The 42,293-nt window shown below is 68.0% G+C and carries 37 protein-coding genes, 1 tRNA gene and 6 pseudogenes; 21 read left to right on the plus strand and 23 right to left on the minus strand.

Annotation, left to right across the window (positions count from 1 at the left end; genetic code table 11):
- Positions 1-988: 988 nt before the first annotated feature.
- The 6 genes from ACIQFU_RS36880 to ACIQFU_RS36905 form a co-directional block, all read right to left on the minus strand.
- Positions 989-2,455 (minus strand): amidohydrolase family protein, encoded by a 1,467-nt coding sequence (locus tag ACIQFU_RS36880; RefSeq protein ID WP_402557596.1) that lies wholly within the window; start codon positions 2,453-2,455, stop codon positions 989-991.
- A 56-nt stretch (positions 2,456-2,511) separates the two neighbouring features.
- The gene (locus ACIQFU_RS36885) at positions 2,512-2,874 is read right to left on the minus strand and encodes a hypothetical protein (RefSeq protein WP_398332784.1); all 363 of its coding nucleotides are present in this window, start codon (positions 2,872-2,874) and stop codon (positions 2,512-2,514) included.
- Complete coding sequence (locus ACIQFU_RS36890; protein ID WP_402557597.1) at positions 2,871-3,770, minus strand: extradiol ring-cleavage dioxygenase; 900 nt, start codon at positions 3,768-3,770, stop codon at positions 2,871-2,873. Before ACIQFU_RS36890 ends, ACIQFU_RS36885 begins: the two co-directional genes overlap by 4 nt.
- 70 nt (positions 3,771-3,840) lie before the next feature.
- Positions 3,841-4,353: a DoxX family protein gene (locus tag ACIQFU_RS36895; protein WP_402557598.1), complete on the minus strand. Its 513-nt coding sequence runs from the start codon at positions 4,351-4,353 to the stop codon at positions 3,841-3,843.
- The gene (locus ACIQFU_RS36900) at positions 4,346-5,173 is read right to left on the minus strand and encodes a citryl-CoA lyase (protein ID WP_402557600.1); all 828 of its coding nucleotides are present in this window, start codon (positions 5,171-5,173) and stop codon (positions 4,346-4,348) included. Before ACIQFU_RS36900 ends, ACIQFU_RS36895 begins: the two co-directional genes overlap by 8 nt.
- Positions 5,170-6,348 (minus strand): CaiB/BaiF CoA transferase family protein, encoded by a 1,179-nt coding sequence (locus tag ACIQFU_RS36905; RefSeq protein ID WP_402557601.1) that lies wholly within the window; start codon positions 6,346-6,348, stop codon positions 5,170-5,172. Before ACIQFU_RS36905 ends, ACIQFU_RS36900 begins: the two co-directional genes overlap by 4 nt.
- Positions 6,349-6,586: 238 nt before the next feature.
- On the opposite strand from ACIQFU_RS36905, the gene ACIQFU_RS36910 reads away from it, so the two are divergent.
- From ACIQFU_RS36910 to ACIQFU_RS36945, 8 genes are all read left to right on the plus strand, one after another.
- Positions 6,587-7,387: an IclR family transcriptional regulator C-terminal domain-containing protein gene (locus ACIQFU_RS36910; protein ID WP_402557603.1), complete on the plus strand. Its 801-nt coding sequence runs from the start codon at positions 6,587-6,589 to the stop codon at positions 7,385-7,387.
- A 1,316-nt stretch (positions 7,388-8,703) separates the two neighbouring features.
- Positions 8,704-9,801 (plus strand): ABC transporter substrate-binding protein, encoded by a 1,098-nt coding sequence (locus ACIQFU_RS36915; RefSeq protein WP_402557605.1) that lies wholly within the window; start codon positions 8,704-8,706, stop codon positions 9,799-9,801.
- 6 nt (positions 9,802-9,807) lie between these two features.
- Positions 9,808-12,621 carry an ATP-binding cassette domain-containing protein gene (locus ACIQFU_RS36920; protein ID WP_402557607.1) on the plus strand — a complete coding sequence of 938 codons (2,814 nt, stop codon included), beginning with the start codon at positions 9,808-9,810 and terminating at the stop codon, positions 12,619-12,621.
- A 46-nt stretch (positions 12,622-12,667) separates the two neighbouring features.
- Complete coding sequence (locus tag ACIQFU_RS36925; RefSeq protein ID WP_402557609.1) at positions 12,668-13,315, plus strand: ABC transporter ATP-binding protein; 648 nt, start codon at positions 12,668-12,670, stop codon at positions 13,313-13,315.
- Positions 13,316-13,495: 180 nt separating this feature from the next.
- Entirely contained in the window at positions 13,496-14,626 is a 1,131-nt protein-coding gene (locus ACIQFU_RS36930; protein WP_402557611.1) for an NAD(P)/FAD-dependent oxidoreductase, read from the plus strand.
- A gap of 193 nt (positions 14,627-14,819) precedes the next feature.
- A complete protein-coding gene (locus tag ACIQFU_RS36935) occupies positions 14,820-15,824 on the plus strand; it encodes a dipeptidase (RefSeq protein WP_402557612.1) in 1,005 nt (334 codons plus the stop codon).
- Positions 15,825-15,920: 96 nt separating this feature from the next.
- Positions 15,921-17,429, plus strand: a complete 1,509-nt coding sequence (locus ACIQFU_RS36940; RefSeq protein WP_402557614.1) for an amidohydrolase family protein — start codon at positions 15,921-15,923, stop codon at positions 17,427-17,429.
- A gap of 194 nt (positions 17,430-17,623) precedes the next feature.
- The gene (locus ACIQFU_RS36945) at positions 17,624-19,018 is read left to right on the plus strand and encodes a serine hydrolase domain-containing protein (protein ID WP_402557616.1); all 1,395 of its coding nucleotides are present in this window, start codon (positions 17,624-17,626) and stop codon (positions 19,016-19,018) included.
- A 23-nt stretch (positions 19,019-19,041) separates the two neighbouring features.
- On the opposite strand, the gene ACIQFU_RS36950 is transcribed toward ACIQFU_RS36945, so the two are convergent.
- Both ACIQFU_RS36950 and ACIQFU_RS36955 read right to left on the minus strand, forming a co-directional pair.
- Positions 19,042-20,247, minus strand: coding sequence for a PucR family transcriptional regulator (locus ACIQFU_RS36950; RefSeq protein ID WP_402557618.1), 1,206 nt, complete (start codon positions 20,245-20,247; stop codon positions 19,042-19,044).
- 635 nt (positions 20,248-20,882) lie between these two features.
- Positions 20,883-21,230, minus strand: a complete 348-nt coding sequence (locus tag ACIQFU_RS36955; RefSeq protein WP_402557619.1) for a RidA family protein — start codon at positions 21,228-21,230, stop codon at positions 20,883-20,885.
- A 312-nt stretch (positions 21,231-21,542) separates the two neighbouring features.
- Between ACIQFU_RS36955 and ACIQFU_RS36960 the strand changes: the two genes are divergently transcribed.
- Together ACIQFU_RS36960 and ACIQFU_RS36965 are read left to right on the plus strand one after the other, a co-directional pair.
- Positions 21,543-22,211, plus strand: a complete 669-nt coding sequence (locus ACIQFU_RS36960) for an FAD-dependent oxidoreductase (protein ID WP_402557650.1) — start codon at positions 21,543-21,545, stop codon at positions 22,209-22,211.
- Between the two features lie 259 nt (positions 22,212-22,470).
- Positions 22,471-25,134 (plus strand): serine hydrolase, encoded by a 2,664-nt coding sequence (locus ACIQFU_RS36965; RefSeq protein ID WP_402557621.1) that lies wholly within the window; start codon positions 22,471-22,473, stop codon positions 25,132-25,134.
- 85 nt (positions 25,135-25,219) lie between these two features.
- On the opposite strand, the gene ACIQFU_RS36970 is transcribed toward ACIQFU_RS36965, so the two are convergent.
- A complete protein-coding gene (locus ACIQFU_RS36970; RefSeq protein WP_402557622.1) occupies positions 25,220-25,870 on the minus strand; it encodes a TetR/AcrR family transcriptional regulator in 651 nt (216 codons plus the stop codon).
- Between the two features lie 104 nt (positions 25,871-25,974).
- Here ACIQFU_RS36970 and ACIQFU_RS36975 point away from each other — a divergent pair, with 104 nt between their 5' ends.
- The gene (locus ACIQFU_RS36975; RefSeq protein ID WP_402557623.1) at positions 25,975-26,799 is read left to right on the plus strand and encodes an SDR family oxidoreductase; all 825 of its coding nucleotides are present in this window, start codon (positions 25,975-25,977) and stop codon (positions 26,797-26,799) included.
- A gap of 69 nt (positions 26,800-26,868) precedes the next feature.
- Here the strand turns inward: ACIQFU_RS36975 and ACIQFU_RS36980 are convergent, their stop codons facing one another.
- The 4 genes and pseudogenes from ACIQFU_RS36980 to ACIQFU_RS36995 all read right to left on the minus strand — a co-directional run bounded on the left by ACIQFU_RS36980 (position 26,869) and on the right by ACIQFU_RS36995 (position 30,056).
- Positions 26,869-27,663: an oxidoreductase gene (locus tag ACIQFU_RS36980; protein WP_402557624.1), complete on the minus strand. Its 795-nt coding sequence runs from the start codon at positions 27,661-27,663 to the stop codon at positions 26,869-26,871.
- Between the two features lie 215 nt (positions 27,664-27,878).
- On the minus strand, positions 27,879-28,802 hold the full coding sequence (locus ACIQFU_RS36985) for an NmrA family NAD(P)-binding protein (RefSeq protein WP_402557652.1): 924 nt from the start codon (positions 28,800-28,802) through the stop codon (positions 27,879-27,881).
- 98 nt (positions 28,803-28,900) lie between these two features.
- Positions 28,901-29,412: pseudogene (locus ACIQFU_RS36990) on the minus strand (transposase); the annotation flags it as partial.
- A 341-nt stretch (positions 29,413-29,753) separates the two neighbouring features.
- Positions 29,754-30,056 (minus strand): LysR substrate-binding domain-containing protein, encoded by a 303-nt coding sequence (locus tag ACIQFU_RS36995; protein ID WP_402557626.1) that lies wholly within the window; start codon positions 30,054-30,056, stop codon positions 29,754-29,756.
- Between the two features lie 38 nt (positions 30,057-30,094).
- Between ACIQFU_RS36995 and ACIQFU_RS37000 the strand changes: the two are divergent.
- The 3 genes and pseudogenes from ACIQFU_RS37000 to ACIQFU_RS37010 form a co-directional block, all read left to right on the plus strand.
- A pseudogene (locus ACIQFU_RS37000) lies at positions 30,095-30,935 on the plus strand (IS3 family transposase); the annotation flags it as partial.
- 47 nt (positions 30,936-30,982) lie between these two features.
- Positions 30,983-32,380 carry an IS30 family transposase gene (locus ACIQFU_RS37005; RefSeq protein ID WP_402557627.1) on the plus strand — a complete coding sequence of 466 codons (1,398 nt, stop codon included), beginning with the start codon at positions 30,983-30,985 and terminating at the stop codon, positions 32,378-32,380.
- Positions 32,373-32,687: pseudogene (locus tag ACIQFU_RS37010) on the plus strand (integrase core domain-containing protein); the annotation flags it as partial. The gene ACIQFU_RS37005 and the pseudogene ACIQFU_RS37010, both read left to right, overlap by 8 nt.
- Positions 32,688-33,100: 413 nt before the next feature.
- Here ACIQFU_RS37010 and ACIQFU_RS37015 read toward each other — a convergent pair.
- Entirely contained in the window at positions 33,101-33,352 is a 252-nt protein-coding gene (locus tag ACIQFU_RS37015; RefSeq protein ID WP_402557629.1) for a hypothetical protein, read from the minus strand.
- Entirely contained in the window at positions 33,349-33,603 is a 255-nt protein-coding gene (locus ACIQFU_RS37020; RefSeq protein ID WP_402557630.1) for a hypothetical protein, read from the minus strand. The genes ACIQFU_RS37015 and ACIQFU_RS37020 overlap by 4 nt, the downstream gene beginning before the upstream one ends.
- A gap of 467 nt (positions 33,604-34,070) precedes the next feature.
- Between ACIQFU_RS37020 and ACIQFU_RS37025 the strand changes: the two genes are divergently transcribed.
- Together ACIQFU_RS37025 and ACIQFU_RS37030 are read left to right on the plus strand one after the other, a co-directional pair.
- Complete coding sequence (locus tag ACIQFU_RS37025) at positions 34,071-34,334, plus strand: hypothetical protein (protein WP_402557632.1); 264 nt, start codon at positions 34,071-34,073, stop codon at positions 34,332-34,334.
- Positions 34,331-34,696, plus strand: a complete 366-nt coding sequence (locus ACIQFU_RS37030; protein WP_402557634.1) for a hypothetical protein — start codon at positions 34,331-34,333, stop codon at positions 34,694-34,696. Before ACIQFU_RS37025 ends, ACIQFU_RS37030 begins: the two co-directional genes overlap by 4 nt.
- Before the next feature lie 241 nt (positions 34,697-34,937).
- Here the strand turns inward: ACIQFU_RS37030 and ACIQFU_RS37035 are convergent, their stop codons facing one another.
- The 3 genes and pseudogenes from ACIQFU_RS37035 to ACIQFU_RS37045 all read right to left on the minus strand — a co-directional run.
- Positions 34,938-35,234: a hypothetical protein gene (locus ACIQFU_RS37035; protein ID WP_402557636.1), complete on the minus strand. Its 297-nt coding sequence runs from the start codon at positions 35,232-35,234 to the stop codon at positions 34,938-34,940.
- The gene (locus ACIQFU_RS37040; protein ID WP_402557638.1) at positions 35,231-35,428 is read right to left on the minus strand and encodes a toxin-antitoxin system HicB family antitoxin; all 198 of its coding nucleotides are present in this window, start codon (positions 35,426-35,428) and stop codon (positions 35,231-35,233) included. Before ACIQFU_RS37040 ends, ACIQFU_RS37035 begins: the two co-directional genes overlap by 4 nt.
- Positions 35,429-36,723: 1,295 nt before the next feature.
- A pseudogene (locus ACIQFU_RS37045) lies at positions 36,724-36,907 on the minus strand (DUF2637 domain-containing protein); the annotation flags it as partial.
- A 45-nt stretch (positions 36,908-36,952) separates the two neighbouring features.
- On the opposite strand from ACIQFU_RS37045, the gene ACIQFU_RS37050 reads away from it, so the two are divergent.
- A tRNA-Trp gene (locus ACIQFU_RS37050) sits at positions 36,953-37,027 on the plus strand.
- A 45-nt stretch (positions 37,028-37,072) separates the two neighbouring features.
- Here the strand turns inward: ACIQFU_RS37050 and ACIQFU_RS37055 are convergent.
- The 4 genes and pseudogenes from ACIQFU_RS37055 to ACIQFU_RS37070 all read right to left on the minus strand — a co-directional run bounded on the left by ACIQFU_RS37055 (position 37,073) and on the right by ACIQFU_RS37070 (position 39,023).
- Positions 37,073-37,372, minus strand: a complete 300-nt coding sequence (locus ACIQFU_RS37055; RefSeq protein WP_402557640.1) for a hypothetical protein — start codon at positions 37,370-37,372, stop codon at positions 37,073-37,075.
- Positions 37,373-37,470: 98 nt separating this feature from the next.
- Positions 37,471-38,460 (minus strand): LLM class flavin-dependent oxidoreductase, encoded by a 990-nt coding sequence (locus tag ACIQFU_RS37060; RefSeq protein WP_402557642.1) that lies wholly within the window; start codon positions 38,458-38,460, stop codon positions 37,471-37,473.
- Positions 38,461-38,488: 28 nt separating this feature from the next.
- A pseudogene (locus tag ACIQFU_RS37065) lies at positions 38,489-38,710 on the minus strand (transposase); the annotation flags it as partial.
- Entirely contained in the window at positions 38,646-39,023 is a 378-nt protein-coding gene (locus ACIQFU_RS37070) for an SRPBCC family protein (protein ID WP_402557643.1), read from the minus strand. The gene ACIQFU_RS37070 and the pseudogene ACIQFU_RS37065, both read right to left, overlap by 65 nt.
- Positions 39,024-39,198: 175 nt before the next feature.
- Between ACIQFU_RS37070 and ACIQFU_RS37075 the strand changes: the two genes are divergently transcribed.
- The 3 genes from ACIQFU_RS37075 to ACIQFU_RS37085 are packed head-to-tail and all read left to right on the plus strand — an operon-like array spanning position 39,199 to position 41,580.
- Complete coding sequence (locus ACIQFU_RS37075; protein WP_402557645.1) at positions 39,199-39,663, plus strand: GntR family transcriptional regulator; 465 nt, start codon at positions 39,199-39,201, stop codon at positions 39,661-39,663.
- Between the two features lie 4 nt (positions 39,664-39,667).
- Complete coding sequence (locus ACIQFU_RS37080; RefSeq protein WP_402557654.1) at positions 39,668-40,597, plus strand: ATP-binding cassette domain-containing protein; 930 nt, start codon at positions 39,668-39,670, stop codon at positions 40,595-40,597.
- On the plus strand, positions 40,594-41,580 hold the full coding sequence (locus tag ACIQFU_RS37085) for an ABC transporter (RefSeq protein ID WP_402557647.1): 987 nt from the start codon (positions 40,594-40,596) through the stop codon (positions 41,578-41,580). Before ACIQFU_RS37080 ends, ACIQFU_RS37085 begins: the two co-directional genes overlap by 4 nt.
- A gap of 124 nt (positions 41,581-41,704) precedes the next feature.
- Here ACIQFU_RS37085 and ACIQFU_RS37090 read toward each other — a convergent pair.
- A pseudogene (locus tag ACIQFU_RS37090) lies at positions 41,705-41,906 on the minus strand (IS630 family transposase); the annotation flags it as partial.
- Between ACIQFU_RS37090 and ACIQFU_RS37095 the strand changes: the two are divergent.
- Positions 41,827-42,279: a polymorphic toxin-type HINT domain-containing protein gene (locus tag ACIQFU_RS37095; RefSeq protein WP_402557648.1), complete on the plus strand. Its 453-nt coding sequence runs from the start codon at positions 41,827-41,829 to the stop codon at positions 42,277-42,279. The pseudogene ACIQFU_RS37090 and the gene ACIQFU_RS37095 sit on opposite strands and share 80 nt — an antisense overlap.
- Positions 42,280-42,293: the final 14 nt, after the last annotated feature.

The following is a 42,293-nucleotide window of genomic DNA, read 5'->3' on the forward strand; positions in this document are numbered from 1 at the left end:
CCCAGACGATGGCGAACGCGAACCGGACGAAGTACAGCCTGCGCAGGGCAGATGCCGTCCCGGCGGTGGAGGTCGGCTCAGCGATGGTGGTCACGGTGATCCTTTCGGTGGAATCCGAACGAGAGAGAAGCAACGAGGAGAAGTTCAGGGGGTGCTCTGATCGGCCGTCCGGACAGGGTCGGCCCCGGCAATCCCGATGACACTGCCTCAGCGAGACTGAACGTTCTGTTCGCTAAGACTGGCAAGAACCGGGCCACTTGTCAAGACCGAACGTTCTACCCGCTACCATGGCACTATGGTGCGCAGCGAATCCCCAAGCCGACCGTCCGCGACGGAGGTCGATCGCGCCGCGCGCAGCCAACGGCGATCGTGCGGTCCGAAGCGTTGAGCAGGCCCAGGTCGGCCCGCAGCGCGTGGGAACCGAGGCCGATCAGGACGGGGACCGGGAAAGTGACTCCGCTCCACTGGCGCACGGCGACCACATCGACGTCGTAGCCGCGTTCTTCGCAGTAGCCCGGCCGACATGCGCGCGACCAGGGCGTCTGCACGCCGCGCCCGTTCCAGCGTGCGGCCCACGCCCATCTCGGCGTGCCCGCGGTGGCATTCTCCGCTTCCAACGGCGTGGGCGGCTCGGAGAGTGCCTCTGCCCGGCGTTCCCGGGGTCGGCACGTCCCAGCCGCCCGGACGTGGACCTCCACATATGATTCGGGCATGTGCTTGTAGAGGCCGGGTCCACGAGCGATGTGCACCAGCCGGTCCTGGCGACCGAGGGCGGGGGCATGGCAGCGGCGCCTGTCCGCTTGTGCAGACCGGGGCGGCGGAGATCTCGATGGTGTGCTGATTCAGGCCGATGGCCCTGGGGCGGATCGAGGTGCCCCAGGGCGTTCGAACAGCATGGTTGGCACGCGGAGGTCGCTGAGCGGCAGGGACGTCGTGAGGCCGACGGGGCCATCGCCGACGATGACAGGGTCCATGGAGGAGCCCCTCCTCAGCCTTGGTGCGTGGAGGGATCGGCGAACTCGGTGTAGGTGTACGGGTTGTCGAGCACCTTCGACTCCGGGATCTGCGGGCTCATGCCACGGGCCCACTCCTCCGTACCGAGCTCCGCGCGGAGGAACTCGACGGTCTGTCCCACCACCCGGCGGGCCTTGGCAAGGTCGGTGCTGACGAGGCGGTGGTTGTACTTCACAGGGCGGCCGTTGACCAGGACGGTGTGGATGTCGCCTCGCTGTGCCTGGAACACGACATGGCCGTAGGGGTTGAGGATCGGGAACATCGCCGGTGACTCGTCGTTCTTGAGCAGGACGACGTCGGCACGCTTGCCGGGCTCGATGCTGCCCACCAGGTGGTCCATCCCCAGGGCTCGGGCGCCACCACGGGTCGCCCACTCCACGACCTCTCGGGCACGCAGTGCTACGTGGGTGACGGTGTCGCCGGAGGCGTGAGCCTCGTGGTGCTCGCGTGCCCGGTCCGACGAGAGTGTCGAGCGCATCGCGGCGAACGCGTCGGCGCTCCACCACATGCTGGTGTCGACCGAGAGCGAAATAGGGATGGAGTGGCGGCGCAGCGCCCAACTCGAAGGATAGCCCTGGCCGCAGCTGGCCTCGCTCTCGGCAGACACCGACGCGGAGCCGCCGGTGGCGGCGATGCGCTGGTACGAGTCCTCACTCAGCGTCGCCGCATGGACGTAGACGTTCTCGGGTGTCATGAAGCCGTGCTCGTGCATGAGCCGGATGCCGTTGTCGTTCGTGGCGCCCCAGACACCGGCGTGCGTGGTGACGGGCACGTCCAGCTCGCGTGCGGCTTCGAAAGCCGCCTTCTCGGGGAAGGACGGGTCGCCCGTGACATCGAACGCGACCTGGAAGCCGAGCATCTCCGAGCGCGGCATCCTCCGCTCCGCGAAGCTCCGGAACTCGGGTGAGTTGGTCCACTCCCAGGGGCCGGCGTGGATGTTGCCGTACGCGAACACGAAGCGACCGGGCACCTCCTCAAGGGCGTCGACAGCGGCTTCGGCGTGATCGACCGTGGCGAGACCGTGCGACCAGTCGACGGTGGTGGTGACCCCGGCGTCGATCGCCTCGATCGCGCTGAGAAGGTTTCCGGCGTACACGTCCTGAGGACGGAATCGCTTGCCGTGCTCGAGGTAGTTCCAGACGAAGTACTGCGTGAGGGTCCAGTCGGCTCCGTACCCCCGCATGGCGGTCTGCCACATGTGACGGTGGGTGTCGACCATGCCCGGCATGAGGATGCCGCCGCCGGCGTCGATCTCGACCGTGCCCTCGGGTGCCTCCAGGTTCGGGCCCACAGCCTCGATCGTGTCGCCGACGACGAGAACATCCCCGTCGGCCAGGATCGTGCGCCGGTCGTCCATCGTCAGGACGTGGCCGTGCCGGAAGACAATCGCCGGGGCTGCGCCGACGTCGCTCGCTGCGGGTGTGTCAGGTGTGGATGCCATGGGTTCTCTTTCGCGGTTACGTGAACGTTGGAGCCGGCGGGGTGCTGGGTGGGGTGTCAGGTGCTGATGTCCGGGTAGGGCAGTGCGATGTGGTCGAGGCTGAGGGCATAGTCGAGTTGCATACCGAGGGGCTCGTCGAAGTCGCGCTCGAACATGGCGATCCACAGGGTGAGCGTGAGGAACGGGTGCGCGCCCAATTCGAAGAGGGCCACGTGGTCGTGAGTGGCCAGCGCCCGGCGCTCCTCGTCGGTGAAGGAGAGCCAGGTGGTGTCCTCGGCGGCCACGGCGTTGAGGATGCGGTTGGCCCGCTCCTGCAACCACCAGGCGACTGTCCCCTCGGGGTCCTCGCGGTACCGCTCGGTGAGCCCGTACTCGCGGTCCACGGTGTAGAGGAATTTATTGACCAGGTACTTGCTCATGCGTGGGACTCCTGCCGGTCGGCGGCAATCCCGCTGTCGAGGAGCCCGGGGTCCGGATACCAGGTGAAGTACGCCTCCATCGTGTGGAAGAGGCTGAGATGGTCGGCGTAGTCGGCCGGCCGGTTGCCCGCGACCCCCATCATCAGCATGAAGTCCATGAATCCGTGGGTTGCGTTGCCCGGGGCGTGGAGACTGTCGAGGGTGACGTTGGCCAGGCAGCCGTCGATGTCGCCCTTGGTGATCCACTCGACGGCCCGGGCGTCGAACTCCGGGTCGGGCCCGGTGGGGCCGAACTGGCGTGGACCGCCGAGTTCGAGCGAGAGATGACCGGTACCGATGACGGCGACGCGGAGGTGGCTGGGCCAGGCGTCGATGATCGCGCGGATGGTTCTGCCGAGTTGGACGAACCGCTCGGGCCGGGGGAGCGGCGGCGCAAAGATGTTGGTGTAGATGGGGACGATCGGCAGGTCCGCCTCGGGCCGGACGGTGATGATCGGGCAGGTGATGGAGTGGTCGATCCTCAGCTCGTTGGAGAACGCCAGGTCGAAGCCGCGGTCCATGCCTTCGCGCAGCATGTACGCCGAGAGCGCCTCGTCGCCTTTGAGCAGCATCTTCGGCAGCCCGAACTCGCGCTGCTCGTTCTCCCAGTTGGCGTCGTAGTACGGCGCCTTGCCGACCAGGAACTGCGGCATGTTGTCGAGCCAGAGCTGATGGAAGTGGTCGGAACCGACCATCACGAGCACGTCGGGGCGTGACCTGGTCAGTGTCTCCCGGTACGCCTCGACCTTGCGGATCCACTCGGCCGCGAATGGCGGTGCCTGGTCCGGGGGGAGCTTGCTGGTTCGGTAGTAGAAGGGATGGTGCGTGGTCGCGAGGATCGCGACGAGCCGGGCCATCGTCGGCCTTCCCCTTTCTTCGGAGAATCTTCTTCGGATCTCTCTTGGAATAGCTCTTTGGGCGGCTGCTTCAGGAAGCGGGCCGGGCGCGCAACGCACTGCGGCGGCGCAGCAACGGGGGCACGGCGGCGAGCGCTCCGACCGCGATGGCGACGGGCGCGCCCCAGCTGCCGCCGTCCGGCAGTCCGGCGGCGTGGTCGAGCGAGAAGTGACCGGGGCCGGTGACGGCGAGACAGACCGCGAGGCCGGCGTACACCACGGGGATCTCACAGCCGCCCAGGTGGGCCCAGAGTCCGTTCATGGTGTTGGGCGCCGCGGCTACGAGCATGGTGCCGGTCACGACCGCACTCCCGACACGGGTCAGCAGTCCGGTGCCCAGCAGCAGCGCGCCCAGGAGTTCACAGCACGCGGCAAGCAGGACGAGTGGGCGACCGGGGCGAAAGCCCCAGCTCTCGAACACCTCGGCGGTCTTCGCCGGGCCCATGCCGCGAAACCAGCCGAGGCTCTTTTGGAGGCCGTGGCCGGCGAGGAGCGTGGCGAGGCCGAGCCGGAGGAGGAGCAGGCCCAGGTCCGTCTCAGTCATTGTCGTTCGCCACCAGGGTCGTCGGGTCCACGAACTCGGCGTGGTGCTCCAGCAGGAGATAGGTGTCCATCGCGACCGGCATCCGCTCTTCCTCGGCGAGCTGGCCGAGAAGCCCGACGGCGCGGGCGATCAGCGCGAAGCCCCGCAGGAGTTTCACCGGCAGTCCCAGGTCGGCGAGCCCGGCGCCCACGACACCGGCGCCGTTGAGTACGAGAGTGCGGCCGAGGTACTCCGGGTGCACTCGCCCGATCGCTTCGAACAGTGCCAGGTGCGGGCCGTAGCAGTGTTCCTCGGTCGCGATCCTTACCAGGGCGGGTGTGCGCGGGTCGAGCCGTTTGTGTACCGGGTGGCCCAGCCCGGGAATGATGCGGTTGTGCGCTCGTGTCTCGCGGACGGCGTCTCGGGCGACCTCGTCCCACTCGCCGGGAGTCTGGGGGGTGGTATCGAGCCCTTCGACGACTGCGTGCAGGAACTGTCCGGAGTCTTCGGTGACACCGAGGAAGCGGGAGCCGCCGCCCAGCAGCCCGGCGGCCATGGCGCCTTGAACGGAATCGGGGGCGGACAGGTAGGTCAGGCGTGCCGCGATCGCGGTCGGGGTGAAGCCGTGGTCGGCCAGAGCGAGGAGGCAGGCGTCGAGCATGCGTACCTGGCCGGATGTCGGAGTGCGCAGCGTGACCATGCGGTAGGCCAGCTCGGTCAGGCTGACGGAGCCCATCAGGTCGTTCGCGAGGTCCTCGCCGAGCAGTGTGATCGTCGAGGCCGTGGACATACCGAGCGAGGTGGGGAAGCGGGGCTCGGGTCCGCCGGCGCGGGTGCTCATCGGGTTTCTCCCAGCCAGGCGCGGACCTCGGCCTTGATCTCGTCGCTCTGCTCGCCGATGGCCGGGGGCGCCAGGTCGTAGCGATGCCCGGAGCGGGAGAAGCGGATGGGGTTGCGCACCAGCGGTACGGGGCCCGAGCCCTCGGCTCCGGCGGTCCCCACGTCTACCAGTGGTTCGAGGCCGAGGCCGGTCGCGAACTCGACCCCCTCGGCTATGGAGTTGATCGGTCCCGCGGGGACTCCGGCCGCGACGAGGGTGTCGAACCACTCCGCCTTGGTGCGCTGGGCGAGCTGCTTCTCAAGGAGCGGGCGAAGCGTCTCGCGGTTCGCGGTGCGGTCGCCGACGGTGCGAAAGCGGGGGTCCTCGGCGAGCGCGGGCACGCCCAGCGCCGTGCACAGCGCACCGAACTGCCGGTCGTTGCCGGCGATGACGATGATGTCGCCGTCGGCGGTGGGCAGCGGTTCGTAGGGGAACAGGCTCGGGTGGCTGTTGCCCATCCGGTGAGGGACAACGCCGCCCGCGGCGTAGGCGCCGGTCTGGTTGACCAGTCCGGACAGCGCGGAGGAGAGCAGGTTGACCTCGACGTGCTGACCGCGCCCGGAGCGCTCCCGCTCGCGCAGCGCGGCGAGGACGCCGATGAGGGCGTGCATGCCGGTCATGACGTCGAAGACCGAGATGCCGGCGCGGTACGGCGGCCCGTCGGATGCCCCGGTCAGGCTCATCAGCCCGGACATCGCCTGGACGAGCAGGTCGTAACCGGGCAGGTGCGCGCCGCCACCGGCGCCGAAACCGCTGATCGAGGCATATACGACGGCCGTGTTGTCGGCTGCGACGCTGTCGTAGTCGAGGGTGTACTTCGCCAGTCCCCCTGGCCGGAAGTTCTCGATCATCACGTCGGCGCGCCGTGCGATGGCGTGGGCGAGTCGGAGATCGTCTTCGTCTTTGAGGTCCAGTGCGACCGAGCGCTTGTTGCGGTTGATGGACAGGTAGTACGTCGAGACGCCGTCCCGGGTCGGTGGCACCCAGGTTCGGGTGTCGTCGCCGTCGGGCGCCTCGACCTTGATGACGTCCGCTCCGAGATCGGCCATCAGCATTGTCGCGTAGGGCCCGGCCAGGATGCGGGAGAAGTCGGCGACGAGGAGGCCGCTCAGCGGGCCGGATGGGGCGTGGGTCATGTCGGATAGGTCCTGTCCGTATGCCGGTCAAGTGTCCGTACAGCGACCAATGTGATCCTGCTTGCAACTCTCGTCAAGAGATCCGACCCGGCCGATCGTGCGAGGGGAGGACCTTCCGGTGGGCATACGCGGGACGTTCACGGGACCGCGGTCACGGAGGGTGCGACCCGCGACGAGGCAGCCGGTCGGCGCCGTAGAGTGGCGGCTGGAAGCCGACCGGGCTACGAGGAGGCAGTTGTTGAAGGAACGGGGGCGTGGTCCCGACTTCATCGAAGCGCTGGCGCGCGGGCTGAGCGTGATCAAGGCGTTCGACGCCTCGGCGCCGGTGATGTCGATGTCGGAGCTGGCCGAGTCCACCGGTCTGGCCCGGCCCACCGTCCGCCGGATCCTGCTCACCCTTGAGGAGCTGGGCTACATCCGCTCTCGTGGGCAGGGCTTCTCCCTGACGCCCCGCGTGGTCGAGCTCGGCATGGCCTACGTGCACTCCATGGGGCTGTGGGAGATCGCCAGATCCCACATGGAGGGATTGGTCGCGAAGACGGGAGAGTCGTCGTCGATCGCACAGCTCGACGGGTCCGACATCATGTACCTGTCCCGGGTGGCCGTTCCCAAGATCGTGGCGCTCCGCGTCGTCATCGGAACCCGGTTCCCGGCCGCGGCAACCTCGTTGGGGAAGGTCCTCCTCGCACACCTCCCGCCCGCCGAAGTGAAGTCGCTGCTCGCCGAGCCCTCTCGCGCCGGTGTCGTGCCGCGGCGAACCCCGCCGTTGCGGGATCTTCTGACCGAACTGGAGCAGATCCGGGCCCAGGGCTGGGCCATCACGGACCAGGACCTGGCGCCCGGCATCCGGTCCGTCGCCGCGCCCCTGTGCGACGCGAGCGGGACCGTCATCGCCGCGCTGAACGTCAACGCGCACGCCGCCGAGACCTCGCTCGACGTCCTGAGGGACCGCCACCTGCCGCACCTGCTTGCGACCGCCGAGGCGATCAGCGCCGACTTCGCGGTGCGTGGGGCGGTCCCGGAGTCGGACATCGCCTGAGGCCTTGGAGAGTCGCTGCCCCCGGCTCATTGAGGCGGCACGGGCCCCCATCGAGGCGAGCGGGCGGAGGAGCCCGGCGATGCCGTCCTCGTCGAGGGCTCGATTCGGAAGGTCCAGCGAAACGCCGCTGCCACCGGTCGCCCAGCCGACGTCCGGAAGCTCCTGGGCGCGGACGAGGTCGTCGTAATCGCCTCGGCCGCAGACGTACTCGATCGGCCGCAGGGCGGTATCGGTCAATCGAAGATCGGCCGCGTCCAGATCGGAGGAAGGCCGCGCCGGTCGCTCGCTCCGGGCCGCGGACGCGCGGTGGACTCGGCCGTGGGTGACCGGGCCGTGTCCGCAACGCGGGGTACGACCAGCTCCTCAGGCCGGCGAAGCCCGTCTGGGGACGCCGCCGGCCGTGGCCGGCCGACGGCACACGCTCTTCGGACCCAACCGCCACCGACGCCCGCGGCAGGGGGCGTTGGAACGACGGAACATCGAGGCGAGACCCCCGGCAGCGCCTGCTCGCCCGGTTGGCCGCGGCCGGCCGGAAGGTGAGCGCCTGGGCAGCCCGCGCCCGTTCCCCAGCACACTCCACTTGAGCGTCGGGTGGCCGCTGCCGCCCGTCGTCTCTCGTCGTCACCGGCGGCCGACAGCGGGCGGACCGCACCCGGTTCCAGAAGCCTCGGCGAGGACTCGGGTCCGTAGGCCGATCCCGGTCGTCTCCGCGTGGCGCCCGACAGCATCGAGGCCGACACGGGGTGCGGCAACGGCCGGTGCCGCGAGCGTCTGCGGCACCGGGGAATCCTGCGCACGAGCCCGGAGATCCCTCCTCCAGGTCACGCTGACGAAACGTGTGATCGCCCGGACGGCTTCCAGCCGGCAGCGGTCGTGGTGACCGTGGACCGTCCCTGTTCCGCCGTGGCTCATCACACGGGGATCGTGCGCCGACGTCCCCCAGCTTCGAGATGTCGAGCCGAGATGGAATAGATCGTGACATCTGTCGAAAGACCTGCAACGTTCCGTCCCTCTAGGGTGACGGACCAATGCCGGCAGAGCTTCGCCAAGCACACCGTCGTGGCCGACACACACCTTTCGCACGAGGCTCACCCCCTCGATCCCCGCCCCTCCACGTCGTGCCCCGAACACGCCTTCATCCGAAGAACCCCCCGGCGACACGCGCCGGCCATCACTCGGGAGCGCTCATGCGAACAACCACCATCACTCGCGGATCCCGGCTCACGGCCATCGCGATCGCCGGACTCCTCGCCCTGACGGGGTGCGGGGACAAAGAGACGCCTGCCGCCGCGAGCGGCTCGGACGGGGGGAGGCCCGTGACCGGAACTCCCATCCTCGTCGGATTCATCAACACCGGGGAGGGCGGCCTGTCCTTCCCGGAGGTCGCGGACGCAGCGAACGCGGCGAGTTCCTACGTCAACACCCATGACGGCGTGAACGGCAGACCGATCGAGCTCATCACCTGTTCGACCACGGGTGCCCCGGAGAGCGCCGGCAAGTGCGCCAACGACCTCATCGACAAGAAGGCCGCCGTCGCCGTGCTCGGCGTCGAACTCGGAGCCGACGCCCTCGTGAAGCCGCTCAAGGAGGCCGGCATCCCGATCTTCGGGGTCTCGTCGTCCGGCACGGTGCTGGCCAAGGACCCCTACGTGACCTTCACGACCCCTCCGGCGTCCCTGACCTGGAACGGTTTCTGGAAGGTCATGAAGGAAGCGGGAGCGCGAAGGCCGATCATGATCGGTGCCGACGGGGGCCCCACGTACAAGGAGACCGTGGTCAACACCGTGATACCGAGCGCCAAGGCCGCCGGTCTCGACCTCGGCTACACGCTCTACAACCCCGCCTCCCCCGACTTCGCCGCCGCCATCACCGCGGCGAAGCAGAAGGGCGCCGATGCGATCTACTTCGCCGGGGCAGAGAGCGACTGCACCAACGGCGTCAAGACCGCCCGGCAGCTCGGCTGGGACAAGGCCATTTTCGCAGGCAGTTGCACGGAGTTCATCAAAACGCTCGGCTCGCAGGCGGAGGGCGTGTACACACAGCAGTACCTCCTGCCCGCCAACTCCCGAGCCACGGCGCCCAAGGCCAAGCAGGCCCAGATCGACCTCTACGTCCAGCAGATGACCTCGGCCGGCGCCGAGGACAAGATCGACTCGTTCGCGACCTACGGGTTCGCCGACATCATGACCCTGACTGAAGTCCTCAAGACCATCAAGGGCGACATCACCGCGGCCACGGCAAGGAGCGCGCTCGCGTCCTACAAGGGCGACGTTTTCCTCGGCACCCCCGTTGACTGCTCTGCGCGTCCGCTGCCGAAGGACAGCTGCGGGAGTTCGATCGCCTCCCTCCAGGTCGTTTCGGACGGTAAGCAGGAAGTACTCACCGGCGACTTCATCGACATCACCAAGGACTGACCGGCGATGGAACAGTATCTGCTCTTCGCCCTGCTCGGGATGGGCGCCGGTGCGGTGTTCGCCGGCCTCGGCATGGGCCTTGTCACGGTCTGCAAGGGCTCCGGCGTGGTGAACTTCGCCCAGGCGAGCATGGGCCTGTGGGGTGCCTTCGTCTTCGACGAGCTCCGCAAGACGGGAGACCTGGTACTGCCCGTGCTGGGAATCCCCGGGCGCGTCCACCTGGGCACCGGCACACCCCTGCCCATGGCGACAGCCGTGGGGCTGCTGTCCAGCGCAGCCCTCGGCGGGCTCGTCCACGTCCTCGTGTTCAGGCCTCTGCGGAACGCCCCGGCGCTGTCGAAGATCATGGCCTCGATCGGGATCCTGACTCTGCTGCAGAGCCTGCTCGTGAGACGGTTCGGCGCCGCCTCCCGGGTGGTGGACCCGGTGCTCGGGTCGGGCAGCCTCACGCTCGGCGGCGTGGACGTGCCGCAGGACCGCCTGTGGCTGCTGGGGATCACTGTGGTGGTCGCCGGCGCGCTCATGGCCTACTACCGCTGGTCGATGGCCGGTCTCGCGACCCGGGCCGGGGTGGAGGACGAGGTCGCACTCACGCTCGCACGCTGGTCCCCGAACCGCCTCGCGGCCTTCAACTGGGCGTTGGGGACCGCCGTGACATCGCTCTTCCTGCTCCTCGCGAGCCCGATCACCGGCCTCAACCCAGCGAGTATCGGGACACTGGTCGTACCCGGCCTCGCGGCCCTGCTGGTCGCGCGGCTCTCCTCCGTCGCGGCCGCTGCGATGGCGGGGCTCGGCCTGGGCGTGCTGCAGAGCGAACTGTCGTTCGTGCAACTGCAGTCGTGGTGGCCCAGCAGCCTCCCCGGCGGTGCGACCGACGCGGTCCCGTTCGTCGTGATCGTCGTCGCCCTCGTACTGCTCGGCAACAAGCTTCCTCGCCGCGGTGAGCTGGTACTCTCCCGCCTGCCGGCGGTGGTCCGGCGGCCGTTGCGGCTGAAGTGGGTGCTGCTCGGCACGGCAGTCGTCGCGCTGCTGGCGCCCTTGCTCGGGCAGTCCCAGCGCAACGGCCTGATAGCCAGCATGGTCTTCGCCGTCATCGCCCTCAGCTACGTCGTCCTGGTCGGCCTCATCGGCCAGGTCTCCCTGGGGCAGGCGGCGATCGCCGGAGTGGCCGCGTTCACGCTGGCCCGCGCCACGGACGGGTTGCCTTTCCCGGTCAGTGTGCTGCTGTCGGCGCTCGCCGCAACCGTAGCGGGCGTGGTGATGGGCGTACCGGCGCTGCGCATCCGTGGTGCCCAGCTCGCCGTGGTCACCCTCGCCGGTGCGGTGGCCGTGGAAGCGCTGTTCCTCCGGCAGATCTCCGCCGGCGGTTCCGAGCTTGCGGACCCGACGCTGTTCGGGCTGGACCTGGCCGCTCAGCGGTACAGCGAACTGGCCCGGCTCCCCTTCACCTATGCCGTGCTCGCCGCGCTCGTGCTGTGCTGTCTGCTTGTCTCCCGTGTCCTGAACGGCACCACGGGACGCCGCTTCCTGGCCGTGCGTTCCAATGAGCGGGCCGCCGCAGCGGTGGGCATCGACGTCGCCCGGACGAAGCTCGTCGCCTTCGCGCTGTCCAGTTTCATCGCCGGCGTCGGCGGGGCGCTGCTCGCGTACGCGCGCGGCAGCGTTTCCATCGAGAGCTTCAACTATCTGGCCGGCATCAGCTTCCTCGTCTTTGCCTTCATCGGTGGCATCACCAGCGTGGGCGGGGCGCTGCTCGCGGGCCTGCTCGGGCCGTTCGGCCTGTGGTATGTCCTGTTGGACGGCCTGGTGCCGCTGGGCTCTTCGTACGAGATCATCGGCGGCCTCGGCATGATCAGTACCGCGATCGTGGCTCCCGAGGGAGCCGCCGGTTTCTATGGCAAGGCGGTGCGCAACCTGCTCGCTCGCCGTACGGGACCGGAGCGCCAGGGCGAAGAGATGCCCACCTGTGCGGACCCGCGTCCGGCAGTCGTGCCCGCGTCGGACGCGCCCGCGGCCACGCCGAAGGCTCCCGCGCGCAACACCGCACATCCGGCCCTTGAGGTCGAGCGCGTCAGCGTGAGGTACGGCGGGGTGCGCGCCATACAGGACGTGTCGTTGGTCGTCCGAGCGGGCGAGATGCACGGCCTCATCGGCCCCAACGGCGCCGGCAAGACGAGCACGCTGGACGCCGTCGCGGGCTTTTGTGCGAGCGAGGGCGTTGTCCGGGTGTGCGGGACCGACGTCAGCCGGTTGTCTCCACACCGTCGATTCGGCGCGGGGTTGGCCCGAACCTGGCAGGCGACGGAGCTGTTCCTCGATCTGACCGTACGGGACAACCTGCTCGTGGCAACCGAGCCGGGGAGCCCCGGCGACCTCCTCAAGGACGTCGTGGGCCGCGTGAGGGTCACCAAGGGGGACGCGACGCTCGCCCTTCGGCTGCTGGGCATCGAGCACCTAGCCGACAGGCATCCCGCACAGCTGAGCACCGGGCAGCAGAAACTCGTCGGAGTCGCCAGGGCTCTCGCGGCACGGCCCGCCGTGCTGCTGTGCGATGAGCCCGCCGCGGGCCTGGACAGCGCCGAGAGCCGTGAGCTGGGCCGGCATCTGCGTACTGTCGCGGACACGGGCGTCGCCGTGGTGCTGATCGAGCACGACCTGTCCCTCGTCCTGCAGACGTGCGACCAGGTCACGGTGCTCGATTTCGGTCACGTCATCGCACAGGGACCGCCAGAGGCAGTTCGTCATGACCCCACCGTGATGACCGCGTACGTGGGTGACGCGCGCCCCCTCAATGCCGTCTCGAAGGAAGTGCAGCCGTGAGCCTTCTGCTCCTGAAGAACTCACCGCCGGCCGCAATGGCGTGCCCGTGGTGCGCGAGCTCGGCCTCGAAGTCCACCCTGGCGAAATCGTCGCTCTGCTCGGCCCCAACGGCGCCGGGAAGACCACAGTGCTGGAGACCGTCGGCGGAGTGCTGCAACCGTTGGGCGGCTCGGTCCGAGTCGGCGGTGAACAGGTGCGAGGAGTCCAGCGCGCCGCAGCACTCGGGGTGAGCTATGTGCGTGAGGGCAGGGGTCTGTTCACCCAGCTCACGGTCCGGGAGAACCTGCGACTGCGCACCCGCAGCCGTCGTTCCGCACGGAGGCTTCTGCCCCGCTACCCGATTCTCGAAGCCATTGCGGACCGGCGCGTCGGGTTGCTCTCCGGCGGTGAACAGCAACTGCTCGCCGTCGCCTGTGCCCTCTCCGTCGAGCCCCGGATCCTGCTCATCGACGAGATGACGATGGGCTTGGCCCCGGTCGCCGTGAAGCATCTTCTGGCGCTGGTCCGTGAAGCGGCCGACCGGGGTGTCGCGGTCCTGTTCGTCGAGCAGCATGTGCAGGACGCGTTGCAGCTCGCCGATCGCGCCTGCGTCCTGAGACACGGCGAGCTGGTCGCGCAAGGCACCACCGAAGAGCTCACCGGGCAACTGGAAGCTCTGCACGACAGCTATTTCGACATGAGCCTGCCGCACTAGCCGGGCCATTTTCTGCGGATCATGCCGGACAGGCGGGGTCTGCGCGACTCCGCCGGCCAGGCCCTGGGTGTGCTGTGCGAGTAGGCCCGTACGGCCAAGGCCTGAGGGCGTTCACGTGTCCTGACGCGCGCCGAGCCGGCCCGCGTCCGCGCGAGGAAGACCATTGTTGAGGGAGATCTTTTGCTGAGCAGTGATGTTGTGGTTGTCGGTGCCGGGATGGCCGGTGCGTCGGTGGCCGCGGAGCTGTCCGAGCGGCTTTCGGTCGTGATGGTGGAAACGGCTGCCTCGGGGGAGGAGCACAGCACGGGCCGGTCCGCTGCCGCGTTCCTGCCTTCCTACGGAAGTCCCTGGGTGCGTGCGCTCACTCGGGGGAGCGGACCGCTGTACGAGGAGATGGCGGCCGAGAACGGCGTACCGCTGCTGCAGCCGCGGCCCTTGCTCTGGCTGGCGACCGACAAGCCGGGGGAGGACGCCGTGACGGAGCTGACGCGCAGCTCGCCGCACCTGGAGAGGATCACCCCGGTACAGGCGCACCGGCTCTGTCTGCCGCTGCGGGCCGACCGGATCCGGTCCGCAGCCGTGGACCGGTCGGCCGCGGACGTGGATGTCGCGGGCCTGCACCAGACGTACTTCAGGATGTTGCGCAGGCGAGGCGCCACCGTGCTGTTCAATGCCGCGGTGCGCGACATCAGACGGCACGGCCGGGGCTGGCGCGTCACGGCGGGCGACCATGTCATCCATTGCGAGAAGGTGGTCAACGCTGCGGGCGCATGGGTCGATCAGGTGGCCGCCCGCGCGGATGTCCCGCCGATCGGTATCCAACCCAGACGGCGCACGGCGTTCGTCAGCCCGACCCGTTACGACGGGGACATCGCCGAACTGCCCCTGGTGGTGGACGCGTGTGAGCGGTGGTACGTCAAACCGGAGGCGGGGCTGATGCTGGGCTCACCCGCGGACGCCACGGATGTGTCCCCCGGCCGGCCGAGCCCGGACGAACTGGAGATCGCCCGAGCACTTGAAGCGATCGGGGAGGCGACAACGCTCGGGCTGCGCGGTGTGCGACGCGCATGGGCCGGCCTGCGCAACTTCGTCGCCGACCGTGAGCCGGTGGTGGGCGCGTGGTCTGGGCACGAGGGGTTCTACTTCCTCGCCGCGCAGGGTGGTTACGGCATTCAGATGGCCCCGGCACTGGCCCGGCTGACAGCGGACATCGTCGCTGAGGGCGCGCTGTCCCGGGAAACGGCACAATATGGTGTCCCCCCGGCCGGCCTCCGCCCCGACCGGTTGCCGGTTGCCCGCGCGTCCTCATAGGGCCCCCTCTGGCGCGCGTCGAAGATCCGGGCGGGAGCGGGCCGGCCTTCGTGCCGGGCAAGGATTTCGTGTCGTGGGGGCGTACGACAGGTGTCGAGCGGCTGTTTTGCGCGGCACGACTTCTGGCGCTCGCCCTCCGCCCGGGGCGGGCCTAGCATTCGGCCGAGACCCGCCTATTGTCCCGGGGAGATCGATGAGGCAGGAGCACGTACAGACGCTGAATGGCTTTGCGGCCGAGTACGCCCAGGCGCTGGTGTGGGAGCAGCATTGCTGCCTTCCGCTCGACCCCGACACCAGCGTCGACGAGTTGTGGCGTTACGCCGAGGCGGGCGCTTCATTCGTGTCGGTGAACGTCGGCTATGCGCCGCACGACATCGCCGAAACGATCACGGTGCTGTCGGCGTTCCGTCGTCACGTGCTCACGAATCCGGACCGGTACGTCATGGTCAACTCGGTCGATGACGTACGTCGTGCCAAGGCCACCGGACGTCTCGCTGTTGCGTTCGATCTTGAGGACACGCGGCCGCTGGGGGGCCGAATCGACACCGTGCAGACCTATTACGACCTCGGTGTCCGGACCATGCTGCTCACCTACAATCAGCGGAACGCGGCGGGTTCGGGCTGTCACGACGACTCTGACGGCGGTCTGACCGAGTTCGGCAGAGACGTAGTGGCTGAGATGAACCGGGTGGGCATGGTGGTCGATGCGACCCACTGTTCCTACCGCACTTCGATGGACATCTTCGCCGCCTCAAAGGCTCCGGTTGTGCTTTCCCATTCGGCGACGCGTGCGATTCATGACCATGAGCGAAACGTATGGGACGACCAGATCGAGGCATGTGCCGGGACGGGTGGTGTCATCGGGATCAACGGTGTCGGAATCTTCCTGGGCGACAACGACACGAGCATCGACTCCCTCATGCGCCACATCGACCATGCCGTCGGCCTGGTCGGCTGGGAACACGTAGGGCTCGGTCTCGACTTCTGCTTCTCGGGTGAGGATACCGGCGATGAGCTGACTCAGAACCCCGATTTGTTTCCTCCGAGCTACCAGCAATGGGATCGGATTGACTTCGTCGAGCCGGAGCGACTTCCCGAGATCGCGGCGGCGCTGGCGAATCGATCTTATTCATCCGAAGCCATCCGGGGCATTCTCGGTGAGAATTTCCTCCGTGTAGCGCAAGGAGTGTGGCGCTGATCGTGCCGGGTCGCGGGGAGTTGCGGCAGGCACCGGATGGTCCATTTTCCGGCGGAGTGCTGTGGATGCCATCGGCCGTGAGGTCTTCTTGCCGAAGTGCTGGAACGCCGATCAGAGAAGTTCAATCCGACGTGCCGCGTCCAGCCGGACGCGGGCGATCACGAAAGGAACACGATGTCACTCCTTTTGAACGGCGCGACCGTAATCGACGGTGTCTCCGACAAGGGCATCGATGGCAGGTCGATCCTGATAGAGAACGGTCGCATCGTGGCAATCGGCCGACCGGACGAGATTCCGGTCCCGGCGGACACTCGAACCGTCGATTACTCCGGGAAGTTCATCATTCCCGGGCTGATGAACGCGAACGTGCATCTTTTCGTCAACGTCCTCTTCGAGACGCTCGTCCGGTATGAGGGCGGTTATGAGGATTTGATTGTCGAGGCCGCCCAGATCGCACTCAGAGCCGGAATGACGACAGTGTTTGACACGTGGGGGCCACGGCGTGCGCTCATGGCGGTCCGCGACAAGATCGACCAGGGTGAGATCACGGGCAGCCGCATTCGCTGCGCCGGAAACATCATTGGATTCGACGGCCCGTTCTCCGGTGATTTCGATTCGAGGATCCCGGGGATCGGCAGCTCTCACTTCGTCGACCGGGTGAACGCGACGTGGGTGGAAAATACCGGCCGGCATCTGATGTGGTTGACACCCGAAGGAGTCGGGGAGGAAGTTCGCAAGTACATCGAGCACGGGATCAATTTCGTCAAGTACGCGTCGAACGAACATGGCGGGATCTCTGCCGGTTCCTTCATTCAATTTTCTGAGCGAACGCAGCGCGTAATCGTCGAAAAAGCGCATCGCGCCGGTTTGACCGCGCAATCGCACAGTTCGTCGGTCGAAGGCCTCAGGATGTCGATTGAGGCGGGCTGCGACCTTGTGCAGCATTGTAATATGACGGGACCTGTCGAGATCCCGCGCGAAACCCTGGAGCTGCTCGCGCAAAGAGACTGTGGTGCCGTCGTGTTTCCGCTCACCGACAAGGGTATGGGAATCCTCAAGGAATCCGTATCGGATCACGAATGGACGATGTGGAAGGCGTCGGATGCCAATAGTCGCAATCTCATCGAATCCGGTGCGATGATCCTCCTGGCGAATGACGGAGGAATCTTCGCTCCGGAGGTCATGCAGGAGCCGCTGATCAAGGGCACCTGGAATGGATTGCCAGAGGAAGAGGCTCTGGGACGGCTGGCGACAGGTCACTTCATCTGGCTGAGGGCCATGGAAGAAAAGGGAATGTCGCCGGTAGAGTTGCTGCGTGCGGCGACCCGTAACATCGCCAAGGCCTACAAGGTCGACGACGATCTCGGAACGCTCGAAGTGGGAAAGATCGCCGACATGGTCGTCCTCGACGAGGATCCGCTGCAAGGTGCCAAGAACTACCGAAGCATCCACGCCGTCATCAAGAACGGTGATCTGGTGGACCGCGACGCGCTGCCGGAGCGGCCGCTGCTGACTGCAGAGCTTCGAGCTCCGCTTGAGGAAGAGACCCGCTACAAGAGGTCCCTCCATCACGGTGAACGCCTGCCGGGCTGTCCGTCCTGCTGAACAGACACCGCTCAAGCAGAGCCGCGTGGGTGGCTGCGGCGTCACTGCTCAGGCCGCGGGTCCGCGACTTGAGCCATGAGCCAATAGCAGTCGATCTTCTCTCACCACCTTCGCGACATCTGTCGATGGATCAGTGGGTGTGGTGCAACTTTTTTCGCGTGTGGCCGACGGGCCGGCTCACTTATCGTGGGGGCATGATGACATCGAAGGAGCTCACTCTTCGGCTTGCGGAACTTGCCGAAGAATTCGGTGTGGTGGGCGCGTCCGCAGCCCTGTGGCACGACGGCACACTTGTCAGAGCCGAGACCGGCACGGTCAACGTGGCAACCGGTGCGCCAGTGCTCCCGGACACGCTCTTCGCCGCCGGATCCATCACCAAGGTGTTCACCGCGTCCCTGGCGATGAGCCTTGTGGACCAGGGTCTGCTCGAACTCGACGCACCCGTGCGGACTTACTTGCCCGAGTTCAGCCTCTCGAATTCTGAGCGGTCCGCGGCAATCACCGTACGCATGCTGCTGAACCATTCGTCCGGCCTGCCCGGTGACTACATGCCGGACCTGGCTCCGGGCGATGACGTGCTCGAACGGCTGATGCGGAAGCTCACCACCCTTCAGGTCACGGGCACCCCCGGCGAGCGATGGTGCTACAGCAACATGGGCATGAGCACCCTCGGACGCATCATCGAGGTGCTGACCGGCGAGAGCTACCAGACCGCACTCAGCACGCGCATCCTGCAGCCCCTCGGCCTCAACGCGACCGCCGACGCCGAGGAACTTCTCCTGCGGTCAACTGCCGTGGGACACACCGTCGACGCCCCCACCGGGAAGGCGTCACGGGTCCCACGGCTTCGCGCCTGGCCCGAGAACGGTCCGGCCGGGTCCCGTTTGTGGCTCGACGTCGAAGCCCTGATCGATTTCGGGCGCATGCACATCGACGGTACGGCACCCGACGGACGCCGCATCCTGTCCACCGCGGCACTCGACCAGATGCGCGAGCCCCAGTTCGACGACTACTGGGGCTGTCTCCCCATGTACGTGAACTACGGACTCGGCTGGGCCATCGTCCGGGAGGGCGACGACCCGGTCCTCTCGCACGGCGGCGCCAACTTCGGCATGCACTCGAACTTCTACGTCATCCCGGAGCAGAAGGCCGTCCTCGCGGTTCTCACGAACAGCACGACAGGGTTTCAGCTGTACACCGAGCTGTGCGAGGCTCTGCTCAAGGAATGTTTCGATGTCCGCAGTCCGGCTCCCTCGTACCGGCCGGAGCGCGGCGTCGACATCGACAATGAGCAGTTCGTCGGGGTCTATCGGTCACCCAACGGTGAGGTCTCCGTCGAAGTGCACGACGGGCGTCTCCACCTCCGGACGACACCCTCACCCGAGTTGGCTGCCTGGGAACGGCTCATGGGCGGCACGTCAGGTGGCGGTCAGCCCCTGCCACTCGTCTGCATCGACAGTGAGCGGCACCGGTTCTCCCTGGCACTGGGCACCCCCGGGGCTTACAGGGCCGTGCAGTTCTACACCCCGGGCGCGGACGGACGCCCCACCCTCATCCGCGCAGGAACGCTCTACGAGCGGACACCCTGAGGCGGCGAAGCGCCCGGGACGGCTCAGACGAGGCCCAGGAGGCGGGCGACTTTGATGCCCAGGTGGAGGAGAAGGCGATGCTGCCCGTCCGAGAGGTCGAGCTGCGTGATGTCTTCGATGCGGCGGACGCGGTGATACACGCTGGCGCGGTGCAGCCCGAGTTCTGCCGCGGTCGCCCGCGCGTCACCCGCCCTGTCCAGGTACAGCTCGGCAGTTGTGAAGAGCTCACGGTCGGCATCGAGCAACTGCCGTACTGCGGGATGCACTCCATAGGCGCCGAGCTGGTCGAAGGGCCGGCTGGCGAGCAGGGCGTAGATACCCAGGGCTTCGTGGGCGACCAGAGGGGCGAACGAGGGGACGACCTCCGCGACCCGCAGAGCGTCAAGCGCCTGTGTGTAGGAGGTCATGGCGTCGCTGAGTCGGCTGGCTGGGCTGCCGATGGCTACATGCACATCACGCCATTTCGCACTTTTGCTCAGCCGTTGCAAGGCGGTCGTCCGGAGGGCTTCCGGCAATTCCGGTGAGCGTCGAAGGGTCGTGCTCGGGATGACCAGGACGGCGTGATCCGGCCGGACCAGGCGCAGGCTCCCACGATCGCCGAGGCGACTGAAGAGCTTGGTCAGGGCCGCTTGAAGAGCTATCCGGTCGTCCTCATCGACACTGTCCGCACCGGCGGGGAGCGGACGTGCGATCATGACGGTGACATCGCCCCGTGGCGCGAACAGGCCGCTCTCGATCAGGCTGGCCGAGGCCACGTCCCTCACTCGTTCGTCCTCCGAGAGGAGATCACGTACCAGCTCGCCCTCGCGGGCTGTGCGCAGCTGGGAGACGATGCGGTCGCGGAAGCAGATGGCGCCCGCGTCAGCGGCCGTGGCCGACGCCAGGCCGAGCTCCTCGTCGGTCAGCGAACCCTCTGTGTCGAACAGCCACAAGTATCCGAAGCGTACGTCTTGGTACCCGACGGGCACCGCCACCCGCGGCAGGATCCCGAGATCGTCGTCGGCCGGGAGCCGCACCGGCCCGGTCGCGCGTCCGAGACGCTGCCGACGCAACCACGCCATGGCCTCGGGCGGCGCCTCACGGCTGAGGATGACACGTGCCCGCATGTCGTCGCCCTCGCCATGGTGAGCGCTGTAGGCCAGCACCCTGAAGTCGAGGTCGTCCACGGCGACCGCTCGCCCGAGGCGACGAGCGAGCGCATCCACCATGCGCTGAAGTTCTTCGAGCACGACTCACCATCCGTCTCGCCGCAGATCTGTGCCTGGCCGTCGGCCTCGGTCGGCGCCCCTAGTCGTACCATGCCCATGTGACAATAGTCACGTGTCATGGCTCACGGATGTGACAGTTGACGCGTGAAGTCGATGGGGGCGGCTTCGTGACCGTTGTTGATCAGCTTCGAATGGTGCACGACAGATGTAGAAGCGTTGATGCCCAGAACGCAACGCGTGCCACATGTCTGACAGCACAGACTGCGCGAGTCTTGGTGGGGCTGGAGTCCGGCACCATCGCCGCTTGGCGTGATCCTCGGCGCGGTCGCCGGGCGCACGTGAGTCCGGCTGACGAGGAGACTGCCATGCGCGAAGCGCCGACGACATCAGTGCCACTGGGCCGCGAGGCGCTGTCCCGAGTACGAAGCGGGAGCTCACGGGCGTGCTGCCGGCGGCGAAGCCTGGCGCGATGGCCGACTCGCCACACCTTCGTGGGCGGACAGGCGGCCCTCACCGGCGCGGTGCACTCCTGCGGGAGCCGGCTGGAGTCGCCGCCAGGCCGCGTCCTGACGATCGCGCGTTCCGTCCGGGCCCCGCTCTCGTGCGGCGTGCTCACGGCGAGCGGGGCTTGGCAGCGGAGCCGTCGCCGCGGGCAGTCAGCCGCGGCGGGCCCAACCCTCGATCTCGACCAGGGCGCCGAACGGAAGCTCGTGCACCGCCACGCAGGTGCGTGCCGGGGACTCCTCGGAACCGAAGACCGCGTTGTACCGCTCGTTGAGGGCGGCGTAGTCACCCATCGTGGTCAGGTAGATGTTGACCTTGACCAGGTCGGACGCCGTGAGTCCGGCCGATTCCAGCACGCTCAGCAGGTTGGCCAGGGCCTGCTCCGTCTGCTCGGCGGCACCACCGTCCACCAGTCGGCCGTCAACGAGGCCGATCTGTCCGGAGATCGCCACGAGGCCGCTGGCCTCCACAGTCGGGCGGAAGTGCGGAAATGAGTTCATCAGCGCGCCTTACTTGGGGAGATGGAAGTCAGTCGGAGTCTGTTCCGGCCCACTATCGGCCTCTCGCCGCCTGAAGTCGTCAGGCAGTTGTCCCGTGTTGATGGCCTCGACTTCGACGTCTGTCACACCTGCAGCCGGCCTCGCCGTAGTAGTCACCCCGTTCCAGGAGGCACTATGCACCCCGCAGAACTCACGGCCCCGCCCCGCGTGGACGAGGGGGCCACGGCGCGTACCCTCGCGAAGTGCGGTACGCAGGGCGCCGAGACGGTACTCGGTCCCAGTACATTCGCGGTTCGGTGCCTGCCCATGTCTATGGCCAACCCGCTGACGGCCGCGTTCCGTAGCGCGCAGGACGGCGAGGGCCTGCCGCAGGAGTTTGCACACTTCCGCGCCACCGGCCGGGGGAGTTTCGAGCTCCTCGACGGAGCCGCCGCGAGGAGAGGCGAACTTGCCCTGGCCGACGAGATGTGCAGGGCTATTCGCTTCCAGGGCGAGCGGTACATCGACCCCGCCCGGTATGTCCGGGCCATCGTCGGCTCGACATGTGCGCGGGGCGGCCGGATCCCCGAGGGGACAAAGGTCCGCGACATCCACGCGCCCCGTTCCGGCGTCACTGTGGCCGTGGGCGAGTACGACTCCGTCGTACTCGCCCACGGCGCGTGGACCAACCGGCTGGCCCGTCGGGCAGGGGCGAGGCAGATCGTGCGGTCCGGGCGTGGATACACCTTCACCGTCAAGATGGACCGGCTAGCCGAGGGGCCCGGCTGCTTCCCCAGGCAGATGGTTGCCTGTACCCCCCCGGGGCGACCCGGTGCGGATCGCCGGGACCATGGACTTCCGCGACGTCAGCGCGCCCAAGCACCCGCGACGCATCCAGTCCCGCGTCGCCCGGGCCCGCACGCTGTTGAAGGCGCGCGCCTCGACAGCCGTCAAGACGAATGGTCGGTGCCCGCCCCTGCACCGCGGACGGCCTCCCCCTGACTGGAGCCGGGAACGATCCCCATGTCTACGTGGCAGGCGGACCCGGGATGTGGGGCATCTAGCCGGTGCCGCATGATGCAGATGCGCTGCTGCTGCGGCGGTGGCACCTGTTGCCCGGCCCATCCCCCGACACGGCCCGCAGGGCAGCCTGCCGCTTCCGTGACTCGATCCGAGCCCGGTGCCCCCGGGCAGCGGGGAGGATGTCGTCGCCCCGCCCAAGTCCACCGCATCCGTACCCTCCACGAGGAGACAGCCCGCCTTGACTCGACCCATCGGCATCGACGATCTGCACTCCATCGCGCTGCCGGAGCAGCCGTCCCTGTCACCAAACGGCACCCGCGTGGTGTACGTACTGCGCACTGCGGACCGCGAGCACGACCGCGACGAACGGGCGTTGTGGACGGTGCCGACCGGAACCGGCGCGGCGCGGCGACTCACCCACGGCCTCGCCGACACCGCACCCGCATGGTCACCCGACGGCGACCGGATCGCCTTTCTGCGCGGCGGCGACCACCCCGCTCAGGTGTGGCTGCTGCCGACTGACGGCGGTGAATCGGAGCCGGTCACCGAGTTGCCGCTGGGGGCCGGTACTCCGGTGTGGAGTCCGGACGGCACGTCGATCGCCTTCACCGCTCCGGTGGACCGACAGCCGTCACTTCAGGGCGAGGCGAAGACGCCACTACTGGCCGTGGGGAACCGCCTTGATCACAGGGCCGACGACGGAGGCGTCCCGGGCACGGTCCACAGCCATCTGCATGTACTCGACCTCGCCGACCACCGGGTTCGTCAGGTCACGGACGGAGACTGGCATGCCGGCATTCCGGCTTGGTCGCCCGACGGCCGCAGTCTCGCCTTCTGCTCGGACCGCGGACCTGCCGCCGGTCTCACGCCCGGCTCCGGGACGTACGTCGTGGACGTGTCCCCTCACGGGGGAGGTACGCAGCCTCGGCCCGTGGGCGGTGCAACGGGTGTCGCCCAGGCCGTGACCTGGACCGCGGAAGGTGACGCCCTGCTGGTCGTCGGGCGCACCGACACCGAACCGGGACACGCCGGCTTGCTGAGGATGCCCCTGGACGGAGGCCCCACGGTCGACCTGACGCGTGGCCTCAACCGCGACGTGCTGCCGCCGGGCGGCCCGGTCGGCCCCGGAGCCTCGCCCCAGGTCACCGACGGCGCCCGCACGGTCCTCTTCTGCGTGCGCGACCGCGGCTGCGTCCACCTGTACGCGATCGACACGGTCGGCGGTACGCCGCGGCCGCTCGTCGGCGGCCCGGACCGGGTGGTCTCCGGTCTGTCCGCCGCCAAGGACACCGCCGTGGTGGTCCTCGCGACGCCCGGGAGCGACGGCGAGATCGTGGCCGTCGAACAGGCCACCGGCCGGGAACGTGTGCTCACCCGGCATGGCACGGTGCTCGACGACGCGTCACTCTCTCGCGCGCAGGAACGGGAGTGCGGGATCTCCGACGGAGGAACGGCACACGGCTGGCTGCGGAGCGATTCGGAGCGCGCCTGCCCCGCGCCGCTGCCGCTCAACACACCGACGAAGCCGGCCACGCGCTCCGTCGGTGTGTCGTACTGGCGGCGACGGCTCACCGAACTGGCCGAGCGGCACCAGGTTCCCGGCGCGGTCCTGGGTATCGCCCGCGGTGCGCACACCGATGTGGCCGCGCACGGGGTGCTCAACAAGGCCACCGGGGTGACCACCACGCGGGACTCCCTCTTCCAGATCGGGTCCATCACGAAGGTGTGGACCGCGACCCTGGCCATGCAACTCGTCGACGAGGGAGCCCTCGACCTGGACGCCCCGGTCGCCGATGTCCTGCCGGAGCTGCGGCTCGCCGACCAGCGGGTGGCACGGCAGGTGACGATGCGCCATCTGCTGGCCCACACCAGTGGCATCGACGGGGACGTGTTCACCGACACCGGACGCGGCGACGACTGTCTGGAACGTTTCGTCGGCCAGTTGGACGAGGCCGCCCAGAACCATCCGCTGGGGGCGACCTTCTCGTACTGCAACTCCGGGTTCGTGCTTGCCGGCCGGGTCATCGAGAAGCTCACCGGAATGACGTGGGACCGTGCGCTGGGCGAGCGGCTGTGCACCCCGCTCGGCCTGAAGCACACCGTCACACTGCCGGAGGAGGCACTGCGCTTCCGCACCGCCATGGGCCATGACTCCGAGGGCGACGAGCCTGCCCGTCCGGTCCCCGTCTGGAGTCTGCCGCGCTCGGCAGGGCCGGCCGGTCTGATCACCGCCACGGCCGAGGATGTCCTCGCCTTCGCCCGCCTGCACCTGGCAGGTGGCACCGCTTCGGATGGGACACGGCTCCTCTCGGAGCGCGCGGCGCGGGCGATGACCGAGCAGCAGGTCGAGCTGCCGGACACACTGACGCTCGGAGACTCCTGGGGTCTCGGCTGGATCCGCTTCGGCTGGGACGGCCGCCGGCTGATCGGGCATGACGGGTCCACGCTTGGTCAGGCGGCGTTCCTGCGGGTGCTTCCCGAGCAGGACCTGGCCGTCACGCTCCTGACCAACGGTGGCGCGGCGAAGGACCTGTACCGGGAGCTGTTCGGGGAGATCTTCGCCGAACTGGCCGGGGTGGCCCTGCCTGAGCCTCCCCGGCCACCGTCCGAACCGGTATCGGTGGACGTCCGCCGATACCTCGGGCGGTACGAGAGGGCCGGGACGCGCATCGACATCCTTGAGGGCACGGAAGGACTGCGGTTGCGGTACACGACGACCGGGCCGCTCGCCCACCTGGTGCCGGAGCCGGTACAGGAGACCACGCTGATGCCCGTCTCGGACAGCCAGTTCGTGGTGCGGTACGCGGGCAGTCCGTCCTGGGTCCCGGTGACGTTCTACTCGTTGTCCTCCGGAGAGAGATATGTGCACCACGGCATGCGCGCGACCCCGATGGTGCCTTGAACCGGGCATTCGCCTCGGATTGAAGTTTCCCCGTGATCTCGGACACGTGATCTTCCTGGATGGAACAACGGCAGAGAACGACCTCTCAGGGTGCGGGTCGCGCGGCGTTGAGGAGCAGTGTCAGGCCCTGTTTGTAGTACTCCTTCTCGTCGGGCAGTTCGAGGAAGAAGTCGGCGGTTTCGGTGAGGTGGGGGTAGGCCTGTGGGGACAGTGATTTCAGCCGGGTGCGTTTGGTGGAGAGCAGGGTTTCGCGCATGGAGGGGTCGGCTACGCCGGGTTCCCCGGGCTGGCGGGTGACCAGACCGATCAGGCCGTTGAGCAGAAAGATGCTCAGCTGGGCCGCAGCGACCGGGGAGTGACCGTCGGTCCGCAGCAAACCCACGAGTTGTTCGGCGACGTCGATGCCGGCATCGGTGCGCATGATCCGGATCGGCATGATGTCGGCCAGGGCGGGATGGTCCCGCAAGACGCGCAGGATGGCCGTTATCACTGTGCGCAGATCGGCCTCGTCGCTGTCGCTCAGGTCGATCTCGTCGAGTGCGCGCTCCACCAGCGCGTCGAGCAGGGCGTCCTTGTCCTTGAAGTGCCAGTACAGCGCCATCGGCGTGACGCCGAAGCTGGTGGCGATCCGGCGCAGCGTAACGGCCTCGAGTCCGTCGGCGTCGGCGATGGCCAGAGCGACGGACAGTACTTCGGCCCGGTCGAGTCGTTCCGAGGCCGGAGGTCGGGGTGTCATGCAGATAATTATATCTCGTAAAGGGTGATGTTGACGCTACAGATCGCACGGTGCTAGCGTTCCTTTACAGCGTAAATTTACGTTGCATAGTTATGGGAGTGGTTATGACGCGAACTGTCCTCGTCACTGGTGCCTCATCAGGCCTTGGCCATCGCACCGCGCAAAAGTTCCTCGCCGAGGGATGGAATGTCGTCGCGACCCTGCGCGACCCGGCCCAGTGGTCCGGTGAGCAGTCCGACCGGCTGCTGGTGCAGACATTGGACATACGCGACGAGGCTTCCGTAGCCGCGGCGATGACTGCGGCGACCGCGCGTTTCGGACGCCTGGACGTTGTCATCAACAACGCCGGCATCGGCCTGTTCTCGGTTTTCGAGGCGACTCCACACACGGTCATCGAAGACCTCTTCGACACCAACGTGTACGGTCCGATGCGCCTCATCCGAGCAGCCCTCCCCGTATTCGAGGGTCAGGGCGGCGGCCGGATCGTCAATGTGACCTCCAACGGTGCCACTGTGCCCCTCCCGCTGCAGGCCGCATACGGAGCCTCCAAGGCCGCGCTGACCACCTTTTCCGAAGCTCTCGCCTACGAGCTTGCGAGCCGTAACGTCCAGGTCAAGGTCGTCGAACCGGGCTTCATGGCAACCACCAACTTCTTCGCGGCAACCTACAAGCGCTTTGAGACCATCCCCGCCCCGGAGGCCTACCTGCCATTCGTCCAGAAGCAGCTGGCCGCGTTCGACGTCCAGCCGCCCGCGGGATACTTCGCCACCGAGGACGAGGTGGCGGCTACGGTGCTCACCGCCGCCACCGACCACAGTGACCTGTTCCGCTTCAGGATCGGCGGTGACACCCTCGACGGCGCACGAGCCCGACAGCAATCCGATGCCGAGTACGACGCCTGGCGCAACACACGCTTCATGACGGACTGACGTTCCAGGTCGCGGCCCGTGCTCCTGCGCACGAGCCATTGGACTCAGTGCCACGCGTGGACGGGCTGGTTACATAGTGGGGAGGAGACCGCCGTCAAGCGGGATCTGTGCTCCGTTGAGGTAGGAGGCACGCGATGAGGCGAGGAAGGCGAAGAGTTCGGCGGCTTCCTCGCCCCGGCCGGGCCGCTTCATGGGACCGGTGAACTGCTCATACAGGTTGGCACGGAGCTGTTCGAGGGGGATGCCGCTACGGTCTGCCATCTCCTGCATACCAACGACGCTGGACTCGGTCTCGAAGAATCCGAGGAGGACGGTGAGCACCCGGACGCCGCTGGCTGCCAGGGAATTCGACAAACCCTTGCTGTAGGTGCTGAGGGCCGCTTTGGCCGCGGCGTAGGGGATGCCGTCTTCCTGTACGGGCCACCGGGCTCCGCCGGTGGACACATGCACGATGCAGCCGCGACCGTTCGCGCGCATCACCGGCGCTACCAGCCGGTCCAACCGCACGGCCGCCATGAGGTTGATCTCGAGGTTACCGTCCCAAACTTCGTCCTCGGCTGTCAGTACGTCACCCGGCGTGACGTGGTTGTTGCCTGCGTTGTTGATGAGAACGTCGACTCCGCCGAGGGTTTCCATGGCACGGTCGAAGACTGTCGCGGCGCCCGACGGGGTGGCCATGTCGGCCACAACCAGTTCGGCGCCGTCGGGCACTGGCCCGTCGTTCCGGGCGGCGGTGACGACCTGGGCGCCGCCGGCCAGGAAACGTTTGACGGTTGCGGCGCCAATGCCGCGGGTCCCGCCGGTGATGATGACCCGAACGCCGGCGAGATCGCCGACAGACTTCGGAACAGAGTGCGACGTCATAGAGGTGGGTTCCTTTGCAACTTCGGTTATCTGTCGTGCAGGATTAGCTGACGAGAGTGGGTCAATTTGGGTCGGCTAGACGGACATTCAAGATCCTTGAACTGGCCGACGGCGCAGACGTTGAGGGTCTGTTCGTGGCCCTGTGTCCGCTTCGCCTGCTGCTCAGCCCGTGCGACCATCCCGAGCCAAGGCGCGATAAGCCCTGCCTCACGACGTCAGGACGCGGCCGTCATGTGCCCTCGTGCCCACTCCTCGAAAGTGGTGAGGGTGATGCCGAGGTCCCTCGCGAACTCGGGGCGGGCAGGTTGTCCAACCACGTTGAAGAACTCGTGCCCGGCAGCTTCGGGTGTCATCCCTGCGGCGAACGCCTCCTCCGTGGTCATGTCTGGGGCGGACACGGGTACGTTGAGTACTTGGGTGAGTACCTCCGCGATCTGGGTCATCGTCAGGTAGTCGCTGGCCAGTTCCAGCTCGATCTGGTGAAACCTCTCCGGCGCGGCGATGGCCGCGGCGGCCGCAGAACCGATGTCCTGCGCCGCGACGAGAGGCACGGAAGTCTGGGGTTTCACGATGCACACCAGACCGCCTTCGAGGCCCCGCGGGAAATAGAACCGCATGGACGGCAGGAGGTTTTCCATGAAGAAACTGGGCTTGAGCAGTGTCCAGTACGGGAAGCCGGCTTCACGGACCCGGTCTTGGACCGTGCTATTCGCCGAATAAAAGGGCTCCATGTGTGCCCAGCGTCCCTCGTCCCAGCCGGGGAATTCGGTGTGCTGACCGACGCCGCTGCCGGTCGACTGCACGAAATGCGTGACGCCGACGGAACGTGCGCTTTCAATGAGATTCACGGCCTGGGCGGTTTGCTGGCCGAAGTCGTAGCCTTCCGCGGTGGCCGGCGCGATCTGCATCGAGAAGACAGCGCGTGCACCCTCGGTGGCCCGGATCACGGAGTCGCGGTCGAGGAGGTCGCCCTTGACGAGTGTGGCACCGAGCCCCGCGAGCTCCTGGGCCAGTGCGGCAGCCTGGTCCCGTACCAGCGCACGGACAGGCACACCCGCCGCGAGCAGGGCCCGAGCCGTAGCTCCGCCTTGCCTGCCCGTGGCACCCGTAACCAGGACGGGCGCGGAATCCCTTGGCATGTCGTTCTCCATCGTTCCCCAGCCTCCAGAGATAGAACGTTCGTTCCGTCAACAATAGGTGAGTGACGTCAGAGCTACAAGGTCGAGCTGCCCGGCCCGAAGTCGCGGTCCGACAGGTCGCGCTGCTGGAAGGTGGCGTGGTCGTCGCTCCACTGCCTGGTCAGCCGGGTCACCGTGGCCGGCGACAGGTCGGCCGTCGAGCCGAGGAACTGCTCCAGCGTGGGCACGAAGTCCCCGGAGGAAGCCCGTGCAGGTAGAGCAGCGGCAGGACCTCGGAGATCTTCGGGGGCCTGCGGCACCACGGGGCCAATATCTTGGAGGAGAACCGCTTGCGCTCGCCGGTGGCCTCGTCAATGCGGCGGTCGTTCACCCGGGGCGCCGCGACCTCGACCGGACCGGCAGCGGTGGCCACGGTGCGGGGCCGGTGGCGGCCGTTGCGGACCACCAGGCGGCGCCCGCGCTCGTCCCGCTCGGTGGCCAACTCGGCTGTGTACTGGTTGACTTCCGTCTCCAGCGCGGCGGCGAGCATCCGGCGGGCGTCCTCGCGCACGATCTCGTCGATCAGGGAACCGGACTCGGTGGAACCATCGGCATTCACTACGCTGAGCACGGGCGTGCCTTCCCGACCCGCGCTGCGAACGCGGGCCTACTCGGTGACCATCACAGGATCATTCGGGAAGGTACGCTCTCCGCATGCCCTCACGGGGCTGATCCACAGGTCTCGAGCATTGCTCCGTGGGTGGGTGATCTCAGCAGGTGATCCGAAGTAGCCTCAAGCCGCTTGTGGGTCTGACCGAGGTGCAGTTCGCCAGGCTGGCGGCGCGGGGCAGGCCAACTCGAGGAGGGCATGTGCCCGCACCGGTAAGCGCGGCACGAAGGCGGACGACTACGCTGAGTGCCCAGATCGGTCGGACGTCCGCGAGGGGGATGATGCGAACGGGTTCCCGGCTGTCACGGAGAGTTCGGGGGCGGCAGCGCCACGCCCAGGTCATGCCCTACGCAGTCAGCGATCGTGGTGATGCCCGAGACCTCAATGAGGACCCGTCGGAACAACTCCGCCTCCGTGAAAGCGGCGCCCACGATCTGGCGTTGCCCGGAACCGGCGGGCACGTCGATGAAGGGTTCGTCGGCTACGTCGCTGAGCTGCACGCCTTGCCGGAGGGCAGTATGGCACTGATCGACGCTGGCGATCACATGCGATGGGCGCTGGCCGGACCGCCGTGAACGTGCCTTGACCCTTGATCTTGGACACACGAGACACTGGATCCTGAGGATCTGAGAACGGACATCTCGTGGTCATGAAGAATCATCCGCCGCAGTTCAAGGCGGACGCGGTCGCGCTGTACCAGTCGCGGCCCGAGGCGACGATCAGGCAGGACGCCGCCGATCTGGGTATCAACCCCGAGACCCTGCGGAGCTGGGTCCGGGTGGCCGGAGCGGGCCGGCCTCGGGGCGCTGGCCGAGCCGCCGGCGCCGTTGGAGGTGGAGAACGCCGCTCTACGGAAGAAGGTCCGTGAGCTGGAGGAAGAGCGCGAGATCCTGCGGAAGGCGGCGAAGTATTTCGCCGGGGAGACGCGCTGGTGAACCGCTTCCAGTTCGTCGCCGACCACCAGCGCCGCTACGGCGTGAAGCGGCTGTGCACCATCCTGGGCATCGCCCGCTCCAGCTTCTACTACTGGCGCCGCACGGATACGGGCCGCGCACCGCGATTCGGACGGCACCTACGGCGTCCCCAGGACCACCGCTGAGCTCCGCGAGGCGGGCGAGCGGGTCAACCACAAGCGGATCGCGCGCGTGATGCGCATCATCGGCTTGGCAGGCGTGCGCTTGCGTCGCAGGCACCGCACCACGATCGCAGACCCGGCCGCGGCGAAGGCCCCGGACCTGATCGGCCGCGACTTCACGGCACGCAAGCCGAACACGAAGTACGTCGGGGACATCACCTATCTCCCCGTGGACGGCGGGAAGTTCCTCTACCTGGCCACCGTCATCGACCTCGCCTCACGCCGCCTGGCCGGCTGGGCGATCGCGGACCACATGCGCACCGACCTCGTCACCGACGCCCTGGCCGCCGCCGAACAAACCCGCGGCAGCCTCACCGGGGCGGTCATGCACACCGATCACGGGGCCCAGGACGGATTCAACTGATCGTCGCAACACCTTGATCGGGAGGTGGAGCGATGGGCGCTGTGGAGCGGCACAAGCAGGTCCGTGCGTATCGGGGGTTGATGCCGTCGCCGGGCAGGCCGTCGGTGGCCTGGCGTGAGGACAGGGTCAGGTTCTGGACGGTGATCGCTCAGGGTGCCAAGACCGAGGTCGCGTGCAGTGCTGCCGGGGTGTCCGGGCCGGTGGGGTTTCGCTGGTTCCGGCACGCTGGCGGCGTGAATCCGTGTCTTCCTGATGAGGTGTCCGGGCGCTACCTGTCGTTTTCCGAACGGGAGGACATCGCTGTCTGGCATGCCCAGGGCGCCGGCGTCCGCGAGATCGCCCGCAGGCTCGGACGGGCGCCGTCGACGGTCTCGCGTGAGCTGCGGCGCAATGCCTCCACCCGGACCTACACGCTGGACTATCGGGCCTCGACCGCGCAGTGGCACGCTGAACGCCGGGCCCGGCGCCCGAAGACGGCCAAGCTCGTGGACAACCCCAGGCTGCGAGCCTATGTCCAGGCCAGGCTGTCGGGGGATGTCACGGATGCCGGAGGCAATCGGGTGGGTCCGGAGGGCCCGGCCTGGAAGGGACGCAACAAGCCGCACCGCGGGGACAGATGCTGGGTGGCAGCATGGAGCCCGGAGCAGATCGCGCGACGCCTGCCGGTCGAGTTCCCCGACGACGAGGACATGCGCATCAGTCACGAGGCGATCTACCAGGCACTCTACGTCGAGGGACGTGGTGCGCTGAAACGCGAGCTGGTGGCCTGCCTGCGCACCGGACGGGCCGTGCGTGTTCCCCGGGCACGCAGCCGGCAGAAGGCGTGGGCCCACGTCACCGACAAGGTCCTCCTCAGCGAGCGTCCCGCGGAGGCCGAGGACCGCGCCGTTCCCGGGCATTGGGAGGGCGACCTCATCATCGGGCTGAAACGCTCGGCGATCGGAACCCTCGTCGAGCGCACCACCAGGTTCACCATGCTGGTCCACCTGCCGCGCGAGGAGGGCTACGGCGTGATCCCGCGCACGAAGAACGGCCCTGCCCTGGCCGGATACGGCGCTATTACGATGAAGGAAGCCCTGGCCAGGACGATGACCACGCTGCCTCAACAGCTCCTGCGGTCTCTCACCTGGGACCGCGGCAAGGAGCTGTCCGCGCACGCCCTCTTCACGGTCGAGACCGGCATCCCTGTCTACTTCGCCGACCCTCACAGCCCCTGGCAACGCGGGACCAACGAGAACACCAACGGCCTGCTGCGTCAGTACTTCCCCAAGGGCACCGACCTGTCCCGCTGGAACAGCGACGAACTCCAGGCTGTTGCGGCGGTCTTCAACAACCGGCCCCGGAAAACCCTCGGCTGGCAAACCCCGGCCGAAGTGTTCACCAAGCAGCTACGATCACTCCCACCAGCCAGCGTTGCGACGATCAGTTGAATCCGTCCAGTACACCAGTCGGGCCTTCGCCGACGCCTGCCGCCAAGCCGGTGTCCGTCAGTCCATGAGCGCGATCGGCAGCTCGGCCGACAGCGCACTCGCCGAGTCCTTCAACGCGACCTTCAAACGCGAGACGCTCCAGGGACGAAAACGCTGGTCCAGCGAGCGCGAGGCCCGCCTCGACGCGTTCCGCTGGCTGCACCGTTACAACACCCGACGCCGTCACTCCTGCCTCGGACAACGCAGTCCCATCGCCTACGAGACAGCACTCGACACAACATCAACTACCCTGGCCCAAGCCGCATAGCCCGTGTCCAAGATTCCGGGTCAAGGCCCGCCGACCCGCCGGTGCACGACGACCTGGTCCGCCGTGACTTCACCGTGGCCTGCGCGAACTCACCATCTCAGGTGTCGCCGGCACTGTCCCCGAACTCGCCCTGTGCTTCCACCATGCGGTCCGAAACAACCGTGCCCGGCCGACGCCGACATCGCGCAGCTACGTGACCTCACCCGCAGCGGCGACTACGTGTACTACGGGCCGACATCTCCCTGCTCATGCTGGGTCGGCCTGCGGGCCAGGCGTCAGAGGTCCAGTGGCTCGGCGACGAGCAGAACACCCGCGACCGCTGGCGCGCTCTGGTTACAGCGCGGCAGGCACAGGGTGAGCGGCTCGCCTGCCTTGATCGCGTGCCAGGCGATCGCAGCGGCGTGAGCGATGGGTCAGTCCGTGTTCGGCCAGCTCGTCGTGTCGACCGCGTGGACAGCGGTGAACGGGACACTCTCCGCGAACCGCAGGGCCGCCGCGTGCCGGCCGGCACTGGTGGTCTCCCGTTCGGCGGCCACGACGGCCAGGGACGGGAGGAGGACGCGGCCCGTGCCGCGTGAGGCCTCGATGTAGAGGGCGGTGAAGAAGGGATCCGCCCGGTATGGAGCGGCCAGAGCGGTGTGGTCCAGGACGGCCGTCACGATCACGCGGCGGCGGCGCCCTGATGCGCACGGATCTTCGCCCAGGTCTCCTGACCGGCCTGCCGGACCCGCTCGCTGTACTCGATGCCGAGCTCGCGCGCCGCCTCCGCCGCGCGCTCTTCCCGCTCCGCCTGCGTGAGTTCCCGGAAGGCGAGCTCCTCCAGCAGCTCAGTGACCGTCGTGCCCCGTTCCGCGGCCAGGACACGCAGCCGATCGCGCACGTCCTCACTGGTCTTGATGCTCGTCGGCTTACCCATAACGCCGATTCTACCGCCGGTAGAATCGCACAGGGACGGCCACACGTCAGTCCGCGGGCACCGCGGGCAGCTCTCCCGCCTTCACCGGAGTCCGTTCGAAGCCGGTTGCTCCAGCTTGCTCCAGCTCAGCCCGTCGACGTTCTGCGCAACCTTGTCGTAGGCGACGACAAAAGCCCGCGGGGCAGCGTAGGGGTCGGTCCGATGAGGTCGGCGCATACAGCTGTCCACGTCAGGACGATCACGCCACGGGCCGAGCCAGGGGCTTAGCAGCGGTACGCCTCGCTGGCAAGGGGCACAGGTCCGGGTTGAACACGCGGTTCACGCGTTCCTCAAGGTCGATCATGTTGTCCCTCCCGGTGCGCCCGTCCCACTTGGCCCCCCGGAATGATCCCGCCTTCCGCTCCGGATTCCGGACCGCCTGCTCCATTTGCTATGCGCTGGTACCGGCACATAGCTACAGTGTTGGCATGGGAAAGCAGACGAATATCCGCCTGGACGACGCCGTCAAAGCAGCTGCTGAGGACCGGGCCAAGCGCCGGGGCCTGAGTTTGCAGGGGTACGTGGCCGATCTCATCGAGGCCGACGTGAACCAGTCCCGTGCGGCATTCATGGCCGGCGCCTCGTCATTCCTGGCCGCGTACGCGGACGTGTTCGACGCGGAAGTCGGCGAGGATCGGTACCCCGGCCTCCCGGACGCCGCGGCGGAAACGGCATCGAGGGACGCCGCGTGAACCTTCGCGTCGACCTCGCGTGGATCCTGGCGGTGGCGCAGCAGATTCCGAGTGATCCCCAGGTCGTCGACTACGGCGTCCCGGTCGCGGCGGAAGCACGCCACCGAGCGAAGATCCTTGACCGCGAGGTCTACCCCGAGCCCCGTCACAAGGCCGCGGCGCTGCTGTGCGAGCTGGCGAGAAGCCCGAGCCTGGAGAAGCGGAACCTGCTGTTCGCGGCCACGGTGACCGCCGCCTACCTGTCGGCGTGCGGGATGCCGGTGAGCCCTGGCCTGGACACCGTCCTCCCACTGGCCCGCGCAGCCCGAGACGGTCTCCCTGTGCGGGAGGTCGCCGCCCAGATCAAGACCTGGACGAGCTGACCCTCTCGCTCAGTGGAATCCCGCCGTGGTCTTTCGCGCTCTCAGCGAAGGAACTCACGGCAGCCCCCGGAGCCTGGTCCGCAGCCGTCGCTGCGTCGCACTACGTCGAGGCGTACGTCCAGGGCGGAGTGAGCGTACAGCTGCGGACCTCCCTTGCTGCGTGGAGGGCCCCGGCTGCCGGCGACGGTGGCGCTGCGCGTCCGGGATCTACGACCGCCGCCCGGTGTGCTCGACGGCCGACCTACAAATCCTGGACGGCGCGTAGGGCGGCGTCCACACGGGCCATTGCCTCGGTGGCGACCGGTCCGAGAAGCTTGGCGCCGTCGAACCGGTCGACGCGCAGCTGGACGATGTTGACGGCGACGGCGGTGCAGAGGAGCGGGTCGCCGATGACGACGGACATGGCGGTGTCCGGGTAGTGGTCGCTGTCGTGGAGCACGATCGCGAGGACGGCGCCGTAGGCCTCTTCGAGGCCGGTCAGGCTGACGATGAGGACATTGCGGCCGTCGGGGAGGGACCAGATTTCACCACGGTTCACAGAGTGTCGCCCTCGCCCGCCAAGTCGTGGCCGAGGCCGAGTGTGGCGAGCTGCTTTGCAGCATCCAGGGTGGCAGCACGGCGGGCAGCGCGTACCACGTACGCGTTCACGGAAAGGCCGGCGTCGGATGCTGCGGCCCGAATGGAGGGGGCGAGGTCGTCCGGGACGCGCAGGGTCATGGTGGTAACAGACATGACAGTAAGGATAGACACCGGATTCCGGTGGCGTCCGGTGGTTGCAAAATAGATTGCCGAGACCGGCGAGGCCTCGAGTTCGCTCAGCACAGGCAGGGCCACTACGCGGAGGGGGAGCACGGCATGGCGCGTTCCTGCTCACGGCGGCGGTGGTTGGAGTCTGCGCTGCGTACGGGCGTCGTAGGCCGCTGGGCCTAGCTCTCGCACCGCCGCTCGCGCACGCTCCTCGTCCTGACCCTCGTCGATCGCTTCCAGCGAGCCGATACCCGACCGTGCGGCGCGCCTTCCGTTCTGACGCGCCCGGGAGCAGGCGGGAGCACTGCAGCCTCATACACGCGGACGGCTGCGACCACCGCGTCAGTGCTCCCTTCCTCCGCTCCGCTGCCCACGCCGACCGGCCCGGCTTCCAGGAGGACGGACAGCCGCCGGCGGTGGGCGGCGAGCACCGCTTCCGCACCGACAACGGAAAGGACCGCGCCCAGCGCAGCGCCCCACCAGCCATCGGCCAGGAAACCGAGACAGGCTCCCGCACCCGCCAGGTACCCCTCCACCGTGTACATCAGGTACGTGCGGGCAGCAGGTGAGGACGGCATGGCCAGCAGCATGCACACCGCCCGCGCCCCCACCGCAGGTGGCCGTAACCGGGCGCCTCGCGTCGTCGCAGGACACAGGTCCGGCCCTGGTCCGCTGCGGGCGCCGGCAACAGATCTGTCACCGGAGGGATGTCGAAGTACTGCCTGCCCGAGCCTCCCGGCGAACTGCTTGTGCAGGTCCAGTTGCCCGTCCGCCCTCCTCGGTTCAGCGGCGCCTGGTACGGCGGCCGAGCCTCAACAGTCGTCGCGGTGGTGGTGGCGGCGACTGACCTCGCAGAGTGCACTCCGCTGCTGGCCGGGACTCCCCTGAACTCCCGAAGCAAGGCGAAACTGCGAGCTGCACCGTCGCCAGCAGCACCTGGACCAATCCACCCAGCAGGCCGCGCAAACGACCCGAACACCCGTACGTGTCAGGGTCGTTGCGCCCACCCCTCATGCCACTACAGTTCGACACAAGCAACGTGCGTGAGCTCGGGAACCCCGAGTCGGCCGACACCCAGGTGAGACCACAACCAGGGTGATCTGCGCTCTGGTGTCCACAATCGTGGCCACGGGCGCAGGCATCCTCACTCACCTCACCGGTGCGTCCCGGCCGAGGCCATCCTCTCCGCAGGAGGCGCCTTCGCCGTCTCCATGGGGTTCTCGCTGACCACACTGGCTGCACTCGGCCTCACGGAAAGGCCTGCCCGTGCACCGGTCCACTGCCCGCGGACGGGCCCGGTGGACCAGCCGCTCCCGCTCCAGCTTGATGACCCGCTCGTAGGAGCGCAGCTCTCACAGCTTCATGCGCCGCCACAGCGGGAACGTCGGCACCGGAGAGGAGCCAGCGGGTGAGGCGGACGCCCTCCATGTGCTTGTCGGCAGTGACGTCGGCGATCCGGCCGATCGCGTGCCCCGCCTCGGCCCCCGTCGCGTACGCTCGTCAGCGGGGCGGGGCGTAGCGCAGAGGTCGACGCGCGCGGTCTCCAAAACCGCGAGGACACTGGTTCGAATCCAGCCGCTCCGCCCTGTGCGCCCCCGCCGCCGGGCAGGGGTCGCGGGATCCGGCTCGTCACAGAATGAAGACGCTCTGTGCCAGCTCGGTGTGGTAGACCTCGCCGGGATAGACCAGCCACTCGACCTGCCCGGTGCAGCCGGGGCCGCGGTGGACCTCGGCGATCGCGTCGGTGTCGTTGGCCACGGACGAGGGGTAGCGGTCGATCGGGTAGCAGCCGCTGGGGTCCTTGTGCGTCTGACCGTTGATCACCAGCGTGCCTTCGGCCGCGGTGGCCGATGTCGTCACGCCCAGCGCAAGCGTCATGGCCGCACCGGTGGTTCCCAAGGCCGTCGCCATGCGTCGGATTCGCTTCACGCGTGTCCCCCTTCGTTCGACGCGGTCGCACGGTGCGAGCCGCTCCACTGCACAAAGGTGTCCACTCGCTACGCAATGTATTCGAGTGGGAAGGGTGGTTAGGCCGAGATCGGCCAGGTGCCCAGGTACTGCCTGATGAGTTCGTACGAGCGGACCCGGTCGCGGGCGTCGTAAACGGGTGTGGTGAGCATCAGTTCGTCGGCCCCGGTCTCGTCGGCCAGGTGCGCGAGCCCGCGGACGACGGTGTCGGGGGTGCCCACGGCCTGCCTAGCCCGGAAGTCCTCCAGGACGCGCAGTTCCCCGGCCTCGAAGCAGTGCGCGGCGGCCTCTGCGGGCGTGGGGAAGGGCAGGTCGCCGACTCCCTTGAGGAGCCCGGCCTTGACGACGTTCATCGGGCCGCGGAGCCGTTCGGCCTCGTCCGCGCTCTCGGCGCACACGGTCTCCACGCACAGGAGCACGCGGGGCCGTTCGCACCAGCGGGAGGGAGTGAAGGCGGAACGGTAGTGCTCCAGTACCGCGGAGGTGTTGTCCGGGCGGATGTGGTGGGCGACGGCGACCGGCAGCCCCAGCCGGGCGGCCAGGGAGGCCCCGGCAGGGCTGGACGCGAGCAGCCACGGCTCGGGCAGCGGGCCGAGCGCGACCTCGTCCACCAGGAGGGCGAGGATCGCGGCCACGTCCGCCTCGTACTCGGAGTCGGTCGTGGGTCCGGCGCCCCGGCGCAGGGCTCGTGCGGTGGCCTCGTCGAAGGTGCCGGGGCCGCGGCCGATGCCGAGGTCGATGCGGGCCTCGTGCAGGGCGGCCAGGGTGCCGAACTGCTCGGCGACAGTGATGGGCGCGTGGTTGGGGGCGAGTACGCCGCCCGAGCCCAGGCGGATCACCGCTGTGGAGGCCGCGGCGTGCGCGGTCAGCACGACGGGCGGGAAGGCCCCGATCGCGGGCGAATGGTGGTGCTCGGCGTACCAGATGCGGTGGTAGCCCAGGCGTTCCAACTCCCGTGCGAAGGTGGCGGTGTCGCGCAGGGTGTCGACGGCCCGGGTGCCGCTCTGGACCATCGCGACCTCGAGCGCGGAGAGTGGAATGCCGATCACGTCCGCCATCATAGGCACCGGCCGGACCGGCCGAGGCTCTCGCCTCGGTCCACTCGGTGAACCGCCGGAACGCGGTCACGCCTTGCAGAGCGAAGCCCGGTGGCAGTTGGTTCAACGTGCAGCCCGAGGTGGCCACAAAGATGATTGCGGCCAACACCTCGCGGTCCCCTCACCGACGATGCCCTTCACTCTGCGGGCGAACCGGAGCAGGCGGCACCACCCGCTGCCCAGGTGATGTCGGTACCTCCATGGGCGGCTCGGGCCAGGTCCACAGACCTTTGACGAGATGCGAACAGCCCTGCGGCCTGCTGGTAGCTGAACCGCTGGTCGGGAACCATCTCAACGACGCGCTCGCGGCAGCGCACACGTCCAGTGCGGGACCGGATGGTGCGCACGTCACCCACGCGTGCCGGTCGGTCAACACCCACAGGAACATCCCACTCGACGCCCACGCAGGCGGACCACGACGGCCAGGATTCCGCATCCAGGAGCGCTGCATAGACGAGGGCGGCAGACGCCGACAAAGTGCGAAGAAGCGGTAAGCGCGAGCGACGACACCCCACGAGGGTAGACCGCGCCTCACCATGATCGTGTTACGAGCCCATAAGGCGTCGAAGCGGACGCCGACGTGGCGAGGCCGCGGCCGGCGGCCGAAATCCTGCCCAGGAAGCCCCTCCGATTGCCGTTGACAACCACCCGTGCACCCCTCCATCATCATTCCACTAATCGAGTAGTGAAATGGTGGTGGTAATCGTGGAGTTCCGCATCGACAGGCGGAGCGGAGTCCCCGCCTTCCAGCAGATCGTGCAGCAGACCAAACAGGCCCTGCGGCTAGGCGTACTGGTGCCGGGCGACCGGCTGCCGACCGCCAAGAGCGTCGCCGAGGTCAGCGCGGTCAACCCGAACACCACCCTTAAGGCGTACCGCGAGCTGGAGCGTGAGGGCCTGGTTGAACCGCGCCCCGGCCAGGGCACGTTCGTACGCCGCACACTGGCCCGCCCCTCGGCAGGCACCGACTCACCGCTGTACGGGGAGCTGGTGGCGTGGGTGTCCCGGGCGGCCGGGGCGGGCCTGGAGCAGGAGGACGTGGCCGCGCTGGTCGCGTCGGCCATGCAGAAGCAGTACGCCACGGGTACGGCGACGACGGCCACGACGGCCACGACGGCCACGACGGCCACGACAACTAGGAGCACTGGTGAGTAACGGTATGTGTGCGGGGGAGCCGGCGCTTGAGGCGCGCGGCCTGGGGATGCGCTACCGGGGGGGTTGGGCACTGAAGGACTGTTCCTTCCGGCTCCCGGCGGGACGGATCTGTGGGCTGGTCGGTCCCAACGGGGCGGGCAAGACCACGCTGCTGAGCATCGCGGCCCAAGTCCTGGAGCCGACGCAGGGCACGCTCAGCCTGTTCGGCGCGGCACCGGACTCGGTGGACTCGGAGCGCACCGCGTTCCTCGCCCAGGAGAAGCCCCTGTTCCGCCGGTTCACCGTGGCGGAGACCCTGCAGTTGGGGCGGGAACTGAACCCCGCCTGGGACCAGCGCGCCGCCGAGAACATCGTCCGCGCGGGCGATGTGCCCTTCGACTCGAAGATCAGCACCCTCTCCGGCGGCCAGCGCACCCGCGTCGCCCTCGCCCTCGCCCTCGGCAAGCGCCCCGACCTGCTGCTGCTCGACGAGCCGCTGTCGAACCTCGGCCCAGTCGCGCGTAAGGAACTGACCGGCACCCTCCTCGCCGAGGCTGCCGAGCGCGGCACCACCGTCCTGATGGCCACCCACGTCCTGGCCGAACTGGAGAACGTCTGCGACTACCTCGTCGTCCTCTCCGACGGCGGAGTACGCCTCGCCGGTGACGTGGACGAGCTGATGTCCGTACACACCATGGTCACCGGCACCAAGGAGGGCGAAGGCCTGTCCGCCTCCCTCTCCCACCACACCATCGTCGAGTCCCGGATCAGCGGACGACAGTTCACCGCCCTGATCCGCCCCCAGGGCCCGGCCACCGGTCCCTGGGAGACGGACAGCCCGAGCATGGAAGAACTCCTGCTCGCCTATCTGCGCTCACCCGACGCACCACCTCTGATCACCCCCACCGCCCAGGTTCAGGACCAGGCGTACAACACCCGGACGGTGGCGGCATGAGCTCTCTCACGAGCACCTCGACGACGGCCAAGTCCGAGGCCCCGGGCACCACAGGCACCGGCCGGCTCCCCCAGCTCCCCCAGTTCTTCAAGGGCATGACCTGGCTGGTCTGGCGCCAGCACCGCGCCGTGTTCTGGACCGTCCTCGGCGCCTCCGCGCTCGCCGTGGCGTTCATCGTCTTCCAGCGTTCCCAGCTGCATACCGCCGGGTACGACCCCACGTCCACGGGACTCCGGCTGATGCCGATCCTGCTCGGCGTCTTCCTCGGTGCCCCGCTGTTCACCGGCGACCTGGAGAACGGCACCGCCAAGCTCGTCGTCACCCAGTCCATGAGCCGAACCCGCTGGCTGACCACGAAACTGGCCCTGACCACGCTGGTGGTCGTGGTGAGCACGGTCGCGCTTTCGGTCGCGTTCGGGTGGTGGTGGAACCTCTACGACGAGTCCACGAGCGCGGAGTGGACCTCCGGACCCACCTTCAACAACACGGGACCCGTGCCCGTCGCCCTCGCCCTCTTCTCCGTCTTCGGCGGGGTGGCGATCGGCGTGGTGCTGCGCCGCACGCTGGTGGCCATGGTGGTCACCCTCGGTTTCACCGTCGTCGTCCAGATTGTCTGGTCCCACTTCCTTGCGCACTTCCTGCTGTCGCTCGCCAACGTCGTCACGATCACGACGAACAAGGGCGTCACGTTCGAAGGCGTGATGCCGACGTTGCCCCCAGGGGCGCACCAGGTGAACTGGTCGAACCCCCCGTACATCACCGGCGACGGGGAACTCCTCGGCTGGGGTACCTGTAATGAAGTGCAAACGGAACAGGCGCATGACCTGTGCATGAAGAAGGCCGATGTTGTAGGCTGGTCGGTCGACTACCTGCCGATCTCCCAGATGAACGGCCTGCAGTGGTTTGGCGCGTCGATCCTGCTGGCCCTGACGGCCGCCGTCACGGTGTTCCTCTTCTTCTGGGGCCGTAAGCGCCTCGCCTGAGACCCGCCCCCGGTCTGTGCGGGAAGGCGTCGCAGCCCCCACTCGAACAGTCCGGCGCGGGTGTGGCCCCCACTGCTGGAGCTGTTAGCAAGGAATTAGGGTCCAGGCAGGCCAGGCCGATCTAGTTGAACCGGTGGATCACATCCCGGACGGTGTCCTCGCCAGCCTGCACCAGCTGGGCAATCACTGGCACCCGGTCGGCCCGACGAGGCCAGCAGCATCGCCCGCCGGTAGCGCACCGAACTCGTGCTGCCCCGGCGCACGATCTGCTGCAGCCGCTGCCCCTCCTCGTCGGTCAGTCCCCGCACACGGACAGGCTCGGCCACCGCACCTCCAACGGTCGGAAAGAAGGTTCTAGCCACCGATCCCGAAACCGGAAAGACCGAAGGCCGCAGCGTCCTCGCAACAATCATCACAAAGGACGACAAGGACTTCACCGAACTCACCATCGGAACACCACGGAAGACGGTCGGCGTCATCGTGGCGACCGACCACCACCCCTTCTGGTCACCCTCCGAACACACCTGGGTGGACGCCGGAGACCTGAAACCCGGCATGACCCTGCGGACCGACCAAGGCACCACAGTCCCCGTACACGAGACACGATCCTTCCACCAGCAGTGGGTCTGTCAAACGAGCGGTGTAACCAGGGTGGTTGGGGTTACTGGCGGGCCGCCGTCAGGCGGCCGTCGAAGGTGATGTCGAAGGCGTTC

Origin of the sequence: Streptomyces sp. NPDC093065 (assembly GCF_044754585.1) — a bacterium.
Classification (GTDB): domain Bacteria; phylum Actinomycetota; class Actinomycetes; order Streptomycetales; family Streptomycetaceae; genus Streptomyces.

Coding starts and splice junctions, on each gene's coding strand:
- ACIQFU_RS36880 (WP_402557596.1), bottom strand. CDS start 2,455: ATGGCATCCACACCTGACACACCCGCAGCGAGCGACGTCGGCGCAGCC.
- ACIQFU_RS36885 (WP_398332784.1), bottom strand. CDS start 2,874: ATGAGCAAGTACCTGGTCAATAAATTCCTCTACACCGTGGACCGCGAG.
- ACIQFU_RS36890 (WP_402557597.1), bottom strand. CDS start 3,770: ATGGCCCGGCTCGTCGCGATCCTCGCGACCACGCACCATCCCTTCTAC.
- ACIQFU_RS36895 (WP_402557598.1), bottom strand. CDS start 4,353: ATGACTGAGACGGACCTGGGCCTGCTCCTCCTCCGGCTCGGCCTCGCC.
- ACIQFU_RS36900 (WP_402557600.1), bottom strand. CDS start 5,173: ATGAGCACCCGCGCCGGCGGACCCGAGCCCCGCTTCCCCACCTCGCTC.
- ACIQFU_RS36905 (WP_402557601.1), bottom strand. CDS start 6,348: ATGACCCACGCCCCATCCGGCCCGCTGAGCGGCCTCCTCGTCGCCGAC.
- ACIQFU_RS36920 (WP_402557607.1), top strand. CDS start 9,808: ATGGAACAGTATCTGCTCTTCGCCCTGCTCGGGATGGGCGCCGGTGCG.
- ACIQFU_RS36935 (WP_402557612.1), top strand. CDS start 14,820: ATGAGGCAGGAGCACGTACAGACGCTGAATGGCTTTGCGGCCGAGTAC.
- ACIQFU_RS36945 (WP_402557616.1), top strand. CDS start 17,624: ATGATGACATCGAAGGAGCTCACTCTTCGGCTTGCGGAACTTGCCGAA.
- ACIQFU_RS36955 (WP_402557619.1), bottom strand. CDS start 21,230: ATGAACTCATTTCCGCACTTCCGCCCGACTGTGGAGGCCAGCGGCCTC.
- ACIQFU_RS36960 (WP_402557650.1), top strand. CDS start 21,543: ATGGCCAACCCGCTGACGGCCGCGTTCCGTAGCGCGCAGGACGGCGAG.
- ACIQFU_RS36970 (WP_402557622.1), bottom strand. CDS start 25,870: ATGACACCCCGACCTCCGGCCTCGGAACGACTCGACCGGGCCGAAGTA.
- ACIQFU_RS36975 (WP_402557623.1), top strand. CDS start 25,975: ATGACGCGAACTGTCCTCGTCACTGGTGCCTCATCAGGCCTTGGCCAT.
- ACIQFU_RS36980 (WP_402557624.1), bottom strand. CDS start 27,663: ATGACGTCGCACTCTGTTCCGAAGTCTGTCGGCGATCTCGCCGGCGTT.
- ACIQFU_RS36985 (WP_402557652.1), bottom strand. CDS start 28,802: ATGCCAAGGGATTCCGCGCCCGTCCTGGTTACGGGTGCCACGGGCAGG.
- ACIQFU_RS37005 (WP_402557627.1), top strand. CDS start 30,983: ATGGGCGCTGTGGAGCGGCACAAGCAGGTCCGTGCGTATCGGGGGTTG.
- ACIQFU_RS37020 (WP_402557630.1), bottom strand. CDS start 33,603: ATGGGTAAGCCGACGAGCATCAAGACCAGTGAGGACGTGCGCGATCGG.
- ACIQFU_RS37025 (WP_402557632.1), top strand. CDS start 34,071: ATGGGAAAGCAGACGAATATCCGCCTGGACGACGCCGTCAAAGCAGCT.
- ACIQFU_RS37040 (WP_402557638.1), bottom strand. CDS start 35,428: ATGTCTGTTACCACCATGACCCTGCGCGTCCCGGACGACCTCGCCCCC.
- ACIQFU_RS37075 (WP_402557645.1), top strand. CDS start 39,199: ATGGTGGTGGTAATCGTGGAGTTCCGCATCGACAGGCGGAGCGGAGTC.
- ACIQFU_RS37080 (WP_402557654.1), top strand. CDS start 39,668: ATGTGTGCGGGGGAGCCGGCGCTTGAGGCGCGCGGCCTGGGGATGCGC.
- ACIQFU_RS37085 (WP_402557647.1), top strand. CDS start 40,594: ATGAGCTCTCTCACGAGCACCTCGACGACGGCCAAGTCCGAGGCCCCG.